The sequence below is a fragment of the Janthinobacterium sp. GMG2 genome, from assembly GCF_033949445.1.
GTDB classification, from domain to species: Bacteria; Pseudomonadota; Gammaproteobacteria; order Burkholderiales; family Burkholderiaceae_D; genus Janthinobacterium; species Janthinobacterium aestuarii.
The window spans coordinates 57,372-115,042 of record NZ_JAXAWA010000002.1; the positions used below are offsets into that span (position 1 = coordinate 57,372).

Sequence of the window (57,671 nt, forward strand, 5' to 3'; positions counted from 1 at the left end):
CGTCGCCACGCAGGCTTACCAGGTGTGGCTCAACAAGAACCTGGCGCAGATGGGCTGGACCACGCAGCCGAAAGGCCAGCAGCCGGTGCTGTCGGCCTTTACGGAGCCGTACGATACGTGGGCGCCGATGGACCAGCTCCTGGCGCACGAAGACTGGCCAGCGGGGCTGGAGCCGAAAAACGTCTCGTATTTTTGCAGTGCCTTCCCCGTCGACAGCTACCCGCCCGTCACCGATACGGATTTTCCCGCCCGCTGCGCGGCCAGGGCGAAGCAGGGCGCGCTGCACCAGCTCGAGCGCGAGATCGGCGCGCTGTGGTCCGAGGCGGGTGCGCCGGGCGCGTTTCCGTGGCAATGGCTGGTCGATGCAAAAGAGAGCGCGGGACCGGCGCGCTTCGACAGCCAGTACTGGCGCGCCAACGTCGACCCGTCCGAGCGCTACGTGATGTCGGTGGTGGGCAGCACGCAGTACCGGCTGGCCACCGACCAGTCAGGGTTCAGCAACCTGTTCCTCACGGGCGACTGGATCAAGACGGGCCTCAACGCTGGCTGCGTCGAGGCGGCCGTGATGGCCGGCATGCAGACCTCGCGCGCCATGACGGGCTATCCGGCCGTGATTCAGGGCGAGAAGGATTTCTAGGCATGCGGCGCCTGATGCTGTCGTGCCTGGTCCTGCTCCACCTGCACGCGGGCGCCGCGCCGCCCGGTGCCATTGTGCTGTGGCCCGGCGCGCCGCCCGGTGGCGCGGCGCCCGGTCCGCAGCGCGACAGCGCCAAGGGCTCCATCACGCAGGTCGAGCAACCGTATCTGATCGCGCACCGCCCGGCGCAGCCGAACGGTATCGCCATCCTGCTGGTCAGCGGCGGCGGTTATGCGCATATCGAGGCGGGCAAGGAGAGCGGCCCCACCGCCAACTGGCTGCAGGCGCAGGGTGTCACGGCGTTTGAACTCGTGTACCGCTTGCCGCAGGAAGGCGGCGGAGTGGCCGCGCCATTCCAGGATGGCCAGCGCGCCATGCGCGTGATCCGTGCGCGCGCGGCCGAATGGGGCATCGACCCGGCGCGCATCGGCATGCTGGGGTTTTCCGCTGGCGCGCACCTGGGCGGCATGACGGCCGTCCAACCGGATGCCGCCCGCTATGCGCCTGTCGATGCGGTGGATGGCGTCTCCGCGCGGCCCGATTTTGCCGTGCTGCTGTACCCGGTGCTGACCATGCAGCGGCCATTCGACACGACGCATGCGAAGAAACAGCTGCTGGGCGCCCATCCCGCGCGGGCGGCGCGCGACGCGCTATCGGTGGAATTGCACGTCGATGCGCGCACGCCGCCCACCTTCATCGCGCAGGCGCTCGACGACCGCGTGTCGCCGCCCGAAAACAGTATATTGATGGCCGCCGCCCTGCGCCGCGCGGGCGTGTCCGTCGAACTGCATCAGTTCCAGAGCGGAGGGCATGGTTGGGGATTGGGCAAGCCGGACAGCGAGCCGGCCGCGTGGCCGCAGCTGTTGCTGGCGTGGCTGCGGGCGCATGGCTGGATGCCTCAAGCGCCCGGCTGATTTTCCAGGTCCCGCCGCGCCACGTCCAGCGCCGTCCGCAACTGCGGCAGGAACTGTTCCACGTTATCGAGCTGGCCGTTCGAGGCCAGGGTTTCCATCTGGTGGCACAGGCCGTGCAGGGTGGGGCGGCTCAGGTAGCCGGCGCTGCCTTTCAAGGCGTGGAAGGCGGCAGCGGCCGCGCTGGCGTTACCATCGCGCACGGCGTGGCAAGCGAGGTCCAGGCGCCGAGGCGCTTCCGTCAGGAACGCTTGCGCGATGCGCTGCAAGTGCTGTTGCGACAGTCCTGCCAGCGGCAGGATGTGCACGGGTGCCGTCATGGGATCGGCCGGCGCGGGTGACTGGTCCTCGGCGCCGTCCAGGCCGAACTGGCGCGCCAGGGTATCGTCTTCGTTGGGCGCGGCAGGCGGCAGCGCGTGGCCGCGCGCCAGCAGCAGGTCGATGATGGCGTCGATTTTTTCGAACAGCAGCGCTTCGTCGACGGGTTTGCTGAGGAAGTCGTCCATGCCGGACGCCAGGTAGCGCTGCCGGTCATGTTCGCTGGCGTTGGCCGTCAGCGCCAGGATGGGAATCTGCGCGTCGGCAATGGGGAATTGCGCGTTGCCGCCTGCGCGGATCAGGCGCGCGGCCTGTTCGCCATCCATCTCCGGCATGCGGCCATCCATCAGCACGCAATCGTAGGCGCCGGATCCCAGCGCGCGCAGCGCCTGCTCGCCGTTTTCCACGATGGTCACCTCATGCCCCATGCTTTCGAGCAGGGTGCCGATGATGATCTGGTTGGTGCGCACGTCTTCGGCGCACAGGATGCGCAGGCGGCAGGCGTGGCGCGCGTGGCGTGCCGGCCGGCGCGCGTCGGCCGCCGGCGCGCTGCCGTCTTCTAGCGGCAAGGTGAAATGGAAGCGCGAACCGATGCCGACCCGGCTTTCCACGCCGATCGTGCCTTTCATCAGTTCGACCAGTTCCTTGCAGATGGCCAGGCCCAGGCCCGTGCCGCCGTAGCGGCGCGTGGTGGAATGGTCGGCCTGCTCGAATTTCTGGAACAAACGCGGCAAGGTGTCCGCGTCGATGCCGGGACCCGTATCGCTGATGATGAATTCAATGGCGTTGCGGCCGTCCTGGCGCGGCGGCGTGCGGGCGCGCCGCACTTCCAGCAGCACTTCGCCATTGGCCGTGAATTTCAGCGCGTTCCCCAGCAGGTTGATGAGGATTTGCCGCAGCCGCGTGGGGTCGGCGCGCACGTAGCGCGGCAGGTCCAGCGCCAGTTCGCGGCGCAGTAGCAGGCTTTTGGCGTCGGCCTGGCCCTGCACGATGCCGGCTGCGTCGCCGATCAGCGCCAGCAAGTCGAAGTCCACGGTTTCCAGGGTCAGCTTGCCCGCGTCGATCTTCGAGAAATCGAGGATGTCGTTGAGGATGGTCAATAGCGACACGCCATTGTGCAAGCCGATGCGCAGGTATTCCTGCGTGCGGCCACGCACGGACTGGTCGCGCAGCGCGAATTTCAGCATGCCGATCACGCCGGCCAGCGGCGTGCGGATGTCGTGGCTCATGGCCGACAGAAAATCGATGCGGTGGCGGCTGACCACTTCCGCGTGCTCCTTGGCCTTCAGCAGGGCGTCGTTGCTGAGGGTGAGCGCCAGGGTGCGTTCCTGCACGCGCTGTTCCAGGTTATTGCGCAGCAATCGGATCTGGTCGGCCAGGGCAAAGGCCAGCAGCAAACCGTCGAGCGTGCCGCCGAGCAGGGTCACCAGCTGGGCGTTGGCCACCATGGCCGGCATCAGGCCCAGGTTGGCCGGCAGGATCAGAAAGCCGGGCAGCATCAGGGCGACGAAGGCCAGCACGAAGAAGCGCGCCGGCTGGTAGCCGCGGCGCCAGACGACGATGCCGCAGATGAGCGCCAGCAGCATCCAGATGCTGATGGCGATGGTGGCCAAGGTATGCGCATACGACAGGGCGAAGAAGCAGCTCGGCAGCAGCAGCAAGGGCAGCACCAGGTTGATCTTGCTGATGCTGTGCAGCCGGGGCGAGTAGTCGCGCAGGCGCAGGAAATGCATGTAGAACAGGGTGCTGAAGACGGGCAGCAGGAAAAACGGCACGTAATGGAGCTGCAACTGATGCCAGTCGAACAGGTCGGCAAACACGTGGAAAGTCATGGCCCAGGCCAGGCCGTACGTCAGCACGTACAGCGTGTAATAGGCCGAGGCTTTTTCCAGGGTGATGGAAAAAATGAAGAAATTGAACAGGCCCAGCGCCAGCAGGGCGCCGATGGACGCCACCATCAGGAAGTTTTCCTTGCCCACCAGCTTGCGGTAATCGCGCTGCGTCTTCACGCCGAACATGGGCGCGCGCGCGTAATACGGGCTGGAAAAGCGGATCAGGATGTCATACGTGGCACCCGGCGCCAGCTGCACGTTCCCGCCGTAGTGCAATAAATACTCGTGCGGCCGCTGGTAGCCCGTCAGGAAGGTCTGCGGCGCCGTGTGCTGCCCGGGGCCATACACGTGCACGTCCACCAGGTCGATCAGCGTGTCGTTCGGGTCGATGACCCAGGCGGTTTCAGCGCTGTCGTTGCGCACCTGCGCATGCAGCCAGTAGGCGCCGCCGAACAGGTCGACCTGGCCGGCCGGACGCTGGCGCGCCAGCCAGGCGGGCAGGGCGGCGGCATCGGCAGGCGCGGCTTCGTTGTCGGCGAGAAATAGTTGCCCACCTATGCCCAAATGGTGGATGCCTTGCTTGCCCAGGGGAATGGGAGTTGCCTGCGCCGCGCCCGCCATGCCCAGCAGGCTGAACAGCAGGCTGAGCAGGAGCGGCCAGCCGCATAGCCAGGCGCAGACGCGGTAGCTGGAAGCGCGGTGGCAGGGAGGGGGCGGGTGGGCTGGCATCGATGGGCTTGGTGATGGTCGCGCGGAAATGGCGGCAACGCCGTTTGCATTGGAGTGCCCATTTTAATCGACTCTCGGTGACACACGGGCAATTTCATGTCCTGTCCGCCTGACGCCAGCTCCGGTATCATGGCGCCTTTGCCCGCGAGATATTCATGCTCAGTCCCGACCAGTTCCTGGCCTTCCTGGCCGCCGCCGTGTTGATCACCGCCAGCCCCGGCCCCGACAACCTGATGGTGCTGGGCGTGGGCATGTCGCGCGGACGCCGCCAGGGCATGGCGTTCGGCCTCGGTTGCGCCCTTGGCTGCCTCACGCACACGGTGCTGGCGACCATCGGCGTGTCGGCCCTGCTGGCCGCCTCGCCCATGGCATTTACGGCGCTCAAAGTGGCCGGCGGGCTGTATCTCGTGTGGCTGGGCATCGGCGCCTTGCGCAGCCGTGGCGGCGCCAGAGTCGATGGCGCGGCGGCCTTGCCCGACGAATCCTTACTGCGCCTGTTCGGCAAGGGACTGTTTGCCAACAGTATCAATCCGAAAGTCGTGCTGTTTTTCCTGTCGTTCCTGCCGCAGTTCATCGTCGCTGGCCAAGGCAACGCCAGCTGGCAGACGGCGCAGCTGGGCCTGGTCTTCACGGCGCAGGCGTGCGTGCTGTTCGGCCTGCTCGGCTATTTTTCCGGCGCCGTCGGCCTGTGGCTGAACCGCCGCCCGCGCGCCGGCCTGTGGCTGGACCGGGTGGCCGGCACCATCTTTATCGGCCTGGGCTTGCGATTGATCCTGGCGCGCTGACGTCTTGCCGGGCGGTAATCCGGAACGCCAGTTCCATCTGATCCTGCACGGCCATGGCGCCGCCCAGGACGGCGAACGGCACGATGCCGAAGTCGCTCTGTTTCAATAGCAGGCTGCCGCTGGCCTGCAGGCGGCGTCCATCGGCCGCTTGCTCGATGCGCACCGGCAGCTGCACCGTGCGCGTCACGCCATGCAGGGTGATGTCGGCATCAAACACTTCCTTGTTCCCCGTGCGGCGCGCGTCGATGCTGACCCACGGATAGCGTTCCGCCTCGAGCACGCGCACCAGCATATTGTGGCGCGTGCCGGCGATGGCGTCGGCCGACGGCGTCGTCGTCAAACCGGCCGCCTGGCGCAGGCTTTCTTCATCCACGCTCATCTCGTCGAGCCGGAAGCGGAACTGCGCGCGCCCCAGCGCGGGCGCAACGACGCCCTGCAGGCTGCGGCTGGCCACTACGTGGTCATGCCCGAGCCGCGCCAGTGCACCGCCGCGCCGCACGGTGATGGTCAGCAGGGATTCGTCGGGCGCAATGTGCAGCAGCTGCACGCCTTGCCGCTGCCACGCGGGCGCGGGCATGGCGGCAGGGGTAGCCGGCGCGGAGGCAGGGGCAGTCGCGGGCGGCAAGGGCGTGCAGGACGCCAGCGCGGCGCAGGCAAGCAGGAAAACGGTGCGAAGATTCTGGCTGAACATGGGGCAGAAGGGGCAAGGGCGATGGGGGCATAGTACGCGATCCGCGCGGCGGCGCGCGTGCAATGTTAGAGCTAGGTCATATGGCGGTCATATGACGCTGTTATGATGCTTTTGTTGGCACACAGCATGCGATGCGCAGATCACTACGCTCCGGGAGCGATAGGATGCAGGCATGACTCAACAGCTTAGCCGGTGAGCTCAACCATCGGCACCAGATACGTTAAACTTGTTTTATAGTAATGATTGCAGGGCAGGGGAAATACGGGAAACGGGCGGGGATTTAATGAAGTCCTAAGCCTGTTTCAACGAAGGGCTGGCATAGTGGATACATGGCGCACGGAAACCCCGAGCGCAAGGTTGCCGGACACCTCAATGACCGGCACGATTTCCACTTTTTCATGTGTTTTCCCGTTTTATCCCTGCGCTCTGAAACAGCGTTTCAACCGGCTACCGCACTTTGCGAAGCCGGTTTTTTTTGCCTGCGTTTTCATCAGTTCCCGGCGCCGCAGCGCCGGGATGCCAATTACTTAGCCCGCCTGTTTCGCCAGCCACGCATCGACGGCTGGCAGCCGTTCGGCGCGCAGCTTGATGCGGTACTTGATGCCGGCCACCGAGCTGTCGGCGTCGCCGCGCGCGCTGGCCGGCAGGTTCGCTTGCGCGTACGCTTCCAGCTTGGCGATCATGTCAGGCTGCGCCGAGCCGGCGGCCAGACGCGGGAAGTAGCGGCTGCGCGAGCTGGCGTCGATGCGCGCATTGACTTGCTCCAGGTGCGCCAGCGCGAAGTCGAAGGCCAGTTCCGGATGCGAGCGCGACACGCGCGAGATCATGGCAGGGCTGTTCGTCACGCCCGGTTCATCCGTCAGTGCCAGCGCCAATGCGCGCTGCGCCAGTGCGGGATCGTCGGTCGAGGCCAGCAAGTCGTACAGCTGATTCTTGACCAGCGGCGTCTTTTCCTGCTGCGCCTTGGCGTGCAGCTGCTCCCAGGTGGCGGCGTCCGCATGCTGCGCCACCACGCCCAGGATGGTGCGGCGCAGCGGCGCGGGCATGGCGGCCGCATTTTGCTCACCGGCCTGTTCGCTGGCCGCGTAACGGCGGCGCGCTTCCGCGATCACGCCCGGTTCGCCCATGTCGCCGAGGATGGCGATCAGGTGTCCGCGCAAGGTCGCCACGCTCGATGCTTCACCCGCGCGCGCTTCCCAGCCCGTCTGCGCCATCATCGGCGCCAGGCGCGCCACGGCGAAGCGGCCGAAAGCCTGCTGGCGCACGGCATCGCCCGCATACTGTTCGTACAGGCTGCCCAGAGAAGCGGCTACCTTGCCCAGCACCTGCGGATCGGCCGACAGCGGCGTCGCCTTCACCAGTTCCAGGAAGTCGGCCAGGTTTTGCGCACCGGCCAGGCCCAGCGACTGGCTGTCCGCCAGCAAGCCCAGCTGGTCGATCGGCGCCAGGCGCGCAAAGCTGCCCGCCAGCGCGCGCGTGTTGGCCGGCGCGTACACGGTACGGTAGTAGCCGCTCTGGCCCGCGTTCACGAGCAGGGCGCCGCAGCCGGGCACGTGCAGGGTGGCCTTGCCATCCTTGAGCACCACCTTGGCCAGCTTGCCGTTGCCGACCGTCGACGCGATGACCGGCACTTTCCACGACAGCGGTTTCTTATGCGGCTGGTCCTTGGAAAATTCCATCTGCGTCAAGCGCACGCGCGTATTGCCGTTTTTGCATACGGCCTCGCCCACCGTGATCATTGGCACGCCCGGCTGCAGGGTGAAATCATGGGCGATGGCGCTGACTGGCTTGCCCGCGGCCGCATCGACTTCGCGCCACAGGTCGTCGGACACCGTATTGCCATATGCATGCTTGCGCATGTAGTTGCGCACGGCCGTGCGCCACGTATCGGCGCCCACATACGCTTCGAGCATGCGGATCACGGCTTCGCCCTTTTGATAGGTAATGCCGTCGAAGGCCTGGCTAGCCTGCTCCACGGTGGCGATGCGCTGCACCACCGGGTGCGTGGTGCGCAGCGCATCCTGGCTCATGGCCGACTCGCGCCCGCCGACGCTGGACAGGGCCGTGTTCCACTCCGGGTGCAGACGCTCCGTCGTGCGGCCTTCCATCCACGAGGCGAAACCTTCGTTGAGCCACAGGTCGTCCCACCAGCGCATGGTGACCAGGTCGCCGAACCACTGGTGCGCCATTTCATGCGACAGGGTGGTGTAGATGTTTTCCTTGTCGGCCTGGGTCGAGATGGCCGGGTCGAGCAGCAGGCCATACTCAAAAGTGAACACGGCGCCCCAGTTTTCCATGGCGCCGAAGAACTGGCTGCGGCCCGGCGCGGCGATGTTGTCGAGCTTGGGCAGCGGGTAGCGCACGCCGAAATAATCGTTGTATTCGCGCAGCAGGGCGGCCGACTCGTCGAGCGCGAAGCGGCTTTGCGCCAGCGCGCCCTTCTTCGTGATGACGCCTATTTCCGTGCCGTCGCTCATGGCCGTGGCCCGCTCGAAGTCGCCCAGGCCGAAGAACAGCAAATACGTCGACATGCGCGGCGTGGTGGCGAAGCGCACGTGCTTGGTGCCATTGCCCAAGTCCTCGCTGCTGGCGACCGGCATGTTCCCGACGGCCATCTGGCTGCTCGGCACGATCACGTCCAGCGCGAAGGTGGCTTTGTAGTCCGGTTCATCCCACGACGGCAGCATGCTGCGCGCGTCGGAATTTTCGAACTGCGTGTACAGCGCGCGCTGGCGGCCCTGCGGCGTGTCGTAGTCGAGCGAGAACAGGCCCGTGGCCTGCGTGCCGATCTTGCCGCTGTAGTCGATGCGCAACAGGTACTCGCCCTTGGCCAGCGGCTGGGCGAAATGCACGGTGGCCGTCTGCTTGTCCGCATCGAAATCGATCTTGCGCGTCACCTGCTTGCCGCCGCCCGCGCCTTCGATGGCGGCAGCGGCAAACGCCAGGTTCAAGGCGTTGAAGGTGATGCTGGCGGTCGGCGTGTCGACGGCGACCTTGATGGCGGCTGCGCCCTTGAAGGTGGAGGCGGCGGCATCCGGCGTGATCGACAGCGCATAGTGCAAAGGCGTGACGCCGCGCGGCAACTGCGTGGTGGTTGTGGCGGCGTGGCTGGCCGAGGCGTATTTCGGTGCCGTGGTGGCGTGACCCGCATGGGCGGCGGTGATGGAAGCCAGTGCCAGGACGGCGGCGGCCAGTTGGCTGCGCCGGAAGCGCGGAGTCGGTGTGCGATGCATGGTATGCCCTAGTTTCATGGATAAAACGCCCGCCAGCCGGGTAGGCTGCGGGCGTTGATGACGTGTGGGGGACATCGCTGGAACTGGCGGCCAGCGTTCCCGTACAGCAATCTAAGGCGAAACGGGGGCAAAGTCAACGCGCCAGGCGCGCCGCACCATGGCGGTGCGCTGGTATGATGGGCGCATGACTGTACTGCCGCAGGCCAGTCCCGCAGCCGCGCCCACCAACATAACAAGACGAGACCCAAGCACATGAAACTGACTATCAGCCCCCGCACGCCTAATCCGCGCCGCGTCACCATGTTCATCGCCGAGAAGGGCATCACCGGCATCGAGGAAGTGGCGCTCGACCTGATGGCGGGCCATCATCGCGATCCCGCCTTCCTGGCGAAAAACCCGCTGGGCCGCGTGCCCGTGCTGGAGCTGGACGATGGGCGCGTGCTGACCGAGACGCGCGCCATCTGCACTTACCTGGAAGGCTTGCAGCCGCAGCCGAACCTGATGGGCGAAGGTTACGAGGAGCGCGCGTTCATTGAAATGGCCGACCGCCGCGTGGAACTGCATTTGTTCAGCGCCGCCGCCAACTGGGTGCGCCACGGCCATCCGGCCCTGGTGGCGCTGGAAAACCCGCAGTTTCCCGATTTCGCCACGGCGCAGGCGGGCAAGCTGCGCGAGACGGCGCAATGGCTGGACCAGGTGCTGGCTCAGCAGCCGTACATCGCCGGCGACCGGTTTACGATTGCCGATATCACGGCTTTCTGTGCGCTGGAATTCGTGCGCGGCCTGATGAAGTATCGGCCCGGCGCGGAAGGCTTGGCCAACCTGCAGGCCTACCGCGACCGCATCGCGGAACGGCCCAGCGCGCAGGCGAAGTAAGGATATTTTGCTACCGGCCCACGTCAACAATGTTTGTCGGGTTACGCCCGCTGGGCTAACCCGACCTACAGCTACGACTTCGGCCTGTATTCCGGGTAGGTCGGATTAGCGGGGCCGCCGAGGCGCGTGAGCGCGTAATCCGACACCACCACATTACTTCAGCTGCTCCAGCAGGAAGGTGTAGGTCAGCGCCCACATCAGCGCCTGCTGGTCGTTATTGGCGGCGCCCGCATGGCCGCCTTCCGTGTTTTCCCAGTACAGCACGTCGTGGCCTTGCTCTTCCATCTTCGCCACCATCTTGCGCGCATGGCCAGGGTGGACCCGGTCGTCGCGCGTCGAGGTGGTAAATAGCACGCGCGGATATTTCTTGTCCTTGAAGACGTTCTGGTACGGCGAGTACTTGCTGATGTACGCCCATTGTTCCGGCACATCCGGGTCGCCGTACTCTCCCATCCACGAGGCGCCCGCCAGCATCTTGTTATAGCGGCGCATGTCGAGCAGCGGCACCTGGCTGACGACGGCGTTGAACAAATCGGGACGCTGCACCAGTACGGCGCCCATCAGCAGGCCGCCATTGCTGCCGCCCATGATGCCCAGGTGGCGCGGGCTGGTGACTTTGCGCTTGATCAGGTCCTGCGCCACCGAGATGAAGTCGTCATACGCGCGCTGGCGGTTTTCCTTCAGTGCCGCCTGGTGCCAGCGGGGACCGAACTCGCCGCCGCCGCGGATATTTGCCAGCACGTACACGCCGCCCTTTTCCAGCCACGCCACGCCGGTGGTGCCACTGTAGCTCGGTTTGAGCGACACTTCAAAGCCGCCGTAGCCATACAGCACGGTGGGGTTGCTGCCGTCGAACTTCGTCTTCTTGCCCATGATGGCGAAATACGGCACCTTGGTGCCATCCTTCGACGTCGATTCGAACTGCTCGACCTTGTACGGCGTGGCGTCGTAGTAGGCGGGCAGCGACTTGATCTTCGTGCGCTTGTCGCTTTGCGCCGTGGCCAGATACAGGGTGGTCGGGTTGAGGAAGTCGGTCACCGTCAGGAAGTACTGGTCCGAGTCGACGGAGTCGAGCGCGCTGACGGCCAGGGTGCCCAGCTTGGGCGCATCGACGGCGCGGCGCTGCCACTTGCCGTTCACGTGGCGCAGTTCCGTCAGGCGGTTCTTGACCTTGTCCAGGGTGGTGACGAGGATGGCGGACTTGGTCGCCGTCACATTGTCCAGCGACGACGTGGCCGTCGGCGCATACAGCACTTCCAGCTCCTGCTTGCCCTGCATGAAGGCCTTGAAGTCGGTGGCCAGCAAGGAGCCTTGCAGATAGGTCTTGCCGTTCACTTTCCAGTCCGAGCGCAAGGTGATGACCAGCTGGTCGCGCACGGTGAAGGCCGTAGCATCGTCCGGCTTCGGCACTTTCTTCAACTCGGCGCCGTCGCGCAGGAACATCTCGCCGCTGTAGAAATCGATTTGCCGCTCGATAAATTGATGTTCGTGGCCTGGCGTGAAATCCTTGTAGGCGCCGGCGCTCAGGTCGTCGGGCTTGGCTTCATACAGCGTTTGCGCCTGCGCCAGCGGCGTGCCGCGCTGCCACTGCTTGATGATGCGCGGGTAGCCCGAGCTGGTCATCGAGCCGGGACCGAAATCGGTGGACACGAACAGGGTATCCTGGTCGATCCAGCTGGCGCTGCCCTTCGCTTCGGGCAAGGTGAAGCCGCCCTCGACAAAGGCGCGCTTGGTCACGTCGTATTCGCGCACCACCTTGGCGTCGCCGCCGCCGCGCGACAGGGAAATGAGGCAGCGTTCGCCCTTCGGATACAGGCAGGAGGCGCCGCCCCAGACCCAGTTTTCACTCTCGCCGGCGGCCAGCTGGTCGAGGTCGATCACGGTTTCCCAATTTGGCTCGGCCAGCTGGTACTGCGCCAGGGTCGTGCGGCGCCAGATGCCGCGCACGTGCTGGGCGTCGCGCCAGAAATTATAGTAAAACTCGCCTTCCTTGCTGACGTAGGGAATGCGTTCCTTCGAGTTGAGGATGGTTTTCAGGCGCGCTTGCAGGGCCGGGAAGCCGGGCTGGGCTTCCAGTTCCCTGGTGCTGACGGCATTGTGCTGCTTGACCCAGGCCAGCGGCTTGTCGCCGAGGACTTCTTCCAGCCACAAATGGGGATCGGTGTTGGCGGCGGCAGGCGCGGGTGCTTGCGCATGGGCGATGCCCGCTGCGGCCAGGCCGAGCAGCATGCTGCCGGCGAAGGTACGATATGACGACATGTAGGGTTCCTGGTTGGTCCGATGGAGGCCGCGTTGCGGGCAAAACGCCGCAGCCATGGTGCCATGGTTTGCTGCGAGGAACCAGTGTCTATGGACGGCTACTTAAAAAATAATTACTTTTCCAATATTGTTTGCTGGATTGGAAGCTGGCCGCAGAATCTGCGGCGTACTGCCCCCTTCAGGATACGCCAGGCCCCATCAGCGAGGTCACGGTGAGCCCCGTCTGTTCGACATCGCCGCCGTCGCAGTGATAAATCCATAAGACATCGTTGTCGCGGCTGTCGATGAACAGGATGCGCGTGTTTTCCTCGCCGATGGCCAGGCACTCCGCCAGCTCGGCAGGACTGAACGGTGCAGCCTGCTTCGACCCCGTTCCCGCCGCTTCTGCCAGCGCCTGCGCAAAGCCAGCCAGTTGCCTGACTGCCAGATAGCTTGTTCCATCCACCTCGACGTCTTTGCACAGCGCGTCCAGGCTGTACAGCGTGAAGGGTTCTTCATCGGTGAAAATCGCCACATCGGGACGTGGCTTTGCGCTGCGGAGGTGAGCGAGATAAGCCTGGGGCAAGGTTACTTTTTCCCTGGCCAGCAAATTTTCCAGCTGCTTGCCGCTTTTCTTCGCTGGCCGGGCCGCCTTGGGCGCGACGGCTTCGCACGCCTGCGCTGTCCAGGCGACTGGATTAAACTGGAACATCCTTGCACATGCGGGGCAGTGCAGGAACATGAAGGTCATACTTTTGCCGATGGCCGTTTTCAAGAACGCGCCATCCGAGGCATCCATTGCGCTGCTGTCGAAGTGGCGTCCGCAGTCGCCATCGTAGGGACACGTGATTTCAAGCATAGGCGTATTTCTCCATCCGCAAAGCGATCTCTTCTTTTTCTTCCGGAAAAGAGGCTGCGGGATTTTTCTGCCAATAGGCAATGCCTTCGTTCAAGGCCCACAAGGCTTTTTCCTGCTTGCCCGCCATCAGATAAAAATCGCAGGCCCTCGCATGCGATTCTTGCGCTTCGACCAGAGCCAGGGCCGCATTTTCCCAATTGGAAAGGCGCTCAAGCCAGGGGACGGCCAACTCCAGCAGATTGTCCCTCAGGCAGGCCATGACCGTTGCCCGATGTGACGGATCGACGAGCTGGTGTTCTTTGTCCTGCTTGCCATCGATGACAGGGAATTGCCAGTTTCTGATATTCCAGTCCGCCACGCCGCCAACGATATTGTTGACAGGTTCACGGCCGTAGCGCGCCGTGTGCCATGTTGCATAGGATCTGGACGAGACTTGATAGTGGCTCCAGAATGCTGCGCAGACATCCTCTTCGTTATGGCGGTTGGCCTGGAAATGGATGGCCTGGACGAATTCGTTCTGCGCGCGCTTGAAGGTCAGCTGGCTAGGCGAGAACTTGAAGCCCGCTGCGCTCAGCGGCTCCAGCAAGTACGCTTCAATATTGGCGATGATCAGCGCTTTTGGTTTCATTGCGTTTCCTGGCATGCGTCGGTTGCGCAATGTTGCCATAGATCAGTGCCAGCGCACCTTGCGGCGGGCAATCGTGCGAGGGAAAGCCTGCTGCCACTTCCCTGCACGCTGGCGGACGCCGTGTCCTAGCCCGGCAGCTTGGCCACCACCTTGATCTCGAACTGGAAACCATACAGCCACGTCACGCCAACCGCCGTGACCGTCGGGTGCGGCGCCTGGCCCCAATACTCTGCCTGCACGATATCCCAGATGCGCTGGAAGTGCGATTGCGGATCGACGATAAAAATGGTCACGTCCTGCACATCGTCGAAGGTGCAGCCGGCGGCGTGCAAGATGGCGTTCAGGTTGTCGAAGGCGCGCCGGACCTGGGCGTCGAGTCCGGGTTCGGGCGAGCCGTCTTCGCGGCTGCCGACCTGTCCCGACACGAACAGCAGGCCATTGGCGCGCACGGCAGGGGAATAGCGGTTCTGTTCATACAGGGCTTGGCGGCCCGGAGGGAATACGGCGTCGCGTTTCATCAGCTTTCCTTGTTGATGCAGCGAAGTTGCTGCCTGGAGAACACTTTATCTGCTGCCAACCTGCGGATAAAGCGGCCAGATCGGACTGGACTATTTGTATAATCCAAACAATCGAATGGCGGAGGCGTGGATGGACAGGTTTGATGCGATGAAGGCGTTCGTGCGGGTGGTCGAGACGGGCAGTTTTACGCGCGCGGCCGCGACCTTGCAGATGAGCCGCACCACGGTGACGCAACTGGTGCAGCAGCTCGAGGCGCGCCTGCGCCTGAAACTGCTGAATCGCACCACGCGCAAGGTCAATGTGACGGCCGATGGCGCGGCCTATTACGAGCGCATCGTGCAGGTGCTCGATACCCTGGAAGAAATCGAAACGAGCTTGCCGCATGCCGCCGCCTTGCCGCGGGGCCAGCTGCGGGTGGACGTGCCCAGTCCGTTCGCCGCCTTGCTGCTGGTGCCGGCGCTGCCCACGTTTCATGCGCTGTATCCCGATATTGTGCTCGACATGGGCGCCAGCGACCGCATGGTCGACGTGATCGCCGACAATGTCGATTGCGTGATACGCGGCGGTGACATCACCGACCAGTCGCTGATGGCGCGCAAGCTCGCCGACTTGCCACTGGGCGTGTATGCGGCGCCGGCCTATCTGCAACGGGTGGGCACGCCCCTGCATCCGCTGGACTTGCAGGACAGCGCGCACCGCATCGTGCGCTTTCGCTGGGGACGCGGCGGCAACGGCTTTCCGTATGTGATGCACCGCGAGGGCAAGAGCGTCAAGATCCATGGCCAGTACGTGCTGTCGATCGACGATGGCAACGCCTACCTGGCAGCCGGGGTGGCGGGGCTGGGCGTGCTGTGGCTGCCCGATTATATGGCGCGCCCGCACGTGGCCAGGGGCGAGCTGCTGCCGCTGTTCGAAGCATGGACGGTCGATCCCATGCCGCTCCATCTGGCCTATCCGCCGAACCGCCATGTCAGCAAAAAACTGCGCGTCTTTATCGACTGGGTGGCCGAATTGATGGCCCGGCATTCCGCCCGCCCTGTCGCCATCACGGCAACTGATTGACCCACACGGGCGCCGACCAGACGATGTTGCCGTCGTCCTGCGTCAGCCGCGCGTAATAGAAATGGGGGCCGGGCGCGGGCGTGATGGTGAGCTCGGCCTGGTCCGATATGGGGATGACGGAACCGTTGCCGCCCGGCACGCCGTGGAAGATGGCGATGGCGGCCACTTGGCGCCCGGCGCTGTTGCTGAAACTGGTGGCCAGGCGCAAGGGACCGTGGTTGTCGAAGCGCTCGCCCATCAGCCTGCCGTTGGCCGTGAACAGCAGTTGCGCATGCTTGTCCATCGTGGCGTAGACGCGGCGCGCGCGCAGCGCGTCGAGGAAGCTGTCGCGTGAAACGGGCGTGCCGGCGGCCGGACCGGCCACCAGCACGGCCGTGCGGTTGCCGTACGAGGCGCCCCAGTTGGCGCAGTGGTTATCCTGGTTGCTGCTGAAGGCCACGTGGTAGCCGGCCGCCAGGGCCCGGTTGCAGGCCGCCTCGTAATTGCTGCGCCGGGTTTCCGTTTCCGCGTCGTTTGTGGAAAACGCGGACGTATTCATGACTTCGCACAGCACCATGGCCGCGTCGCCGTCCGGCGTGTAGCCGAGCGGCTGGCCGTTGACGAGAAACTGGCCCGTTTGGGCCGGATGGTTGAACTGCCCGATCCAGCCCCGTTCGCGCATCAGCTTGTAGAGACCCGCGTAATCGCCTTTCGGCGTTTCCATGTCGGCCAGCAATTCCCCACGGGCATTTTTTTCCCAGCCCAGCAATTGCCCGCTATTGATGATATTCAGGTGGCCGCCCTTGTTGATGACACCCCATTCCATGCCGTACAGGGCCAGGAAACCGGGATGGGCGGCAGTGTACGCAGCCGCTTCAGCCAGCCCCGTCTGGTACAGCGCGATCGCTTCGGCAGGGGCGGCAGCGCTATTCGTGCCGTCGGAACCGTCGTACATATGGTTGTGCTCGGATGTCAGCAGGGCGTCGAGCCCGTGTTCTTGCGCATACTTGTAGGCATCGATGGGGCCGTAGGGTGCCGTTTGCGGGTCTTGCGCGCCATGGCAGGCGTCGAGTGCCGCGCCGCCGTCGCTGTGGCGCGTCTGGCTGTGCAGGTTGGCGTAGACGATGCGGTAGCCGGGCTGGCCTTCCAGGCCGGGCAGTTGTTGCAGGCCAGCCTGGAAGGCGCTCACCCTGGGCGCCGTGCTTGCGCCGCGCTGCACCTGGATGGGCCACTGCTGTTCCACCTGCGCTTCATGCGGCGTGCCGGCATCGGCCACGGCCAGCAGGCGCAGTTCGTACAAGCCGTTCGGCGCCAGCACTCTCCGTTCGCGCGCATCGGCGTCGGCGTGGCCATCCCAGGGCAGGTTCACGCTCTTGCCGTTGGCCCCCACCTGTTCCGTGCCCGACCAGCGCCGTAGCACGGCGCCTTGCGGGCCGGGACCCGATAGTGTCAAGGTCCAGCGCACGGCATGGCTGCGGCCTTCGTCGGGATAGGTGAGCCGCACGACAAATGTACGCGCCTGCGTGACACGCTCACCGCGCGCGGCGTGAAAGGGCGCGACAACGGTGGCATCGAGCTCGCTGTGTTCCTTAGTCTCTTGCGCGGCGGCAGTGTTACTCCATGCCATCAGCAACAAACCCGCGCACGCACATGCCATCCATGGCGACCAAGGTGGCCTTAGGCGTCGTCGTTGCAGTGTCTTGACCATCGTGGCCTCCCGCTACTGCTTCAGATGCAGTTTAGACAAGAAATGCCGTCGCTGGTTCCCCGCATGCACCAGCAAGTGGCGTGCTTGCACCGTGATTGGCCATGATCTGGCGCAAAGCCAGTGCGAATGGTGCCGCTTGCCCGTCAGACAAGCTGGCACGGCGCTTGCTAAACAGAAGGTACGGATCAACGGCGATCCCCTGAATAAACGCACAACGGTCCAACGACGGACCACATGGACAACGGCGTCCGCCCAGGCTGATTTTTCATCGGCGGGGGCGGGCGCCGTTTTGTTTTATCAACGGGATATTTCGGGAACCTATCATGGCCAGCCAAAAAGCAACGCGCATCGCGCTCTTCTCCCTCGCCACGCCGCCCATGCGCGCATTCCACCTGACGTGGATGGCATTTTTCGTGTGTTTCTTCGCCTGGTTCGCTTGCGCTCCCCTGATGCCTGTCATCAAGGGCGAGTTCGGCCTTTCCTTGGCGCAAGTGGCCAACATCAATATCGCGGCCGTCGCCATCACCATCCTCGTGCGCCTGATCGTCGGGCCATTGTGCGACCGCTACGGCCCGCGCAAGACTTACACGGGCTTGCTGCTGCTGGGCGCCATTCCCGTGCTGGGCGTGGCCGCGTCGCAAAGCTATGAAAGCTTTCTGTTCTTCCGTCTGGGCATCGGCGCCGTCGGCGCCAGCTTTGTCATCACGCAATATCACACCTCCGTGATGTTCGCTCCGCGCGTTGTCGGTACGGCGAATGCCGCCGCCGCCGGCTGGGGCAATGCGGGCGGCGGCGCGGCGCAGGCGCTGATGCCGCTGCTGCTCGGTGCCGTGCTGATGCTGGGCGTGTCCGAATCGCTGGGCTGGCGCGTGGCCCTGCTGGTGCCGGGCGTGCTGATGCTGGTGATGGCCGTTCTCTACTGGCGTTATACGCAGGATTGCCCTGAAGGCAATTATTCGGATTTGCGCGCCGCCGGCATCGCCATTGAGGGTGGCAAGAAGGGTGGCTGGGACAGCTTCAAGGCGGCCAGCTCCAACTACCGCGTGTGGCTGCTGTTCGTCACCTACGGCGCCTGCTTCGGCATCGAGATTTTCATCCACAACATCGCCGCCGTGTACTACGTCGACCATTTTGGCCTGTCCTTGAAATCGGCCGGCCTGGCCGCCGGCAGCTTCGGCTTGCTGGCCCTGTTTGCCCGCGCTTTGGGTGGCTGGATGTCCGACAAGCTGGCCCTGCGCGGCAACCTGAACAGCCGCGTGACCCTGTTGTTCATGCTGATGATCGGCGAAGGCGTGGGCCTGCTGTGGTTTGCCAAGGTCGACAGCGTCACCTGGGCCGTGATCGCCATGCTGGTCTTCGGCCTGTTCACCCACATGGCGTGCGGCGCCACCTACGCGCTGGTGCCTTTCATCGACAGCAAGGCGCTGGGCGGCGTGGCCGGCATCATCGGCGCGGGCGGCAACGTGGGCGCCGTGGCGGCCGGTTTCCTGATGAAGGGCACGGGCGATATCCGCCAGACCCTGATCATCCTGAGCGCTCTGGTGGTGATCTCGGCCCTGTGCGCCATCGCCGTGCGTTTTACCCGTGCAGCGGCCGAACCGAACATGGCCGCAGCCTGAGGAGAGAGCAATGAACCACCCCTTGAACATCGTCGTCCTTGGCCATGGCATGGTCGGGCATAAATTCCTCGAACGCCTGGCATTGGAAAACGCGCCGCACCTGTCCGTGACGGTCTTGTGCGAAGAGCCGCGCCCCGCCTATGACAGGGTGCACCTGTCCGAATTTTTCAGCGGCAAATCGGCCGACGACCTGTCGCTGGTGGCACCCGGCTTTTTCGACAAGGGCAACGTCGTCCTGAAACTCAATGCGCGCGCCGTGTCCATCGACCGCGTGGCGAAAACCGTCACGGCCAGTACCGGTGACGTGCTGGCCTACGACAAGCTGGTGTTCGCCACCGGTTCGGCGCCGTTCGTGCCGCCGCTGCCGGGCAAGGAGCGCGATGGCTGCTTCGTCTACCGCACCATCGAAGACCTGGAAGCCATGCTGGCCTGGGGTGGCAAATCCAAAACTGGCGTGGTGATCGGTGGCGGGCTGCTGGGTCTCGAATGCGCGAAGGCTTTGCGCGATTTGAAACTCGATACCCACGTGGTGGAATTCGCGCCGCGCCTGATGGCCGTGCAGGTCGATGAAGGCGGCGCGCGCGTCCTGCGCCGCAAGATCGAAGAGCTGGGCGTGACCGTGCACACGCAAAAAAATACGCTGGCCATCGTCGACGGCGAAGAAGCCACGCACCGCATGCAGTTCGCCGATGGCAGCCACCTGGAAGCGGACATGATCGTCTTCTCGGCCGGCATCCGTCCGCGCGACGAACTGGCGCGCGCCTGCGGCCTGGACGTGGGCCCGCGCGGCGGCATCGCCATCGATGACAGCTGCGTCACCTCCGACCCTGACATCTATGCGATCGGCGAATGCGCGCTGTGGGGCGGCCTGGTGTTCGGCCTGGTGGCGCCCGGCTACGAAATGGCCCGCATCGCGGCGCGCCACCTGTTGCAGGAAGAGGGCGAAGCCTCATTCAAGGGCGCCGACATGAGCACCAAGCTCAAACTGATGGGCGTGGACGTGGCCAGCCTCGGTGACCCGCACGGCAATGCGCCGGGCAGCCGCTCCTACCAGTTCATGGATGAGCGCAAGCAGATCTACAAGAAAATCGTCGTTTCCGATTGCGGCAAATACCTGCTTGGCGGCGTGATGGTGGGCGACGCCAGCGAATACGGCACCTTGCTGCAGATGATGCTCAACAAGATCGAGCTGCCGGCATCCCCCGAATTCCTGATCCTGCCGCAGGCCGATGGCCAGCAAAAGGTGGGCCTGGGCGTGGACGCCTTGCCCGAGTCGGCGCAAATCTGCTCGTGCAACGACGTGTCGAAAGGCGCGCTGTGCGCGGCCGTCGCCGAGGGCGCCACCACCATCGGCGCCCTGAAAAGCTGCACCAAGGCGGGCACCGCGTGCGGCGGCTGCGTGCCGCTGGTCACGCAGATCATGAAGGCGGAAATGCAGAAGCAGGGCCTGATGGTGAACAACCACGTGTGCGAGCACTTTGCGTACTCGCGCCAGGAATTGCACCACCTGGTGCGCGTGGGCAAAATCCGCAGCTTCGGCGAACTCTTGGGCGCGCATGGCCAGGGGCTCGGTTGCGACGTGTGCAAGCCCGTGGCGGCGAATATCCTCGCCTCGTGCTGGAACGATTTCGTGCTCTCTCCCGTGCACGCCAGCCTGCAGGACAGCAACGATTACTTCCTCGGCAATATCCAGAAGGATGGCACGTATTCCGTCGTGCCGCGCATGCCGGGCGGTGAAGTGACGGCCGACGGCTTGATCGCCGTGGGCATGGTGGCGAAAAAGTACGGCTTATATACGAAGATCACGGGCGGCCAGCGGGTCGACCTGTTCGGCGCGCGCGTCGACCAGTTGCCGGCCATATGGGAAGAACTGATCGCGGCCGGATTCGAATCGGGCCACGCCTACGGCAAATCCTTGCGCACGGTGAAATCGTGCGTCGGCTCCACCTGGTGCCGCTATGGCGTGGCCGACAGCGTGGGCTTTGCGATCGAGCTGGAAAACCGCTACAAGGGCTTGCGCACGCCGCACAAGATCAAGTTCGGCGTCTCCGGCTGCACGCGCGAATGCGCCGAGGCGCAGGGCAAGGACATCGGCCTGATCGCCACGGAAAAGGGCTGGAACCTGTACGTGTGCGGCAATGGCGGCATGAAGCCGCGCCACGCGGAACTGATCGCTTCCGATCTCGATGAAGCCACCTTGGTGCGCTATGTCGACCGCTTCCTGATGTTTTACGTGCGCACGGCCGACCGCCTGCAGCGCACCAGCGTGTGGCGCGACAACCTGGAAGGGGGCCTCGATTACCTCAAGCGCGTCATCATCGACGACAGCCTGGGCATCGCCCACGAGCTGGAAGCGGACATGCAGCACGTGGTCGACACCTATGCCTGCGAGTGGAAGGAAGCCGTTTCCAACCCCGCCGTGCGCCAGCGCTTCCGCCATTTCGTCAACAGCGAGAAGAGCGATGAAAACGTGGTGTTCGTCGAAGAGCGGGGCCAGATCCGGCCCGCCACCGAACTGGAACGCCGCAGCACCGTGATCCCCATCCTTGCCGTGGAGGCGTGAGCCATGAATGCGATGAATGAACTTTCCGGCGCCACCGCCGACAATTGGGTGGCCATCTGTCTCTTGGCCGACATCGTGCCCGACACGGGCGTGTGCGCGTTGCTGGGTGGCCGCCACGTGGCCGTGTTCCGCGTCGGCGATGCGGCGCCGCGCGTGTACGCCATCGACAATATCGACCCGAATGCGGACGCTTCCGTGCTGTCGCGGGGCCTGGTCGGCAGCATCGGCGAGCGCGTCGTCGTCGCCTCGCCGATCTACAAACAGCATTTCGACCTGGCCAGCGGCGAGTGCATCGAAGCGCCCGAACATTCGGTCGCCGCCTGGCCGGCGCGCGTGTTTGCCGACATGGTGTGGGTGGCCCTGTGAATCCGCCAGCCAAGGCCACTGCGCGTCCCTCGCTCGTGGTGGTCGGCAACGGCATGGCCGGCATGCGCACGGTCGAGGAACTATTGAAGCTGGCGCCGGACCTGTACGATATCACCGTGTTCGGCGCCGAGCCGCACGGCAATTACAACCGCATTTTGCTGTCGCCCGTGCTGGCCGGCGAAAAGTCGGTCGACGACATCATGCTGCACACGCGCGACTGGTATGCGCACAACGGCATCACCCTGCACGCGGGCGACCCCGTCGTGCGCATCGACCGCAAGGCGCGCACCGTGCAATCGGTGTCCGGCATCACGGTCGCCTATGACCGCCTGCTGCTGGCCACCGGTTCCACGCCGTTCATCGTGCCCGTGCCCGGGCATGATCTGCCTGGCGTGATCGGTTTTCGCGATATCAGCGACGTCGACACCATGCTGCAGGCGGCGCGCAGGCACCGCCACGCGGTGGTCATCGGCGGCGGCTTGCTGGGACTGGAAGCGGCCAACGGCTTGCAGCGCCAGGGCATGGACGTCACCGTCGTGCACATGAGCGGCGCCCTGATGAACCAGCAGCTGGACGCACCCGCGTCGATGCTGTTGAAATCGGCGCTGGAAGCGCGCGGCCTGCGGTTTTTGATGCACGCGCAGACGGCGGAAATCCTCGGCAGCGATCGGGTGCAAGGCGTGCGTTTTGCCGATGGCACGTCGATCCCCGCCGACCTGGTGGTGATGACGGCCGGCGTGCGCCCCAATATCGCGCTGGCGCAAGCGGCCGGCCTGCACTGCGAACGGGCCATCGTCGTTGACGATTGCCTGCAAAGCTACGACCCGCGCGTGTACGCCGTGGGCGAATGCGTGCAGCACCGGCGCGCCACGTTTGGCCTCGTCGCGCCCATCTGGGAACAGGCGCGCGTGTGCGGCGCCCACCTGGCCGGCGCAGGGCATCGCCGCTACGTGCAGCAGGCCAGCGCCACCAAATTGAAAGTGACGGGCATCGACCTGTATTCGGCCGGCGACATCATCGGCGGCGAGGGCAGCGAAGACCTGGTGCTGCGCGATCCGCGCCGCGGCGTCTACAAGCGCCTGGTGGTGCAGGGCAGCCGCCTGGCCGGCGCCGTGCTGTATGGCGACGTGCAGGACGGCCCCTGGTATTTCGACCTGATCCAGCAGCGCCGCGACATCAGCAAGCTGCGCGCCCATTTATTGTTTGGCCAGGCGCTGTGCGCCCAGGCCGCCTGACAGCGACCAACAGGATACGCCCATGACAAGCTGCACGCCCGTGAAAACCACTTGCCCGTATTGCGGCGTCGGCTGCGGCGTGGAAGCGACACGCCTGCCCGACGGCGCCATCCGCATCGCCGGTGATGCCAATCACCCGGCCAACCTGGGCAAGCTGTGCGTGAAAGGCTCGGCCCTCGGCGACACCCTGGATCTTGACCAGCGCCTGCTGCAGCCGCAGGTACGCGTCGATGGCGTCCTGCAGCCGTCCTCCTGGGATGCCGCGCTGGACCAGGTGGCCGGCGGCTTGCGCGCCATCATCGACAAGCATGGCCCCGACGCCGTCGCCCTGTACGTCTCGGGCCAGCTGCTGACGGAAGACTATTACATCGCCAATAAATTCATGAAGGGCTATGTGGGCAGCGCGAATATCGACACCAATTCGCGCCTGTGCATGTCGTCGGCCGTGGCCGGCCACAAGCGCGCGTTTGGCGAGGATATCGTGCCCGGCTGCTATGAAGACCTGGAACTGGCCGACATGGTGGTGCTGGTGGGCTCGAACACGGCCTGGTGCCACCCGATCCTGTTCCAGCGCATCGCCCGCATCCGCGAAACCCGGCCGGAGATGAAACTGGTGGTGATCGACCCGCGCCGCACGGCCACCTGCGAGCTGGCCGACCTGCACCTGCCCGTGAAACCGGGCACCGACGTGTGGCTGTTCAACGGCTTGCTGTGCTATCTGGCGAAGGAAGGCGTGATCGCCGATGATTTTGTGACGCGGCACAGCAGCGGCCTCGATGAAGCGCTGGCCGCCGCCCATGTCGACTGTTCCGATCCTTTGCGTGTGGCGAAAATCTGCAAGGTCGACCCGCAAGCCTTGCTGGCGTTCTACCAGGCGTTTGCCGCCACGCGCAAGGTCGTCACGGCCTTTTCGCAGGGCGTCAACCAGTCGTCTTCCGGCACGGACAAGGTCAACAGCATCATCAACTGCCACCTGGCGACCGGGCGCATCGGCCAGCCCGGCATGGGGCCGTTTTCCCTCACGGGCCAGCCGAACGCCATGGGCGGGCGCGAAGTGGGCGGCCTGGCCAATATGCTGGCGGCCCACCTGGATCTCGACAAGCCGGCGCACCGCGAAGCCGTGCAAACCTTCTGGGACTCGCCGCGCATCGCCGACAAGCCTGGCTTGAAGGCGGTGGAGCTGTTCCACGCCATCGAGGCGGGCAAGGTCAAGGCCGTGTGGATCATCGCCACCAATCCGCTGGTCAGCATGCCGGACGCCGACCAGGTGCGCCGCGCGCTGGCCAAGTGCGAGCTGGTGGTGGTGTCCGACATCAGCACTGGGTCGGACACGAACGCCCACGCCGACGTGCTGCTGCCCGCCCTGGGCTGGGGTGAAAAGGATGGCACGGTGACCAATTCCGAGCGCCGCATCTCGCGCCAGCGCGCCTTTCTGCTGGCGCCCGGCGAAGCGCGCGCCGACTGGGACGTGCTGTGCGACGTGGCGCGCCGCATGGGCTATGCCGGCTTCGATTTCACGGCGCCGCAAGCCATCTTCGATGAGCACGCGCGCCTGTCCGCCTTCCGCAACGAAGGTGCCACAAAGCGGCTGTTCAACCTGGGCCACCTGGCGGGCCTGGATGCGGCGCGCTACGACGCCCTGGCGCCGCAGCAGTGGCCGCAGGGCCAGGCGCGCCTGTTCGGCGATGGCCGCTTCGCGCATGCGGACGGCCGCGCGCGCTTCGTGCCGACGGCGCCGCGCGCGCCGCGCAACATGCCCGACGAAGACTATCCACTCATCCTGAACACGGGCCGGGTGCGCGACCAGTGGCATACGATGACGCGTACGGGAAAGGCGGCGAAACTGTCGGGGCATATCGCCGAAGCGTTCATCGATATCCACCCGCAGGACGCGCTGTTGTACAGCGTGCGCGAAGGCGAGCTGGCGCGCGTGTCCAGCGCCTGGGGCGCGATGGTGGCCAGGGTCGTGCATGGCGGCGGCATCGCGCGCGGCCAGGTCTTCGTGCCGATCCACTGGAGCGACGCGAATGCCTCCGACGCGCGCGTGGGCGCCGTCGTCAACCCCGTCGTCGATCCCGTCTCGGGCGAGCCCGAATTCAAGCACACGCCCGTGCGCATCGAGCAGTTCCGCGTGCACTGGCATGCTTTCGTGTTGAGCCGCACGCCCTTGGACCTGGACGGCGTGGCGCACTGGACGCGCATCCAGGGCGAGCAGTTCCTGCGCTACGAGCTGGCCGGCCGCCAGCGCATCGACGACCTGGGCGCCTGGGCGCGCGCGCTGCTCGGCGTCACGGACGACAACGCCGACTGGCTCGATTACGCGGATGCCAGCGCCGGCGTGTACCGCGCCGTGCACCTGGACGAGGGGCGCATCGCGCAATGCGTGTATGTCTCGCCCCGTCCCGACCTGCCGTCGCGCAGCTGGCTGGCGGGCCTGTTTGCGCATGCGCAGATGGATGCGGCCGACCGTGCCGGCGTGCTGCTGGGCCAGCCCATCGGCAAGGGCGTCGATGCCGGCCCCACCGTGTGCTCGTGCTTTGGCGTGGGGCGCAACACCATTTGCGCGGCCATCGTGGAGCAAAAACTGACGACGACGGCGCAGGTGACGGCCTGCGTCAAGGCGGGCGGCAATTGCGGCTCCTGCGTGCCGGAGATACGACAGTTGCTGCTTGAGGCGCGCAGCGCTGCCTGATAGTCTGTCCTTTCCCGCGCGGCTTTGTTATATTGCCAGCTCTACAGGAGAGAGGCAGTGTGATGACAGCAGGACAACACGACACGGTCTGGCTGACGGGCTTGAGCGGCGCCGGCAAGTCCAGCATCGCCGGCGCGCTGGCGCGCCAGCTCAAGGCGCAGGGCCGCGCCGTGGCGGTGCTCGACGGCGACCAGCTGCGCCATGGCTTGAACCGCGATCTCGGTTTTACGCCCGAGGACCGGCATGAAAACATCCGCCGCGCGGCCGAAGTGGCGCGCCTGATGAACGGGGCGGGCCTGACCGTCATCGCCGCCTTCATTTCCCCGTACCGCGCCGACCGGGCCATGGCCGCCGCCATCATCGGCGCGGCGCATTTCATCGAAGTCCACGTCAGCACGCCGCTGGCCGTGTGCGAGGCGCGCGATCCCAAGGGCCTGTATGAAAAGGCGCGCGCGGGGCAGCTCGCGCAATTCACGGGCATTTCCGCGCCTTACGAAGCGCCGCTGGCGGCCGCGCTGACCCTGGACACGGGCACCCTGGCGCTGGACGAATCGGTCGAGCGCCTGTGCCACTATCTTCAGCGACGTACGTGACGAACTGGCGAAAACAGCTGCGCCGGCGCCTGCCCGCCAGCCTGAAGGCGCGCATGAGCATGGTCGTCTTCCTGCTCGTGCTGGGCGCGGTCGCCTCGCTGGCGCTGGCCACCCTGGCCGTGGCCGAGCGCGGCATGCGCGACGTGATGGGGCGCCAGCAGTACGTATCGCTGGCCAGCGCCGCCGTCTTCATCGACGAGGAACTCGACGCGAAGCGCAATGTGCTGCGCGCGATCGCGGACAGCCTGGCGGCCAGCGGTGCGCACGACGGCGCCAGCCTGCAGCGCTTCCTGGCCGCGCAAACGGTGCTGGGCAAGGAGTTCTATTCGGCCGGCGTGGTCGGTGCCGACGGCATCGTCCTGGCCAGCGTGAGTCCCTTCAAGCCGCAGGCGGGGCTGAACGTGAAGGGCCGCCCTTACTTTGAACAGACGCTGGCGACCCGGCGTTCGGTGATTTCCTCGCCGCTTAACGGCAGCATTTCCGGCATGCCCATCGTGGTGGTGACGCAGCCCGTGTTCGACGCGCACGGCGGTGTGCGCTATGTGCTGGCGGCCAGCGTCAACCTGCGCCAGCCCGATTTCCTCGGCCGTCTCGGCGCCCTCAAGCCGGGCCCTGGCGGCTACCTGTACATCATGACCAGCGAAGGCGTCATCGTCGAGCATCCCGACAAGTCGCGCATCATGCAGCATATCGAAGCCCACGGCCCCGTCAGCGTGCCCACGCGGAGCGCCATGCAGGGCTACGAAGGCTGGATGACGGGGACCACCACGCAGGGCATCGATGCCCTGTTCGCCTACCACCGCATCGCCTCGACGGGCTGGATACTGGCGTCCGTGTATCCGATGAGCGAGGCCTTTGCGCCGCTGCACGCCATCCGCAGCAAGATCCTGCTGGCCGCCGTGCTGCTGGCGGCGCTGGCTGGCCTGGCCGGCTGGCGCATCGTGCTGCGCCTGTTGCAGCCTTTGGAGCGCTTGCGCCGCCAGGTGCACCAGATCCGCCGCCAGCGCCTGGGTATCGAGGCGCTGCAAATCGAGCGGCGCGACGAGATCGGCGACTTGAGCCGCGATTTTTACTCGCTGGTGGCCGAGCGTGAAATCGCCGAGGCGCAAACGCGCGACAGCGAGCGGCGCTTGAAACTGCTGACGGACCATGTGCCCGTGGTGATCGTGTATATCGACCGCGAACACCGCTACCAGTTCATCAATGCGACGTTTGAAAAATGGTTCGGCGTCTCGGCCAGGGAGAGCCTGATGCATTCCATGCGCGAGGTGCTGGGCGAGGAAGCCTACCAGCTGCGCGAGCAGCACCTGCTGCGCGCCTTCGCGGGCGAGGAGGTCGACTATGAATTCACGGTCGACAACGAGGCGGGGGAGCGCACCTTCCATACCAGCTACGTGCCCGATGTGGGCGAGAGCGGCGCGGTGGAAGGCGTGTATGGCCTGATTCACGAAATCACCAAGACCAAGGCGATGCACACGGCGCTGCAGTTCGCCGCCGCCACCGATACGCTGACGGGCATCGCCAACCGGCGCCGCTTCGACGAGCAGCTGGCGCAAAGCATGCAGCGCACGCGGGCCACGCGCGCACCGATGGCGCTCGCCTATCTCGATATCGACCGTTTCAAGGCCATCAACGACAGTCTGGGACACAAGGCGGGCGACGAGGTACTGAAGGAATTCGCTTCGCGCCTGGTGCGCAGCGTGCGCGCCAGCGACCTGGTGGCGCGCCTGGCAGGCGATGAATTCGTGATCATTCTCCAAGGCGTGAACGGTGCGGCCGAAGTGCGCCAGGTCGGCGCCAAGATCGTCGACGCCATCCGCCAGCCCTTCGAGCTGGCCAGCGGCCCGCTGCCGGTGACGACCAGCATCGGCATCGCCATCTTCCGCGAAGGCGCCCTGACGCCGGCGCAGCTGCTGGACCTGGCCGACCAGGCCCTGTACGCCGCCAAAGGGCAGGGCCGCGATGGCGTGGCGCTGCTCGAGGCGGCGCCGTAGCGGCTACAGGGTGGCGCTCCAGTGGTCGAGCTGCTGCGTGGTGGCCGTCACGCCGCCGCACACGATGACGAGCACGTTGCGGTAGGGCGCCAGTTCCGGCGCCTTGCCGTAGACGGCCGCCAGCGCCGCGCCGCAGGCCGGTTCCACCACCAGGCGTTGGTCGGTGATAAAGCGCTGGCAGGCGTCGACGGCGTCCCGGTCCGACACCACCACGCTATGGAGCAGGCGCGTCTGGCTGATGGCGAACGCCTGCGCGCATACCTGGCGCGCGGCCAGCGAGGTGGCGATGCTGTTGACCGCCGGCAGGGCCACGTGTTCGCGCGCGGCCACGGCCGCCGACAGCGAGGCGGCGCCTTGCGTTTCCACGGCCACGATGGCCACGTCGTCCCAGCCGTTGCGCTGCAAGCCTTCGGCCACGCCGGCCAGCAGGCCGCCACCACCGACTGACAGCACCACGGCGTCCGGTTTCAGGCCGGCGCTGGCCACTTCATCGATCATGCCGGCATGGCCCTGCCACAGCAGCGGGTCGTCGAACGGGTGCAAAAAGGCGTCTTGCGGCGTGAGCATCGACTGCGCCAGCGCGTTCGCTTCCTGCCAGGCGGCGCCGTGCACGATGACTTCGGCGCCTTCCTGCGCGATCAGGGCCTTGGCCCGTTCACTGGTCGTTTCCGGCACCACGACGATGACGGGAATGCCCAGCTGGCGTCCCGCATAGGCGACGGCGATGCCGGCATTGCCGCCGGAAGAGGAGATGAAACGGCTGGCGCCGCGCCGCGCGTATTCTTCGCAGGCGAGGCCGATGCCGCGGATCTTGAAGGAGCCGGGCGGCTGCAAGGCTTCGAGCTTGAGCCAGATGGCGCGCTCGCTGTGCAGGCTCAGGGCGCGCGAGTTGAGCAAGGGAGTTTCGATGTGCAGGGCCATGCGTGTTCCTGGTAAACAGTCAGGCCAGCATCATAGCCGAAGCGCGCGCGCCGCCGCGTCACCCTTGCCGGTATTGACTTAGTTCAGCGGGGCGCTCTTGAGCTGGTGCGTGCGCGCCACTTCCTTCATCGCTTCGAGCAGGTCGTCGCGCAGCTGGCGCGGCAGCTTGCCGAAGAATTCCTCGTCGTTCTGGTCGGCCATCTCGGCCAGCACGGGCACCAGCGCCTCGCCTTCCGTCGTCAGCTCGATCGAGTGCTGGCGGCGGTCGGCCAGCAGGATGGACTTGCTGACCATGCCCTTGCTTTCCAGGCGGTCGATCAGTTTCGAGACGGCGCCCTTGCTCATGCCGGACACCTGCGCCAGCACCGTGGGCGAGGTGCAGCCGAGACGGAACATTTCGCGCAGCACCACCCATTCGGACACCGTCACGCCATTGGCTTCGGCTTTTTTCTGGAAGCTGTGGGATACGTGGTTGGAAACGAAACGCAGCCAGTAACCGAGGTGGGCTTCCAGCTCGCTGACGGGGACGCTGTTGGGATGGGCGGCTTGCGGCATGGCGGCCGATTCAAAATTATGGCTCATTTCTCTTCCTTCACTGGGCGGCGTTGCCGGCATGGTTAAGGCCTTCACGCTTGCTGTCGAGTGGTTTGTTTGGGAACAATCATCGTGCTTGAGGTATTTTTAACACTGTTTTCACAGGAAATCACTCAGCGGCAAAGAGTTTTTTCCTTTTTCCTTACTCTAGATAAATAAAAAGCAATATCAAGCAAATAATCGTATTGCGAGAGAGGAAGATTAAAAAAATAACTCATGTTGCATCAATGGTAACAGCATTTTTGCCGAATTGATAAATATTTCATATCATTCTGTATGCTGGCCCACACAAGACGTATTGCCCACGCGACAGCGCGCAGTTTTACTGCGGAAATGTAACTTCCCCTCAGGCCAGCACCACCTTCACGCCCGCTTCGCGCAGCACTTCGGCAAAGCGGGGCGGCGGTGGCGCATCCGTAAACAAGATGTCGATTTGCGCCAGATCGGCCAGGCGCACGAGCGCCTTGCGGCCGAATTTATGCTGGTCTGCCACCAGCCACACTTCGCGCGACTGCTCGATGATCGCTTGCGCCACCTTCACTTCGCGCGCATCAAAGTCGCGCAGGCTGCCGTCTTCGTCGATGCTGGAAATGCCGATGATGCCGATGTCGACCTTGAACTGGCGGATGAAGTCGATGGTCGCTTCGCCCACGATGCCGCGGTCGCGCCCGCGCACCACGCCACCGGCCACGATGACTTCGCAGGCCGCGTTGTCGGCCAGGATGGCGGCCACGTTCAGGTTGTTCGTCACCACGTGCAAGCCCGTGTGCCGGCCCAGCGCGCGCGCCACTTCCTCGGTCGTCGTGCCGATATTGATCAGCAGCGAACAGCCGTGCGGCACTTGCGCGGCGACGGCGGCCGCGATGCGCCGCTTGGCGTCGCTGTTGAACACTTGGCGCTGGCTGTAATCGATGTTTTCCACGGACGAGGGCAAGCCCACGCCGCCGTGGTAGCGGGCCAGCAGGCGCGCTTCTTCCATCTGCTTGACGTCGCGGCGCACGGTTTGCGGCGTCACGTCCAGCTGCTGGGCCAGCTCTTCGACGGACATGGTGACCTTCTGGCGCACCACTTCGAGCAGGCGGCGCTGGCGGGGATTCAAGATCATGGTGCTCTCTTTAAAAATCACAAACGAACAGAAACGAACAAATAGTACTAAAAATATGTTGCTATGGGTTCGTATTCTGGCGTAACCTTATTCATATTGCATGCGTATTACGAAATGGTGATCTTAACGACAGTCGCCGGCGATGCCTAGTCTTTCCTCGCCGGGGTGTCCACGACAGACATGGAGTCCCGATGGCCGCAGCACAGCAGGGTGTGGAGACAACGATCAAATGCGACGTGCTGGTGGTCGGCGGCGGCATCAATGGCGCCGGCATCGCGCGCGACGCGGCGGGACGGGGCTTGTCCGTGGTGCTGTGCGAAAAGGACGACCTGGCTTCCCACACCTCGTCCGCTTCCACCAAGCTGATACATGGCGGCCTGCGCTACCTCGAATATTATGAGTTCGGCCTCGTGCGCAAGGCGCTGATCGAGCGCGAAGTGCTGCTGCGCACGGCGCCGCACATTATGTGGCCGCTGCGCTTCGTCATGCCCCACGCCAAGGGCCAGCGCCCGGCCTGGCTGATACGCGCCGGCCTGTTCCTTTACGACATGCTGGCGAAGCGGGAAATCCTGCCGGCCTCCAGCGGCATCGACCTGACGCGTCATGCGGCCGGCACACCATTAAAACCCCAGTTCAAGCGCGGCTTCGTGTATTCCGACGGCTGGGTCGACGATGCGCGCCTCGTGGTGCTGAACGCCATCGACGCGGCCGACAACGGCGCGCACGTGCTGACGCGCACGCGCTGCACGATGCTGGCGCGCGAAGGCGACGCTTGGCTGGCCACCTTGCAGCACGCCAGCGGCACGCAGACGACTGTGCGAGCGCGTAGCGTCGTCAATGCGGCCGGGCCGTGGACGGCCGAGTTCCTGCAGCAGGCGGCGCCGGGCGGGCAGGGCCGGCACTTGCGCCTGATCAAGGGCAGCCATATCGTCGTCAAGCGCCTGTTCGAGCATGATCACGCGTATATCTTCCAGCATCCGGACGGGCGCATCGTGTTTGCCATTCCGTATGAGCACGATTTCACCCTGATCGGCACCACCGACCTCGACTACCAAGGCGACCGTGGCAAGGTGGAAATCGATGACGAGGAAATTCGTTACTTGTGCGAGCTTTCCAGTTACTATTTCAGCAAGCCCATTGTGCCGGCCGACGTGGTCTGGACGTATGCGGGCGTGCGCCCGCTGGTGGAAGACGCGGCGGCCGACGCCAAGGCCGTCACGCGCGATTACCGCTTCGAGCTGGACCAGGAAGGTGCGCCGCTGCTCAGTATTTTCGGCGGCAAGATCACCACCTTCCGCAAGCTGGCCGAGGAAGCAATGGACATGCTGGCGCCCTTGCTGGGCAACGCGCGTCCGGCCTGGACGGAGCACGCTTGCCTGCCCGGCGGCGACGTGTATGGCGCCGTGCCGCAGAACCGGGCCGTGCGCGAGTTCGGCCAGTTCGTGCAAGGCTTGCAGCGCGAGTATGCGTGGCTGCCGGCGGCGCTGGTGGCGCGCTATGCACGCGCCTACGGCACGCGCATCCACGTGCTGCTCGAAGGGCGGGCGGACGTGGCGGCCATGGGCGAGGAAATCGCCGCCGGCCTGTACGCGGCGGAAGTTGATTATGTGCGGCGCCATGAATGGGCCGTCAGCGCGGCCGATATCCTGTGGCGGCGCTCCAAGCTGGGCTTGCACCTGCCGCGCGAGACGGCGGACACGCTCGACGCCTGGCTGTTGCAGCACCCGGTGTCGCAGTAAGACGGACACGTTGGCGACCGCGCCCCGCAGAGGGTGCGGCGAAGAATAAGATACATCACTGGAGGAGAAGCGCGTGCAACTGGTACTGGACAAGATCAGCAGGAAGCAGGGGGCTGACGACTTTTTATATCCGATGTCGCTGGCCCTGGTGCCGGGCGCCATCAACGTCTTGCTGGGCACCACGCGTGCCGGCAAGACGACCTTGATGCGCGTGATGGCGGGCCTGGACAAGCCCAGCGGGGGCACGGTCACGGCCGATAGCGTCGACGTGACGGGCGTGCCCGTCAGCAAACGCAACCTGGCCATGGTGTACCAGCAATTCATCAACTATCCGGCCTTCACCGTCTACGATAATATCGCCTCGCCCTTGCGCCTGCGCAAGGTACCCGAGGAGCAGATCCGCACGAAGGTGCTGGCGCTGGCCGAGCGCCTGCACATCACGCCGTATCTGCAGCGCACACCGGGAGAATTGTCGGGCGGCCAGCAGCAGCGCACGGCGCTGGGGCGCGCGCTGATCAAGGATGCGTCCTTGCTGCTGCTTGACGAGCCGCTGGTCAATCTCGACTACAAGCTGCGCGAGGAATTGCGCCGCGAATTGACGGAACTGTTTTCCAGCGGCAGTACGACGGTCGTGTACGCGACCACGGAACCGCTGGAAGCGCTGCAGCTGGGCGGCCACGTGGCCGTGCTGCACGAGGGACGTTTGCTGCAGCAGGGACCGACCCTGGACGTCTTCAACGCCCCCAATTCCATCGACGTGGCGCGCACTTTCAGCGACCCGCCCATCAACCTGATCCCCGCCCGCGTGGATGCGAACGGCGTGGCGCAGGCGGCCGATGGCCTGTCGATCCATTTGAGCGGCGCGCAGCGCGCCCGCCTGGGCGGCAGCACGCAGGTGATCCTCGGCGTGCGCGCGCACAGCCTGCATCTGTCGCCGCAGTCCGATGGCGACGTGGCCATCGCGGCACAGGTGGATTTGGCGGAAATCAGCGGCTCGGAAACCTATGTGCATGCGCGCCGGGGCGACCTGGCCCTGGTGGCGCAGCTCGGCGGCGTGCACAACCTGGAGATCGGCAGCGCCTGTACCGTGTATTGCCAGCCGCATGCCTTGCTGATCTTTGCAAGCGATGGCGGCCTGCTGTTCGCTCCTGTGCAAGGAGGGGCGTGACATGGCGCGCATCGAACTGGTCGACCTGGCCCACGCCTACAAACCGAACCCGACGGCCCCCGCCGACTATGCGCTGCGGCCCATGAGCATGGAATGGCATGACGGCGGCGCCTACGCCTTGCTGGGGCCGTCCGGCTGCGGCAAGACGACCTTGCTCAATATTATCTCCGGCCTGGTCAAGCCGTCGCATGGCAAGGTGCTGTTCGACGGCAAGGACGTCACGCAACTGCCGACCGAGGCGCGCAATATCGCGCAAGTGTTCCAGTTTCCCGTCATCTACGACACCATGACCGTGCACGACAACCTGGCGTTTCCGCTGCGTAATCGCGGCTGGAAAGAGATCGAGGTGAAAAAGCGCGTGCAGCAGGTGGCGCAGATGCTGGAATTGACGGGCGACTTGAAGCTGCGCGCCAGCGGCCTGTCGGTGGATGCCAAGCAAAAGATTTCGCTGGGACGCGGCCTCGTGCGTCCCGACGTGGCGGCCGTGCTGTTCGACGAACCGCTGACGGTGATCGACCCGCATCTGAAATGGCTGCTGCGCAGAAAGTTGAAGGAAATCCACCACGAACTGAAATTGTCCCTGATCTACGTCACGCACGACCAGGTGGAAGCGCTGACCTTTGCCGACCAGGTGGTCGTCATGACGCAGGGCGAAGTGGTGCAGACGGGCAGCGCGCAAGCGCTGTTCGAGGAACCAGAGCACACGTTTGTCGGCTATTTCATCGGCAACCCGGGCATGAACTTGCTCGATTGCACCCTGGACGATGGCGGCGTGCGCGTGGCGGGACAGCTATTGGCCGTGTCCGCTGCCGCCCGCGCCGCGCTGTCTGGCGCGCAAGGGAAAATCACGGTGGGCGTGCGGCCTGAATTCGTCGAATGCGTGAAAGCGGGCGAGGGTGGCGAAGGTGGCGACCATTGCCTGGACGCCACGGTCACGGCCGTGCGCAATATGGGCACGCATTACCTGGCGGAATTCCAGCTGGGCGGCGCGACGGTGGCGGCCAAGCTGCGCGCCATCGATGCCGTTGCCGGGAATGCTGTGCGGCTGCGCTTTCCGCCGCAACGCACCCTTTACTATGTCAACGATAAGCGGGTGGCCTGATGATACATAACGGTAAAACCGATAACAACCGCCGCGCCTGGCTATTGATCTTGCCCGTGCTGCTGTGCGTGGCCTTTTCCGCCATCCTGCCCCTGATGACGGTGGTCAATTATTCCGTGCAGGATATCCTGAGCCCCACGCAAAAGGTCTTCGTGGGTACGGAGTGGTTTCGCATGGTCATGCTGGACGGCGACTTGCACAGCGCCTTGCTGCGCCAGTTGCTGTTTTCCGGCTCCGTGCTGGCCATCCAGATTCCGCTGGGCATTTTGATTGCCCTGTGCATGCCGGCCGATGGCTGGAAGGCGTCCCTCGCCTTGGTGCTGATCGCGCTGCCCCTCTTGATACCCTGGAACGTGGTGGGCACCATCTGGCAAATCTTTGGCCGCGGCGACATCGGCCTGATGGGCTATACCCTGAACCAGCTGGGCTTTGACTACAACTACAACGGCAATTCGCTCGACGCCTGGCTGACGGTGATGGTGATGGATATCTGGCACTGGACGCCGCTCGTCGTGCTGCTGTGCTATGCGGGCTTGCGCGCCATTCCCGACGCGTATTACCAGGCGGCGCGCATCGACGGCGCCTCGCGCCTGGCCGTGTTCCGCTACATCCAGCTGCCGAAACTGCGCAATGTGCTGATGATCGCCGTCTTGCTGCGCTTCATGGACAGTTTCATGATCTACACGGAACCGTTCGTGCTGACGGGCGGCGGGCCGGGCAATGCCACCACGTTCCTGTCGCAGTACCTGACGCAAAAGGCCGTGGGCCAGTTCGACCTGGGGCCGGCGTCCGCGTTTTCCCTGATCTATTTCCTCATCATCCTGCTGTTCTGCTTTGTGCTGTACACCTGGATGCAGCGCGTTGGTACGGGAGACCAGAAATGATGCACAAGAAAATGAGCAGCACCATCCTCGTCGTCTTCCTGCTCGCGTCCCTGTTGCCCATCTACTGGATGCTCAACATGTCGCTCAAGACCAACGAGGAAATCGTCGGCGTGCTGAGCCTGTGGCCCCAGCAATTGACGTTCGCCAACTACCACACGATTTTTACCGACCGGTCCTGGTACAGCGGCTACATCAATTCCATGATCTACGTGGCCTTGAACATGGTGATGTCGGTCACGGTCGCCTTGCCGGCCGCCTATGCTTTCTCGCGCTACAACTTTGTCGGCGACAAGCATTTGTTCTTCTGGCTGCTGACCAACCGCATGACGCCGCCCGCCGTCTTCCTCGTACCTTTCTTCCAGCTGTATTCGACGGTGGGCCTGATGGATACGCACCTGGCCGTGGCGCTCGCGCACATGGTTTTCAACGTGCCGCTGGCGGTGTGGATACTGGAAGGCTTCATGTCCGGCGTACCCAAGGAAATCGACGAAACGGCGTATATCGACGGCTACAGCTTCCCGCGCTTCTTCATCCGCATCTTCTTGCCGATGATCAAGTCGGGCGTGGGCGTGACGGCGTTCTTCTGTTTCATGTTCAGTTGGGTGGAATTGCTGCTGGCGCGCACCCTGACGTCCGTCAATGCCAAGCCGATTGCCGCCACCATGACGCGCACCGTGTCGGCGGCCGGCATGGACTGGGGCGTGCTGGCGGCGGCCGGTGTGCTGACCATCGTGCCCGGCGCGCTGGTGATCTGGTTCGTGCGGCATTACATTGCCAAGGGTTTCGCGATGGGGAGGGTGTGACATGGAAAATACCGATAGCACAGCCAGCCTGTTCGGCTGGATGGCGTGGACGCCGGAAGTGGCCATCTTCTTTATTTGCATCGGCTTGATGCTGGCCGGCATGACGGTGTGGCAAATCCGTTCGCCCAGCATCGAGCGCAAGGGTTTTTTGCCCATGCCGACGACGCGCGGCGACCGTTTGTTCATCGGCTTGCTCACGGCGGCCTATGTGAATCTGGCGTGGGCGGGGTTTACGGAAATGCAGCAGGCGATTGGTGCTGCCATCAGTTTTGTGTTGTTGTTGATTGTCATGCGTTGGGGATAACCGGCTTGCCGGTGTTGATGGATGCCGTACCGCCAGCAGGCGGCCGGTAAAAACTATAAAAGGAGATTCACGATGAAATTGAAGTTCACGGTCTTCGCGGCTGCGGCCATGCTCGTGTCGAATGCGGCCCTGGCCGACGCCAAGCAGGCGCAAACCTGGATCGACAAGGAATTCCAGCCATCCAGCCTGAGCAAGGAGCAGCAGCTTGCTGAAATGAAATGGTTCATCGATGCGGCGGCCAAGCTGAAAGCCAAGGGCATCAAGGAAATTTCCGTGGTTTCGGAAACCATCGACACCCACGTCTACGAATCGAAGACCCTGGCCAAGGCCTTCGAGGAAATCACGGGCATCAAGGTGCGCCACGACATCATCCAGGAAGGCGACGTGGTGGAAAAGCTGCAAACGTCGATGCAGTCCGGCAAGAGCATCTATGACGGCTGGATTTCCGATTCCGACCTGATCGGCACCCATTACCGCTACGGCGCCGTCGAGCCGCTGTCCGACTACATGGCCGCCAAGGGCAAGGAATTTACCAATCCTGGCCTGGACTTGAAAGATTTCATCGGCATCAGTTTTACGACGGCGCCCGATGGCAAGGTCTATCAACTGCCCGACCAGCAATTTGCCAACCTGTACTGGTTCCGCGCCGACTGGTTTGCGCGCAAGGATTTGCAAGCCAAGTTCAAGGCCAAGTATGGCTATGAGCTGGGTGTGCCGCAAAACTGGTCCGCGTATGAAGACATCGCCGATTTCTTCACGAATGACGTAAAGGAACTGGACGGCAAGAAAGTCTATGGCCACATGGATTATGGCAAGAAAGATCCGTCGCTGGGCTGGCGCTTCACCGATGCGTGGCTGTCGATGGCTGGCGCGGCCGACAAGGGCATTCCGAACGGCATGCCTGTCGACGAGTGGGGCATCAAGGTCGCGGCCGACAAGTGCACGCCCGTGGGCGCGTCGATGTCGCGCGGCGGCGCCACCAATTCGCCGGCGGCCGTCTTTGCGCTGACGAAATACATCGACTGGATGAAGAAATACGCGCCGCCGCAGGCGAACGGCATGAATTTCTCGGAATCGGGCCCCGTGCCGGCGCAGGGCGAAATCGCCCAGCAAATCTTCTGGTACACGGCGTTTACGGCCGGCATGACGAAACCGGGCTTGCCAGTGGTCAACAAGGATGGCACGCCGAAATGGCGCATGGCGCCGTCGCCGCACGGCCCGTACTGGAAAGAGGGCATGCAGAATGGCTACCAGGACGTCGGTTCCTGGTTCCTGTTCAAGTCCACGCCCGATGACCGCAAGGCTGCCGCCTGGCTGTACGCGCAATTCGTCACGTCGAAAACCGTGTCGCTGAAGAAATCGATCGTCGGCCTGACGTTTATCCGCGATTCCGACATCCGCCACGATTACTTCACGAAACACGCGAACGAATACGGCGGCTTGATCGAGTTCTACCGCAGCCCCGCTCGCGTGGCGTGGACGCCGACCGGCAACAACGTGCCCGACTATCCGAAGCTGGCGCAGCTGTGGTGGAAGAACGTGGCCACGGCGATCACAGCGGAAAAAACGCCGCAAGCGGCCATGGATAACCTGGCCGAGGAAATGGACCAGGTCATGGCGCGTTTGCAGCGTGCCGGCATGAAGGCGTGCGCGCCCAAGCTCAATCCGAAGGTCGATCCGAACCAGTATCTGTCGGACCAGCACGCTCCATGGAAAAAGCTGGCGAATGAAAAGCCGAAGGGTGAAACGATAGCCTACGACAAGCTGCTGCAAGCCTGGAAAGAAGGCAAGGTAAGGTAAACTGCCGCCGCAGTGCTGAGGGCACGGAGCTTGATGGCTCCGTGCCTGTTTTTACCCGTTTTTCGCACCACCAGACAATGACCAAATACATACTTGCTTTAGATCAGGGCACCACCAGTTCGCGCGCCATCCTGTTCGACCATGCGGGACGGCCGCACGCCAGCGCGCAGCGCGAGTTCCGCCAGATTTTCCCCCAGCCAGGCTGGGTCGAGCATGACGCGAACGAAATCTGGGCCTCGCAAGAGGGCGTGCTGCACCAAGTGCTGCGCGACAGCGGCGTGGCCGCGTCCGACGTGGCCGCCATCGGCGTGACCAACCAGCGCGAAACGACGGTGCTGTGGGACCGCGCCACGGGTGAACCCGTCGCCAACGCCATCGTCTGGCAAGACCGCAGAAACGCCGCTTACTGCGAGCAGCTGGTCGAGCAGGGCAAGGCGGACGTGATCCAGCAAAAGACGGGGCTCGTGCTGGACGCCTATTTTTCCGCCACCAAACTTAAATGGCTGCTCGACAACGTTCCCGGCGCCCGTGCGCGCGCCGAACGGGGCGAGCTGGCCTTCGGCACCGTCGACAGCTGGCTGATCTACAAGATGAGCGGCGCCCACTTGACGGACACGAGCAACGCGGCGCGCACCATGCTGTTCAATATCCACACCCTGCAATGGGACACGGACCTGCTGGCGCTGCTCGACATTCCCGCCTCCCTGCTGCCCGACGTCGTGCCCTCGAGCGGCGTGGCCGCGCACACGCATGCGGCACTGCTGGGCGTGTCCGTGCCGATCGCCGGCATCGCGGGCGACCAGCAGGCGGCGACGTTCGGCCAGGCCTGTTTGAAGCCGGGCATGGCCAAGAATACCTACGGCACGGGCTGCTTCATGCTGATGAACGTGGGCAAGCGCCCCTTGCCATCGAAAAACCGGCTGTTGACGACGGTGGGCTGGAGCCTGGGCGCGGGCAGCGACAAGACAGATTATTTGCTCGAAGGCAGCGCCTTTATCGCGGGCGCGGCCGTGCAATGGATGCGCGACGGCATCGGCATCATCCGCGACTCGTCCGAAGTGGAAGCGCTGGCCACCAGCGTGCCCGATTCGGGCGGCCTCGTCTTCGTGCCCGCATTCGCTGGCCTCGGCGCGCCATACTGGGACCCGTATGCGCGCGGCACCCTGATCGGCATCACGCGCGGCACGGGCAAGGCCCACATCGCGCGCGCGGCATTGGAGGGCGTGGCGTACCAGAACGTCGACGTCCTGTCCGCCATGCAGGACGACGCGGGCATCGCGCTTTCCGAATTGCGCGTGGACGGCGGCGCGGCCCGCAACGACATGCTGATGCAGTTCCAGGCCGACATATTAAATGTGCCCGTGGTGCGCCCCGTGGTAACGGAAACGACAGCCTTGGGCGCCGCCTACCTGGCGGGCCTGGCCGTGGGTTTCTGGGAATCGCAGGAAGAAATCGCCGCCCAGTGGCAGGTGGGACGCCGTTTCGAGCCGAAGATGGCGGCCGATGAACGCTTGAGCCGGCTGCACAAGTGGCAGCGCGCCGTGGAAAGGTCGCGCGACTGGAGCGAGTAAATGTATTGGCTCAGTGCAGCGCAAAATACACGGCGTAACCTACCGTTTCGCGCGGCACCGAGTACACGTCGCGCAGCTCGAAATAGGGCGCGTGCACGTTGCCGCTGACGGTGATGCCGCTGCGCTCCAGCGCCAGCCGGAAGCGGGGCACGTGAAAGTATTGCGTGGCCACCATGGCCGTGTGCCAGCCGTGCTGGCGCATCAGGGCCGCCGCGTTGCGGGCCGTGGCGTCCGTCGTCCAGCCTTGATTATCTTCGATGATGGCGCTGGCCGGCACGCCGCGCGATTGCAGGTAGCGGGCCATAGCTGCGGCCTCGTCAAAACCTTCCTTGCCCGTCGCCCCGCTGACGAGGATGCGCGGCGCCCTGTGTTCCTGAAATTGCTTGAGCGCGACGTCGAGTCGCGCCTGCAGCCGGGGGCTGGGCGTGCCGTCTGACAGGATCGTATTGCCCGGCACGACGATCACGTCGGCAGGGGCCAGTTTGTCGTTGAGTCCCGCCAGCACCAGGGCGGCGGTGGCCAGGAGGAAAACAGCAAGAGCACTCAAGCTCAGGAGTATGATTTTTCGCATCGTTGATGGTGAAACTTGTCGTGGACGCATCATACGCGCCCACTCCTGCATGTGTCAGTTCTGCAGGCGCGGTGAACGGCCAAGTAAAGTTGCAACTTAGTTCAGCGGGACAATCCTGGCATGCACATCGGCGTGCTCGCGCAACAGGTACAGTAAGGCTGATCCGTCTATCAGTTCGATCGGCTTATCAGATGAAAAAACATAGGCATCGGGTCCATAGCGGCTGGTCGTAACCAATATGCCTTTGTTCGCACCTTCATTCAGCATGGTTCCGTACAAATCGCGAACGGCGCTCACGCCAACCGCATCCTTATATCGTTTGGCCTGGATGACCACCTTGCCACCCAACACAGGACGGATATCAAATGCCACGGCGTCTACACCACCGTCGCGCGAACCGCGGGTGAGCTTGGTTTCGAGTCCCATTTTGCTGAACAAATTGGCGACCAGGTCTTCAAATTGCGATGGGCTTAGTTCGAGCAAGTTGGAGCGGTTTTCCAACTCGTTCAAGGAATTGCCCTGCACAATGAAGCGCTTGTCGACCATGTTGAATTCGATGATAGGTTTGACCGCGAGCAGTTCCTCGGGACGGGGTGAAACATGGGCGCCCAAGGTGCGCAAGCATGCAACGGGATCCGCCCGCTGCAAATTTATGGCAAGAAACGTGTCACGCGCCGTACGCACTGAAATAACGGGCACGCGGATGTCATGGCCCGTTGCGGGGTCATGGGTATTAATGATTCCCGTAAAGGCGAGTACTTTGATTGCCGATGCCTGATCCGCCTCAAACAGTTCATGCATGGTGCGCAGGGCGATTTCAGCGATCAGCTGCCGGTAAATATCCTGAATTTCCGATGGCTTGCGGATCTTTGATTCGATGCTGTCCTTACTTTTGACGTAGCGAAATTCGCTTGTCGTCGGCACGATGGAAATCAAGGGCAACTCATATTCGACAGCCAGTGTGCCATTCAAACCGTCATAGGCGACGCGAAATTCCTGGGGAAAGTCGTTCAGTGGGTATTCTGATCTGGATAGCACCATGTCGCAATAGGTGACCACGGCATCGCAGTCGTGCGAGAAATATTCCGCCTTGAACTGATCAATTGCACTGTTCCTTTCGGCTTGGCCAGCATGGAAGGCCGCTTTTCGCGCATCGTATTCGCGACGTTCTTGATCTTTGAAAAATTGTTTGGCGATTTCCTGGATACTGAAAGCGATTAACTGCCGGTGATAGTTTTCTGTTGAATTTTTTATTTTAAGTTCATGACGTTTTGCTACATGGGGCATGAATGCTGACCATGAAGGAGGCGGGTGGTGCAGAACTTCCTCCGGAGCGGAGGTGCTGAATAAACGGGGGGATATTTCAAACGGGGCGAATTTTTCTGTTGGCCGAAGACTGTCGAAACTGATCGTATCGTCGACATCAAGGGTGTGGGCCAGCACGCCGCGCAAACCAGCGAGGCAATCCTCAATCTCTTCATTCTTGTCTGCGACCTCCTGTTGCCTCAAATCCAGATAGTCGATCTTTGCCTGCTTTTCTGCCGCCTTTGTATCGCGCATCGATTGCGCAGCAGCCATGCGTTCGTTGCGTTCATGAACCCGCCGTATCGTGGCTGCGCCTCGTGCTTGTCTTGCTTGCTCTCTCTCGGCAGCTGCGATAGCTCTGCTCGTGGCACGGATGAAACCTTCCAATCCAGAGCGTCGGCCCATGTCATATCCCTAGTTCATTGTGGTAATAATAGAATACCGCAAGAAAGTTTTTATCTGGACAATAAATTGATATTCCCAAGTGATCATTGCATTTTTACCATATGCCCAGGAGCCCGCGAGGTTAACTAGGTGTATCTGCATTCAAAATGGATGAAGCGATTGCACCCAAAGATCTTGGCCTGCGATCAGGAATGACCTCCGGATGGATATCCTCATCGGCCGCGATGACATCCGTGGCCCGTTCCAGCTCAATAGCCTGAACCGTCCCACCGTGGTGATCAACCGCCGCAGCGGCGTGATCACGGTCGACGGCGTGATCAAGTTCAGCGGGCGCTGCGACGCCGATGACGGGCACCGGCGCTTTTAGTTACCGCGTCAGACGGACGCAGCCTTGCGCGCGCGCTGGTTCGACAGATAAATATTGTCGATTTCCAGCGGCTTGCCTTCGCTTACGGCCTTGAGCCAGTCCTGCGTGCTGGCGACGGCGGCGAAATTCGAGTGGAACACGGCGCTGAAGACGCGGTGGATTTCCTCGGCGCTGGCCGTGCCGCCCGCATTGGCGTAGGGCAGGGTACCGGTGGCGTCCTGCAGGAATTCCACCTGCAAGCCATCGTGCGCGGCCTGGTAGATGGTGGCCGCGTCGCAGTTGTGCGTCATGTAGCCGATGACGCTCAGGGTGTCGATGCCGTGACTATCGAGCCAGGCGCGCAAGTCCGTGCCCGCAAAGGCGCTGCCCATGGTCTTGTTGATGCGGTGGTCTGCGGCAAAGGCGGCCACTTGCGGATGCAGCTGCCAGCCGTCGCTGCCCTTGGCGAAAATGGGCGAGGCTTCCGGCGCGTCGTGCTGGACGACGATCACGGGTACGCCGGCGGCGCGCGCGGCGGCCATGGCCTGGACGATGTTGGGCAGGGAAATGTCGACGGACGGATATTCGATGGGCATGTCGCCCGTGAAGTATTCATTTTGTACGTCGATGACGAGCAGGGCGCGGCGTGGGGTGCTGGACATGGGTTCTCCTTGAGCGGTTGAAAGAGGAGACAGTTCCTCGATACAGCCATTTTCAAGCTGCGGGGCGTAAATAAAAAGTGGCCCGAAGGCCTATCTAAGATAAAATCGGGCCATGACTACTTCTCTTGCCTTTGCCGCTCCGTTGACGGTGGCCGTGATCGCCTTCGACGGCATGACGCCGTTTCACCTGTCCGTGCCTTGCCTCGTGTTTGGCGCCCAGACCGACGAGGCCGATCTGCCGCCTTTCCACGTGCGCGTGTGCGCCGCCGATCCCACACCGTTGCGCACGGCGGCCGGTTTCGGCATCACGCCCGAGTTCGGCCTGGAAGGACTGGACGGGGCTGATATCGTCATCATGCCGGCCTGGCACGACGATTGCCGCGATGCGGCCGCGCCCCTGGTCGCGGCGCTGCAGGCGGCCAGCCGGCGCGGCGCGCGCATGGTGGGCCTGTGCCTGGGCGCGTTTCCCCTGGCGCAGGCGGGCTTGTTGGATGGAAAGAGCGCGGCCACGCACTGGGGCATGGCGGACCGGCTGGCGGCCCGCTATCCCAAGGTCAAGGTGGACCGGGAAGTGCTGTATGTGGACGATGGCGCCGTGCTGACGTCGGCCGGCGTGGCGGCCGGCCTCGATTGCTGCCTGTATTTGCTGCGCCAGCTGGCGGGCGCCGAAGTGGCGAACCGGGTGGCGCGCCGCCTGCTCGTGGCGCCGCACCGCCAGGGCGGGCAGGCGCAGTTCATCGAGCGCCCGCTGCCCGTGTCCGGCAGCGAAGGGCGCTTTGCCGACGTGCTGGCCAGCGTGACGGCCAGCCTGAGCCAGGCGCACAGCATCGATGCGCTGGCCGAACAGGCCGCCATGAGCCGGCGCAATTTCACGCGCCACTTCCGCCAGGCCATGGGCACGTCGTTCAAGCAGTGGCTGCTGAACCAGCGCCTGGCGCATGCGCAAGGCTTGCTGGAAAAGAGCGCGGCCTCGATCGACATCGTCGCGCAAGAGGCTGGCTTCGGCACGGCCCTGTCGCTGCGCCAGCATTTCCGCGCGAACTTGCAGACGTCGCCTTCGGCGTATCGCAAGCTGTTCCGGCAGCAGCTAGGCCAGGTCGCCTGACCATAGCATGGCGGGGTCCCGGCTGCCGTGCGGCAGCATCGCGCTGACGGCGATTTGCCGCGCGATGAAGGCGGCTGGATCGAAGGCGTAGCGTTCCTGGAACGAGACGGTTTCCGCGCTCATCAGTTCGGCATACGTTTGCATCAATGTCGAGGCGCGTATCGGGTCGCCCTGGGCCAGGTAGTCGTCGATGGCGGCCAGCAGCACGCGATAATCCCCATTTTCCTTGCTGCCGCCAAAGTGGAACGACAACTGCCCGCAGGCGCGCCAGATGGGGTCAAGCTCCCCCTCCGGCACCGGTTGCGTGCGCAGCCATTGCAGGGCTTTCAGGGGCGGGCCGCCAAATGACGGCGGGGAGATGATGGCCTGGATGGCCACCCTGACGGCGTCGTCTGTTCTTCCTGCGCGCACGTACTGGCCATGTAGCAAGGCCAGGGCGTCCGTATATTCGGGAACGATGGCCAGCGCCGCTTCCAGCAGCGCGATGGCCGCCTCCGGCTTGCGCTGCGCGATCAATTCCTTGGCTTCCAGGAAAGCGGCGCGCGGCGAGGCGGGGTCGTCGGCCAGCGATGGCGTGTCGACATACTCGTCTTCCGCTGCTGCGTAGGCTTGCAGAAACGCCGTCAGGCTGGAAAAGTGCGGCTGGATGCGCCATTCGTCGTGCCACGTTTCGACAACGATGGGTTCGCTCGCTTCACGGCCGATGGGCCAGTACAGGCCGAACGTGTCGCCATTGCCCAGTGCACTTTCTGCAAACGGGGTGAAGCCGAGCGGCGGATACGCAGTCGTGTGTTGCCAGTCTTGTTGCGCCGAGATGTGGGCGAGGCTTGCGGGTAATTGCATGGAAGCACCGGAGGAGAAAACGCCAGTGTAGGGCAAGAGGACGCGGCGGGCGCGTCCTCATGGCTTGCTTGCGCGGCCTACTTGCGCGGCTCGTGTATCCGGAATTTCCTGACGATACCGGCCTGGTCGAACATGACGGCCACTTCGCGCGTGCCTTTTTCGCCGAGCAGGGGGATCAGCCGCGTCACCTTGGGCGCTTGCAGCTGGTTCTTGTAGACCCAGACTTCATAGCCGGGATCGAAGCTGACGACGGTGGCGTTGCCCAGGGCCGCGTCGAGGTCGAGGCGGGTGGTCTTGCCGACCTTGATGTTCTGATAGATGGCGCCATTGTCCGGCGCGCGGTTGACCTTGTATTCACTGGCGGTGCACATGGCCACGGCCAGGCCCGCGAGGCAGGAAGCTGCCAGTTTGATCAATGTGTTCATAGGGACTCCCAGTGTGCATCACTGCTTCCAATCTCAGAGGGGACGGGCGTGATGTCAGGAGAGGAGTGTGCTTGCGAACCAGGTAAAGTGCTACAAGATTATACAAAGGTGCAAAAAACGATGCCTTTGGTGCCGGTAGCCGGTACTTTTATCGGCTCTGCAATACGTCGGTCGACAGCGCCAGCGTTTCCTTGATTTCTTCCATCACCACATAGCTTTTCGATTGCGCGGCGCCCGGCAGCTGCAGCAGCATGTCGCCCAGCAGCTTGCGGTACTCAGCCATTTCATGGATGCGCGCCTTGATCAGGTAATCGAAGTCGCCCGACACCAGGTGGCATTCCTGCACCTCGGGAATTTGCAGCACTTCGCGGCGGAATTGCTCGAAGGCGGACGCGGATTTTTGATTGAGCGTAATCTCTACAAAGACGAGCAGCTTGGCGCCCAGCGCGGCCGGGTTCACCTTGGCATGGTAGCCCGTGATGACGCCGTCGCGCTCCATGCGCTTGACCCGCTCGATGCAGGGCGTGATGGACAGTCCCACCTGTTCACCGAGGTCTTTCATCGAGATGCGGCCATCCTGTTGCAGGATGCGCAGGATGTGGCGATCCAGCTTGTCGAGGCCACGTGCCGATTCTTTAAGGATTCTCATGATTTATTGCTGAATATCTCGATTTATACGTGAACAAATACTGGCTCTTTCCCAATATGATAGCGGTTAATCTGGCGTCAGCCTAAAAAAATATAATGAGGAAACTATGCGTATCGTGATTCTGGGTAGCGGCGTCATCGGCGTCACCAGTGCTTACTATCTGGCCAAGGCAGGACATGAGGTGACCGTCATCGACCGTCAGCCGGGCCCGGCACTGGAAACCAGCTTCGCGAATGCGGGGCAAATCTCGCCCGGCTACGCTTCGCCATGGGCTGCGCCCGGCATTCCCCTGAAAGCCGTGAAGTGGATGATGCAGCGCCACGCGCCCCTGGCCATCTCGCTCGACGGCAGCGCCGCCCAGCTGAAATGGATGTGGCAGATGTTGCGTAATTGCACACCGGAAGCGTATGCCGTGAACAAGGAACGCATGGTGCGCCTGGCCGAATACAGCCGCGACTGCTTCAAGGTCCTGCGCGCCGAGGCGGGCATCACCTACGAAGGCCGCCAGCAAGGCACGATGCAATTGTTCCGCACCGAAAAGCAATACAACGATGCGGCCAAGGATATCGAAGTGTTGAAAGACGCTGGCGTGCCGTACGAAGTACTGCAGCGCAACGAACTGTCGCGCGCCGAACCGGCCCTGGAAGCCGTCAAGGATAAGCTGTTCGGCGGCTTGCGCCTGCCCAACGATGAAACGGGCGATTGCCAGCTGTTTACCACGCGCCTGTCGGAAATGGCCGTGGCGCTGGGCGTAAAGTTCCGTTACGGCGTATCGATCGACGCGCTGCTGACGCAGGGCGATGAAATCGCCGGCGTGCAGTGCGGCGCGGAAATCGTCAAGGCCGATTCCTATGTGGTGGCGCTCGGTTCCTATTCGACGGGCTTCATGAAGCCGCTGCTCGATATTCCCGTGTATCCATTGAAAGGCTATTCGATCACCGTGCCGATCGTCAACGCGTCCAAGGCGCCCGTGTCGACCATCCTCGATGAAACCTACAAGATTGCCGTGACGCGTTTCGATGACCGCATCCGCGTGGGCGGCATGGCGGAAATCGCCGGCTACAACCTGAACCTGAACCCGCGCCGCCGCGAAACCCTGGAAATGGTCGTCAACGACCTGTTCCCTGGCGGCGGCAATACGGCGGAAGCGACCTTCTGGACGGGCTTGCGTCCGATGACGCCGGACGGCACGCCGATCGTCGGCCGCACGCCGCTGCGCAACCTGTTCCTCAACACGGGCCACGGCACCCTGGGCTGGACCATGTCCTGCGGTTCGGCGCAATTGCTGGCCGACCTGATGTCGTCGAAGAAGCCGGCCATCCTGGCCGACGACCTGTCCGTCAGCCGCTACAGCGGCGCGCAGGGCCATGGCAAACTGCAGCACGCGGCGGCCTGAGATGGGGGCCAGTATGCCTCCGAAGGAACGTAGCGGCGCCATCCTGACGGTGGACCTGGACGCCGTGCGCGCCAACTACCGCTTGCTGCGCGACAAGGCGCACCCGGCCGCCTGCTCGGCCGTCGTGAAGTCCGACGCGTATGGCCTGGGCGCCGCGCAAGTGGGCGCGGCCCTGTATGAAGAAGGCTGCCGCCACTTTTTCGTGGCGCACCTGGAAGAGGGCATCAGCCTGCGCCCGCATGTGGCGCCGGACGCCGACATCTTCGTGCTGCACGGTCCGCCCGTCGGCACGGAAGGCGAATTCACGGCCCATGGCCTGATTCCCGTGCTCAACAGCGAGCCGCAGGTGGCTGGCTGGCGCGCGCATGCGAAGGCGCTGGGCAAAACCTTGGAAGCGAATGTGCAGGTCGACACGGGCATGTCGCGCATGGGTTTGTCGCCGCAGGAAATCGACGCTTGGCTGCGGGATCCGCACTTTCTCGACGGCATCAAAGTGCGCTACCTCATGAGCCACCTGGCTTGCGCCGACGAACGCAGCAACCCCATGAATGGCGAGCAGCTGGCCCGTTTCACGGCCATCCGCGCCCGTTTGCCGCAGTACCGCGCCAGCCTGGCCAATTCCTCGGGCATCTTTTTGTCGCCCGATTATCACTTTGACCTGGTGCGCCCGGGCGCGGCCCTGTACGGCATCGGGCCGCAGGGCGGCGAACCGAATCCCCTGCGCTCCGTGGTGCGCCTGCAAGGCAAGGTCTTGCAGACGCGCACGATTGCCGCCGGCGACCACGTGGGCTACAGCCGCCGCTACACGGCCAGCGAGCCGCGCCAGGTGGCCACTGTTTCCGTCGGTTACGCCGATGGCTGGCTGCGCAGCATGAGCAACCAGGGCCTGGCCATCGTCGATGGCGTGAAAGTGCCGCAGATCGGCGCCATCTCGATGGATTCCATCACGCTCGATGTGAGCGCCATCGCCGAAGAGCGCGTCGCGCCGGGCAGCCTGGTCGACCTGATCTGCGCCGAACACCCGGTCGATGCCGTCGCGGCCATGGCCAATACCATCGGCTACGAGGTGCTGACCAATCTGGGCGGGCGCTACTACCGCGAATACCAGGGATTGGCTGGCGCACGCTAAGCAGCGCGAAACCCATGATTGTGTGGCAAGATAGCCCCGGTGTGAACTCCACTCCGGGGCTTCTTTTTAACCATCATCGGGGATATATATGAGCCAATATAACGTTGCTATCATCGTCGGCAGCCTGCGCAAGGATTCCTTCAACCGCAAGCTGGCCGACGCCATCGTCAAGCTGGCGCCGCCCGAATTTTCCTTCAAGTACATCGAAATTGGCGACTTGCCGCTGTACAACCAGGATGACGATGGCGCACAGGCCGAGCAGGTGCTGCGCCTCAAATCCGACATTTCCGCCTCGCAAGCCTTGCTCTTCCTCACTCCCGAATACAACCGCTCGATTCCCGGCGTGCTGAAAAACGCGCTCGACCACGGTTCGCGTCCGTATGGCCAGAGCGTGTGGGGCGGCAAGCCGGGTGCCGTGCTCGGCGTGTCCGTCGGTGCCACGGGCACGGCCCTGGCGCAGCAGCATTTGCGCAATGTGCTGTCCTACCTGGACGTGCCGCTGCTGGGACAGCCCGAGATGTTTATCCAGGCCAAGGATGGCCTGTTTGACGAGCATGGCGGCATCGGTCCGGCCAGCCTCGGTTTCTTCCAGGGCTGGATGCAGCGCTACGTGGACTGGGTCCGCAAGCACGCTATCCACGCTTGATGCAGATCAAAGCGGCAGCGTTCTGCGTTGCCGCTTGTACATTTTCTTTGACCATGGATGCCAATATTTCAATATTGGCACGGGCGTCTCGGTATAATGCGCTCTTTCTTTAGCGCAATACTTTCCAATTTCTTGCCGACCCCATGTGGACTAAACCTGTTCTGCGCATGAATCTGCGCCGTTTGATCGTGCTCGTGGCCTTTATCAGCGCCCTGGTGTCCCTGGCCAATACCTTCTATGCCAGCTACAGCGTGCAGCGCCAACTGCTGATCGATACGACCCTGGAAGCGAACCACGCGTATGCGAGCAAGCTGGCCAGCACGGCCGAGGATTTCCTGCAGTCGGCGCGCCAGCAACTGGCCTACAGCGCCGGCAGCCTGCCATCGCGCATGGGCGACGACGCCTGGCTGACGGATGAGGCGCAGCGCCTGCGTTTGCAAACGAACAGCTTCAATTCCGTGCTCATCGTCGATGCGGACGGCAAGGTGCTGGGCGTGTCGCCGGAAACGCTGGCCCTGAAAAACCGCACGCTCGACTCCGTCGGCGCCGTGCAGGCGCTGCGCGAACGGCGCCCGCTGGTGACGCAGCCCTACGTTTCCTCGGCCGGCAACCTGGTGGTCTTCATTTCGCATCCCATCATTGGCAAGGATGGCCGCTACCTCGGTTATGTGGGCGGCAGCATCTACCTGAAACAGAAAAACATCCTGTACACCATGCTGGGCCAGCATTACTACCGCGACGGCTCCTACCTGTACGTGGTGGACCAGAACCGGCGCCTGCTGTACCACCCGGACCCCGAGCGTCTGGGCGACCTGGCCGGCAAGAATGACGTCATCGACACCATCGTCGCGCAGCAGGGCGGCGGCAACCGGCGCATGAGCAACAGCCTGGGCGTGGACATGCTGGCCGGCTACGCCGTCATGCCGTCGACGGGCTGGGGCATCGTGGCGCAGCGTCCCACGGCCATGACCCTGGCCCCGCTGAACCAGCTGATGGCCAACACGGTATGGCATTCGCTGCCGATCGCCTTGCTGAGCCTGCCATTCATCTGGTGGCTGGCCAGCCTGATTTCACGCCCCCTGATGCAGCTGGCCGACGGCGCGCGGCGCATGGATGCGCCCGGCACGGCCGAGCACATCGCCGGCATCCGTGCCTGGTATGTGGAGGCGGCGCAAATCAAGAAAGCCCTGCTGAAGGGCTTGGCGTTGTTGCAGAACAAGATCGGCAAGTTGAAGACCGACGTGCAGACAGACCCGCTGACAGGCCTGTCGAACCGGCGCGGCATGGCGGCGGCGCTCGACGTCTGGCAGGCGCAGGCGCGGCCGTTTTCCGTCATCGCCATCGACATCGACCATTTCAAGCAAGTCAACGACCAGTGGGGCCATGCCGTGGGCGACGACGTCATCCTGCGCCTGGCGCAGCTGATGCGCGCCTGTTCGCGCGATGCCGACGTGCTGTGCCGTACTGGCGGCGATGAATTCATCATGCTGCTGCCCGACGCCGACCTCGACGCGGCCCTGCAGGTGGCCGAGCGTTTGCGCGCCAGGGTGGCCGCCGCCGTGATTCCCGGCGCAGGCGCCATCACGGTCTCGCTGGGCGTCGTGTCGTCGGAACAGGAGGCGGGCACCACGGACGCCGTGCTGCTGGCTGCCGATGCCGCGCTGTACGTGGCCAAGGAAAACGGACGCAATTGCGTGGGCATCACGGAGCCTGCCTGATAAACTGATCCGCTGTTTTCTGTTGCATCTGAGCCTGTCCGCTTTGCCCGCCAGCGCTTACCATGTGACCCTGATCAGCTACAACGAGGACAACGGGCATGGCAGGGATGGATATTGATGACGTTTGAGCAAGCACCTGGCATCCGCTGCGAAGTCGCTGGACAGCCGCACCCGCTGTCCTTCCTAGGCTGCCGCGGACTCAACTATGGCCAGCACAGCGTGCTGCCGCTGCACCCGTTCCGCCTGAGCGTGCCGGAAGCGGCGCTGGCGGATTTGCTCGACGAGCCGTTCAACAGTTTTATCCAGACTTGCCGCGAGGACGACCTGCAGGACGAGGAAAGCGACTTGCCCGCGCTCAAGGAAGCGGGCTATCCCGACATCACGGCCATGCTGGCGGGCCACCGGCAGCTGCTGGCCGAAATGCTGTACGACTTCATGATCAGCGATTTAATGGACGCGATCGGGCGAGCCAGCGGCTACCGGAGTCAGGTTCCACGCTACTGGGGTGATGTGGAGGCGGCGGACAACCGCGCGTATTTCATCGTCAATGAAGTGGAGACAGTCTCTTTTGCCGATGGTCAGGTCATATTCGAAGGGCAGGGCTACTACGGCACCTACGTCATCTGGCTGACGCACGGCTATGTCCGTAAATAGGGGCTTGACCTTCCTCATGTGGGAAGGTTTATAGTTGTGCCATGAACCGTGCCTTTTTCCGCTTTCTCGCCCGCTCGCTGCTCTGGCTGCTAGCCGTCACGCTGCCCTTGCAGGGCTTTGCGTCGGCCATGCGCAGCTGCTGCGTGGATGAGCTGGCGGTCACGGTCACGGTCGCCGTCGAGGCAGTGCAGGCGCCCCAGTGCCACGACATGGCCGGCATGCACATGCAGAACCAGCCGATGAAAATGGCCATGGACGATGGCGGCGCCACGCACCACGGCCATGATTGCAGCAACCATGGCGCTTGCACTGTGGGTGCCACGGCGCCGCCCGGCATGCCTGCCTTGCACGCCTTGACCCTGCGCGCGCCGCCTCCGGCGCTGGCGCCCGACTCCCTGTTCGCCGGGCATATCCCGCCTGGTCCCGAACGTCCCCCAAGAAGCACGCGCTCCGCCTGACCGCCCGTTGAACCTGGCGGTGCCGCCGTCGCACGTCCCAGCATCCTGAGCCTTGCACCGGCCGCGCCAGCGTTCCAGTCGCGCGCCCGCCGCGCCATACCCTGTCATTCAAGGAACACCATGAAACACCTGTTCAGCTTCGCGCTGGCTGTGCTGCCGCTGGCTGCCGCAGCGCAGTCCCAGCCCGCCCCGCAAGAGGCGCAAGCATCCGTGCCGGCCACCACCTACCGCTCCGCCTTTGCCGGCTACCGTCCCGCCGCCGAGGACGAGGCCACGCCCGACCAGACCTGGCGCGCCGTCAACGACAAAGTCGGCAAGGCCGGCGGCCACATGGGCATGATGAAAATGGATGGCCACAAGATGGACGGCCACAAAATGGAAGGGCACAAAATGGAAGGGCACAAGATGCCGATGGCCCAGCCCAACCCCAGCCCCAAGCCGGATAAGCCTGCCCCGCAACATCAGCACCACCAGCATGAAGGACACTGACATGACGCGTTTCAAGAACCCGTATGGCCTCACGCCGCTGGCCCTGGCGGCCGTCCTGCTGCTCAGCGGCTGCGCCAGCTTCAGCCAGGATGGCGGCATGCAGACGGTCTCCGCGCTGGCCGACGCCCGCACGGGCGCCCCGGCGGCGCTGGCGGACAAGGGCGGCGAGGACAAGCTGACGCAATTGCTGGCCCAGCCCCTGGACGCCGACAGCGCCGTGCGCATCGCCCTGATGAACAACCACGGCATGAAAGTAGCGCTGGCCGAGCTGGGCGCGTCCGAATCGGACCTCGTGCAAGCGGGGCGCTTGCGCAATCCCGGCCTGTCGTTCGGCCGCTCGCACGGCAGCCACGGCAATGAAATCGACCGCGGCGTCAGCTTCGACCTGGCCGGCCTGCTGACCATGCCGATGCGCGTGAACATCGAGCGGGGGCGTTTCGAGCAAGCCAAGCTGCAGGCCGCCAGCAGCGCCGTGCAACTGGCATCCGACACGCGCCGCGCCTACTTCAACGCCGTGGCCGCCGTGCAGACGGAAGCGTTCATGCAGCGCGCGCTGCTGTCGGCCGAGGCTGGCGCCGAACTGGCCACGCGCTTGCAGCAGGCGGGCAACTGGAGCCGCCTCGACCAGGCGCGCCAGCAAGTGTTTTATGCGGACGCCGTCGGCGACCTGGCCCGCGCCCGTCACCAGGCATTGGTGACGCGCGAGCACCTGACGCGCTTGCTGGGCCTGTGGGGCAAGCAGACCAGCTTTACTTTACCGTCGCGCTTGCCCGACTTGCCGGCCCAGGCGGCGGACGCGGGCAATATCGAGGCGCAGGCGATGGAGCAGCGCCTCGACGTGCAAAGAGCGAAACTCGACGTGCATGCGACGGCCGATGCGCTGGGCTTGTCCAAGGTGACGGGCTTCGTCAATGTGCTCGACGTGGGCTACACCAACAAGAGCAGCAGCGAGGCGCCGCGCGAAAACGGCTATGAAGTGTCGCTGGAACTGCCGCTGTTCGACTGGGGCTCGGCGCGCAATGCGAAGGCGCAAGCGCTGTACGAGCAGTCGCTGCAGCGCACGGCGGGGACGGCTGTCAAAGCCCGCTCGGAAGTGCGCGAAGCGTATTCGAGCTACCGCACGGCCTACGACCTGGCGCGCCACTACCGCGATGAAGTCGTGCCGCTGCGCAAGACGATCTCGCATGAAGTATTGCTGCGCTACAACGGCATGCTGGCCAGCGTCTTCGAGCTGCTGGCCGACGCGCGCGAACAGGTCGCCAGCGTCAACAGCGCCATCGAAACCCAGCGCGATTTCTGGATCGCGCAAACCGAATTGCAGTCAGCCATCAATGGCAGCGGCCCAGCCAACAAGGAATAATGATGATTACACGTAGAAACTTTTTCATGAATGCGGGCGCCGTCGCCCTGAGTGCGGCCGCTGTCAGCCGAGTCGGTGCGGCCTCGTTGCCGGAAGCCGTCAGCATGGCCGGCGCCGATACCAAGGCGCCGCCACCACCTCCGAACGGGCGCCCGTACAATCCCGTCGTCACCCTCAACGGCTGGTCCTTGCCCTGGCGTATGAACAACAACGTCAAGGAATTCCATCTGGTGGCCGAACCCGTCGTGCGCGAACTGGCGCCCGGCATGCAAGCGAACCTGTGGGGCTATAACGGCCAGTCGCCAGGGCCGACGATCGAAGTGGTGGAGGGCGACCGCGTGCGCATCTTTGTCACCAACAAATTGCCGGAACACACGAGCGTGCATTGGCATGGCCAGCGTTTGCCGAACGGCATGGATGGCGTCACGGGACTGACCCAGCCGGGCATCGCCCCCGGTAAGACCTTCGTCTATGAATTCGTTGCCAAGCGGCCCGGCACCTTCATGTACCACCCGCATGCCGATGAAATGACGCAGATGGCCATGGGCATGATGGGTTTCTGGGTCACGCACCCGAAAGACCCGAACTTCATGAAGGTGGACCGCGATTTCGTCTTCTTGCTCAGCAACTACGACATCGATCCCGGCAGCTACACGCCGAAGATCATGACCATGACGGATTTCAATTTGTTCACCTTCAACAGCCGCGTCTTCCCCGGCATCGACCCGATGGTCGTGCGCCAGGGCGACAAGGTGCGCGTGCGCGTGGGCAATCTCACCATGACGAACCACCCGATCCACATGCATGGCCACGAATTCGAGGTGACGGGCACCGATGGCGGCTGGACGCGCCCCGAATCGCGCTGGCCCGAAGTGACGACCGATATTGCCGTGGGCCAGATGCGCGCCGTGGAGTTTACCGCCACGGACCTTGGCGACTGGGCTTTCCACTGCCACAAATCGCACCACACGATGAATGCCATGGGACATGATGTGCCCACCATGATCGGCGTCGACCACCAGGGCGTGGCGGCGAAGATCAACCAGCTCGTGCCCGGCTACATGGTGATGGGCGAACGGGGCATGGCCGACATGGGTGAAATGCAGATGCCGATTCCCGACAATACCCTGCCGATGATGGCGGGAGACGGCCCCTTCGGCGCCATCGGCATGGGCGGTATGTTTACCACGGTCAAGGTACGCAAAGACCAGAAACCGGGCGACTACCGCGACCCGGGCTGGTACAAGCATCCGGCCGGCAGCGTGGCCCATGAATGGACGGGCGCCTTGCCGGCACCGGTGCGCGGCCAGGGCGCGGGCAAGCCGGTGACAAAAAGCGGCGTGGAGATGACGGTGCGCAAGCCAGGTGGGCACAGCGGGCATTGATGCGCCCCTCCCGGGGACTTGCTAACACGGCAAGCTCCGGGGTGTGTTGCTTCAAATCAATGAATTGTTGCTTAGTGACAATCCGAGCATTTTAGTGACTGTTTTTTCCTTATATTCAAGTCATACGCTTGAATTATTGGCTATCGTCTTGCCTAGGAGGAAACATGTTGAATCAAATGAGAGTGGGGACGCGCCTGCTCGCGGCCTTCTTTTGCGTCGCGCTGATGGGGGCCATCGTGGCCGGCATCGGCATTTTCAACATGGGCAAGATCGATACCATGGCGGGGCAGATGTACAACCATGAGCTGCTGGGGCTCTCGTACATCAAGGAAGCCAATATCGCCCTGATCAAGGTGGGCCGCGCGCGCAGCAATTTCCTGCTGGCTACCACCAGCGAAGAGCGCGCCGGGCGCCAGGCCGATATCGCCAAATACCTGGAAGAGAACAAGAACAACCTGGCCAAGGCCCAGCCGCTGTTCGTCACGCCGGCCGCCAAGGAGCTGTTTGCCCGCTTCGCCACCGTTGAGGCCGAGTATGTGAGCACCTTGCAGCAGTCGCTGGCGCTGGCGGCGGCCGAGCCGCTGGCGCAGCGCAGCGCGCAGCTGACGGCGCTGCTGGCCAAGACGCGCCAGCACGCCGATGAGCTGGACGGCGTGCTCGATAAATTGTCATTGCAGAAGGAAGCGCGGGCCAAGGCGGCTGCCGAGCAGGCATCGGGCGTGTACCAGGCCAGCCGCAGCTTCATGATCGCGCTCGTGCTGGGCAGCGTGGCGGCCGGTCTGGCGCTCGGGGCGCTGATCACGCGCGGACTGACGCGCCAGCTCGGTGGCGAACCGGCGTATGCCGTCAAGATCGCTGGCGCCATCGCCGAGGGCGACCTCACCGTCGAGATCCGCACGGCCAGCCACGACAGTGCCAGCCTGCTGTTTGCCATGAAAACCATGCGCGACAAGCTCGTGGGCATCGTCAGCCAAGTGCGCTCGGGCACGGACACCATCAATACGGCCTCGGGTGAAATCGCCCAGGGCAACCTCGACTTGTCGTCCCGTACGGAAGAGCAGGCCAGTTCGCTGGAAGAGACGGCGTCGTCGATGGAGCAGCTGACGTCGGCCGTGCGGCAGAACGCGGACAATGCGCGCCAGGCCAATGCGCTGGCCGGCGCCGCGTCCGACGTGGCCGGCAAGGGCGGCGCCGTGGTGGGGCGGGTGGTGCAGACGATGGAATCGATCAATGCGTCCTCGCGCAAGATCGTCGACATCATCAGCGTCATCGACAGCATCGCCTTCCAGACGAATATCCTGGCCTTGAACGCGGCCGTGGAAGCGGCCAGGGCGGGCGAGGAGGGACGTGGTTTCGCCGTCGTCGCAGCGGAAGTGCGCAACCTGGCGCAACGCTCTGCCAGTGCCGCCAAGGAAATCAAGACCCTGATCGGCGACTCCGTCGAGCAGGTGGAAATCGGTTCCAGACTCGTGCATGACGCGGGCAAGACGATGGATGAGGTGGTCACCAGCGTGCGCCAGGTGGCCGACATCATGCAGGAAATCACGGCCGCCAGCGCCGAGCAAAGCGCCGGCATCGAGCAAGTCAACCAGGCCGTGCTGCAGATGGACCAGGTGACGCAGCAGAACGCGGCCCTCGTGGAAGAGGCGGCTGCCGCCGCCGAATCGCTGCAAGACCAGGCGCAGACCTTGACGGAACTGGTGGGCGTATTCCGCCTGCATGCCCAAGCGCAACAGATGGCCGTGCCGGCGGCCAGCAACGTCACGCCGCTGCGCCGCTCAGCGCCGGCCGCCAGGCAGGACGTGCGGCGCCTGGCCTGACAACGGCGGGCCCGGGCGCAATCGGCGCGGCGGTGGTAGGCTGTCGCTATTGCGCGTTTGCCACTTCCGGATCTTTCATGCCGTCTCCCCGCTTGCTTTGCTTATCCTTGCTGCTGTCCCTGGCGCCGCTGGCGCAGGCGCAGCAGGGTGATCCCGTCCTGCCTTACCGGCCTTCCGTGGCCAGTCCCGCCCAGCTGCCCGTGCCGGGCCAGCTGGAATTCGAGGCCGGCGGACTGCTGTCGAAAAC

Annotated in this window: 50 protein-coding genes (2 of these 50 cut by a window edge); 33 read left to right on the top strand and 17 right to left on the bottom strand. The window is 64.0% G+C overall.

Going from position 1 to position 57,671, the window contains the following annotated elements:
- A protein-coding gene (locus SKZ59_RS06255) for an NAD(P)-binding protein (RefSeq protein WP_319991112.1) crosses the window boundary here: on the top strand, positions 1 to 637 show its end. The gene continues 2,501 nt to the left of window position 1, outside the view; the window shows 637 of its 3,138 coding nt (coding positions 2,502-3,138); its start codon lies off the left edge, out of view; the stop codon is at positions 635 to 637.
- A 2-nt stretch (positions 638 to 639) separates the two neighbouring features.
- Positions 640 to 1,551, top strand: coding sequence for an alpha/beta hydrolase (locus tag SKZ59_RS06260; protein ID WP_319991113.1), 912 nt, complete (start codon positions 640 to 642; stop codon positions 1,549 to 1,551).
- Here SKZ59_RS06260 and SKZ59_RS06265 read toward each other — a convergent pair.
- Positions 1,536 to 4,427, bottom strand: coding sequence for a hybrid sensor histidine kinase/response regulator (locus SKZ59_RS06265; RefSeq protein WP_319991114.1), 2,892 nt, complete (start codon positions 4,425 to 4,427; stop codon positions 1,536 to 1,538). The genes SKZ59_RS06260 and SKZ59_RS06265 overlap by 16 nt on opposite strands.
- Before the next feature lie 155 nt (positions 4,428 to 4,582).
- Here SKZ59_RS06265 and SKZ59_RS06270 point away from each other — a divergent pair, with 155 nt between their 5' ends.
- A complete protein-coding gene (locus SKZ59_RS06270; RefSeq protein WP_070302025.1) occupies positions 4,583 to 5,212 on the top strand; it encodes a LysE family translocator in 630 nt (209 codons plus the stop codon).
- Here the strand turns inward: SKZ59_RS06270 and SKZ59_RS06275 are convergent.
- Entirely contained in the window at positions 5,175 to 5,903 is a 729-nt protein-coding gene (locus SKZ59_RS06275) for a YceI family protein (protein ID WP_319991115.1), read from the bottom strand. The two genes, SKZ59_RS06270 and SKZ59_RS06275, sit on opposite strands and share 38 nt — an antisense overlap.
- A gap of 527 nt (positions 5,904 to 6,430) precedes the next feature.
- Positions 6,431 to 9,136, bottom strand: coding sequence for a M1 family metallopeptidase (locus SKZ59_RS06280; protein ID WP_319991116.1), 2,706 nt, complete (start codon positions 9,134 to 9,136; stop codon positions 6,431 to 6,433).
- 252 nt (positions 9,137 to 9,388) lie between these two features.
- Here SKZ59_RS06280 and SKZ59_RS06285 point away from each other — a divergent pair, with 252 nt between their 5' ends.
- A complete protein-coding gene (locus SKZ59_RS06285) occupies positions 9,389 to 10,012 on the top strand; it encodes a glutathione S-transferase family protein (protein WP_219327288.1) in 624 nt (207 codons plus the stop codon).
- Positions 10,013 to 10,165: 153 nt separating this feature from the next.
- Here SKZ59_RS06285 and SKZ59_RS06290 read toward each other — a convergent pair whose 3' ends face one another.
- The 4 genes from SKZ59_RS06290 to SKZ59_RS06305 form a co-directional block, all read right to left on the bottom strand.
- Complete coding sequence (locus SKZ59_RS06290; protein WP_319991117.1) at positions 10,166 to 12,271, bottom strand: prolyl oligopeptidase family serine peptidase; 2,106 nt, start codon at positions 12,269 to 12,271, stop codon at positions 10,166 to 10,168.
- A gap of 178 nt (positions 12,272 to 12,449) precedes the next feature.
- Positions 12,450 to 13,109 (bottom strand): hypothetical protein, encoded by a 660-nt coding sequence (locus SKZ59_RS06295; protein ID WP_319991118.1) that lies wholly within the window; start codon positions 13,107 to 13,109, stop codon positions 12,450 to 12,452.
- Positions 13,102 to 13,737, bottom strand: a complete 636-nt coding sequence (locus SKZ59_RS06300) for a DUF4304 domain-containing protein (RefSeq protein WP_319991119.1) — start codon at positions 13,735 to 13,737, stop codon at positions 13,102 to 13,104. Before SKZ59_RS06300 ends, SKZ59_RS06295 begins: the two co-directional genes overlap by 8 nt.
- A gap of 125 nt (positions 13,738 to 13,862) precedes the next feature.
- Positions 13,863 to 14,258 (bottom strand): RidA family protein, encoded by a 396-nt coding sequence (locus SKZ59_RS06305; protein ID WP_319991880.1) that lies wholly within the window; start codon positions 14,256 to 14,258, stop codon positions 13,863 to 13,865.
- A 127-nt stretch (positions 14,259 to 14,385) separates the two neighbouring features.
- Here SKZ59_RS06305 and SKZ59_RS06310 point away from each other — a divergent pair, with 127 nt between their 5' ends.
- Entirely contained in the window at positions 14,386 to 15,318 is a 933-nt protein-coding gene (locus SKZ59_RS06310) for a LysR family transcriptional regulator (RefSeq protein ID WP_319991120.1), read from the top strand.
- On the opposite strand, the gene SKZ59_RS06315 is transcribed toward SKZ59_RS06310, so the two are convergent.
- A complete protein-coding gene (locus SKZ59_RS06315; protein ID WP_319991121.1) occupies positions 15,302 to 16,924 on the bottom strand; it encodes a CehA/McbA family metallohydrolase in 1,623 nt (540 codons plus the stop codon). The genes SKZ59_RS06310 and SKZ59_RS06315 overlap by 17 nt on opposite strands.
- A 404-nt stretch (positions 16,925 to 17,328) precedes the next feature.
- Between SKZ59_RS06315 and SKZ59_RS06320 the strand changes: the two genes are divergently transcribed.
- From SKZ59_RS06320 to SKZ59_RS06350, 7 genes are read left to right on the top strand one after another with little or no spacing between them, the layout of a single operon-like run.
- Positions 17,329 to 18,624, top strand: a complete 1,296-nt coding sequence (locus SKZ59_RS06320; RefSeq protein ID WP_319991122.1) for an MFS transporter — start codon at positions 17,329 to 17,331, stop codon at positions 18,622 to 18,624.
- A 10-nt stretch (positions 18,625 to 18,634) separates the two neighbouring features.
- Positions 18,635 to 21,187, top strand: coding sequence for a nitrite reductase large subunit NirB (gene nirB, locus SKZ59_RS06325; RefSeq protein WP_319991123.1), 2,553 nt, complete (start codon positions 18,635 to 18,637; stop codon positions 21,185 to 21,187).
- A gap of 12 nt (positions 21,188 to 21,199) precedes the next feature.
- Complete coding sequence (gene nirD, locus SKZ59_RS06330; RefSeq protein WP_319991124.1) at positions 21,200 to 21,553, top strand: nitrite reductase small subunit NirD; 354 nt, start codon at positions 21,200 to 21,202, stop codon at positions 21,551 to 21,553.
- A complete protein-coding gene (locus SKZ59_RS06335) occupies positions 21,550 to 22,788 on the top strand; it encodes an NAD(P)/FAD-dependent oxidoreductase (RefSeq protein WP_319991125.1) in 1,239 nt (412 codons plus the stop codon). The genes nirD and SKZ59_RS06335 overlap by 4 nt, the downstream gene beginning before the upstream one ends.
- 22 nt (positions 22,789 to 22,810) lie before the next feature.
- The gene (locus SKZ59_RS06340; protein WP_319991126.1) at positions 22,811 to 25,480 is read left to right on the top strand and encodes a molybdopterin-dependent oxidoreductase; all 2,670 of its coding nucleotides are present in this window, start codon (positions 22,811 to 22,813) and stop codon (positions 25,478 to 25,480) included.
- Positions 25,481 to 25,509: 29 nt separating this feature from the next.
- On the top strand, positions 25,510 to 26,073 hold the full coding sequence (gene cysC, locus SKZ59_RS06345; protein WP_254671509.1) for an adenylyl-sulfate kinase: 564 nt from the start codon (positions 25,510 to 25,512) through the stop codon (positions 26,071 to 26,073).
- Entirely contained in the window at positions 26,070 to 28,067 is a 1,998-nt protein-coding gene (locus tag SKZ59_RS06350; RefSeq protein WP_319991127.1) for a diguanylate cyclase domain-containing protein, read from the top strand. The genes cysC and SKZ59_RS06350 overlap by 4 nt, the downstream gene beginning before the upstream one ends.
- 3 nt (positions 28,068 to 28,070) lie before the next feature.
- Here the strand turns inward: SKZ59_RS06350 and SKZ59_RS06355 are convergent, their stop codons facing one another.
- From SKZ59_RS06355 to SKZ59_RS06365, 3 genes are all read right to left on the bottom strand, one after another.
- Positions 28,071 to 28,988, bottom strand: coding sequence for a pyridoxal-phosphate dependent enzyme (locus tag SKZ59_RS06355; protein WP_319991128.1), 918 nt, complete (start codon positions 28,986 to 28,988; stop codon positions 28,071 to 28,073).
- Positions 28,989 to 29,066: 78 nt separating this feature from the next.
- Positions 29,067 to 29,570, bottom strand: coding sequence for a MarR family winged helix-turn-helix transcriptional regulator (locus tag SKZ59_RS06360; RefSeq protein WP_046684031.1), 504 nt, complete (start codon positions 29,568 to 29,570; stop codon positions 29,067 to 29,069).
- Positions 29,571 to 29,928: 358 nt separating this feature from the next.
- A complete protein-coding gene (locus SKZ59_RS06365) occupies positions 29,929 to 30,687 on the bottom strand; it encodes a DeoR/GlpR family DNA-binding transcription regulator (RefSeq protein ID WP_175444512.1) in 759 nt (252 codons plus the stop codon).
- 191 nt (positions 30,688 to 30,878) lie between these two features.
- Between SKZ59_RS06365 and glpD the strand changes: the two genes are divergently transcribed.
- From glpD to glpK, 8 genes are all read left to right on the top strand, one after another.
- Positions 30,879 to 32,426 carry a glycerol-3-phosphate dehydrogenase gene (gene glpD, locus SKZ59_RS06370; RefSeq protein ID WP_319991129.1) on the top strand — a complete coding sequence of 516 codons (1,548 nt, stop codon included), beginning with the start codon at positions 30,879 to 30,881 and terminating at the stop codon, positions 32,424 to 32,426.
- Positions 32,427 to 32,499: 73 nt separating this feature from the next.
- Complete coding sequence (locus tag SKZ59_RS06375) at positions 32,500 to 33,594, top strand: ABC transporter ATP-binding protein (RefSeq protein WP_319991130.1); 1,095 nt, start codon at positions 32,500 to 32,502, stop codon at positions 33,592 to 33,594.
- 1 nt (position 33,595) lies between these two features.
- Positions 33,596 to 34,696, top strand: a complete 1,101-nt coding sequence (locus SKZ59_RS06380; RefSeq protein WP_319991131.1) for an ABC transporter ATP-binding protein — start codon at positions 33,596 to 33,598, stop codon at positions 34,694 to 34,696.
- The gene (locus tag SKZ59_RS06385; RefSeq protein WP_034754965.1) at positions 34,696 to 35,580 is read left to right on the top strand and encodes a carbohydrate ABC transporter permease; all 885 of its coding nucleotides are present in this window, start codon (positions 34,696 to 34,698) and stop codon (positions 35,578 to 35,580) included. Before SKZ59_RS06380 ends, SKZ59_RS06385 begins: the two co-directional genes overlap by 1 nt.
- Positions 35,577 to 36,383: a carbohydrate ABC transporter permease gene (locus tag SKZ59_RS06390; protein WP_034754968.1), complete on the top strand. Its 807-nt coding sequence runs from the start codon at positions 35,577 to 35,579 to the stop codon at positions 36,381 to 36,383. Before SKZ59_RS06385 ends, SKZ59_RS06390 begins: the two co-directional genes overlap by 4 nt.
- 28 nt (positions 36,384 to 36,411) lie before the next feature.
- A complete protein-coding gene (locus tag SKZ59_RS06395) occupies positions 36,412 to 36,687 on the top strand; it encodes a DUF2160 domain-containing protein (protein WP_034755012.1) in 276 nt (91 codons plus the stop codon).
- Between the two features lie 72 nt (positions 36,688 to 36,759).
- Positions 36,760 to 38,487 carry an ABC transporter substrate-binding protein gene (locus SKZ59_RS06400; RefSeq protein WP_034754970.1) on the top strand — a complete coding sequence of 576 codons (1,728 nt, stop codon included), beginning with the start codon at positions 36,760 to 36,762 and terminating at the stop codon, positions 38,485 to 38,487.
- Between the two features lie 77 nt (positions 38,488 to 38,564).
- Positions 38,565 to 40,058: a glycerol kinase GlpK gene (gene glpK, locus SKZ59_RS06405; protein ID WP_319991132.1), complete on the top strand. Its 1,494-nt coding sequence runs from the start codon at positions 38,565 to 38,567 to the stop codon at positions 40,056 to 40,058.
- A 10-nt stretch (positions 40,059 to 40,068) separates the two neighbouring features.
- On the opposite strand, the gene SKZ59_RS06410 is transcribed toward glpK, so the two are convergent.
- Both SKZ59_RS06410 and SKZ59_RS06415 read right to left on the bottom strand, forming a co-directional pair.
- Positions 40,069 to 40,605: a YdcF family protein gene (locus SKZ59_RS06410; protein WP_254671506.1), complete on the bottom strand. Its 537-nt coding sequence runs from the start codon at positions 40,603 to 40,605 to the stop codon at positions 40,069 to 40,071.
- Between the two features lie 120 nt (positions 40,606 to 40,725).
- A complete protein-coding gene (locus SKZ59_RS06415; protein ID WP_070302010.1) occupies positions 40,726 to 42,339 on the bottom strand; it encodes a restriction endonuclease in 1,614 nt (537 codons plus the stop codon).
- A 202-nt stretch (positions 42,340 to 42,541) separates the two neighbouring features.
- Here SKZ59_RS06415 and SKZ59_RS06420 point away from each other — a divergent pair, with 202 nt between their 5' ends.
- Positions 42,542 to 42,706, top strand: a complete 165-nt coding sequence (locus SKZ59_RS06420; protein WP_161781513.1) for a hypothetical protein — start codon at positions 42,542 to 42,544, stop codon at positions 42,704 to 42,706.
- An 8-nt stretch (positions 42,707 to 42,714) separates the two neighbouring features.
- On the opposite strand, the gene SKZ59_RS06425 is transcribed toward SKZ59_RS06420, so the two are convergent.
- The gene (locus tag SKZ59_RS06425) at positions 42,715 to 43,347 is read right to left on the bottom strand and encodes a cysteine hydrolase family protein (RefSeq protein ID WP_034754976.1); all 633 of its coding nucleotides are present in this window, start codon (positions 43,345 to 43,347) and stop codon (positions 42,715 to 42,717) included.
- Between the two features lie 142 nt (positions 43,348 to 43,489).
- Here SKZ59_RS06425 and SKZ59_RS06430 point away from each other — a divergent pair, with 142 nt between their 5' ends.
- Positions 43,490 to 44,452, top strand: a complete 963-nt coding sequence (locus SKZ59_RS06430) for a GlxA family transcriptional regulator (protein WP_413774545.1) — start codon at positions 43,490 to 43,492, stop codon at positions 44,450 to 44,452.
- Here the strand turns inward: SKZ59_RS06430 and SKZ59_RS06435 are convergent.
- From SKZ59_RS06435 to SKZ59_RS06445, 3 genes are all read right to left on the bottom strand, one after another.
- The gene (locus tag SKZ59_RS06435) at positions 44,435 to 45,295 is read right to left on the bottom strand and encodes a tetratricopeptide repeat protein (RefSeq protein ID WP_319991134.1); all 861 of its coding nucleotides are present in this window, start codon (positions 45,293 to 45,295) and stop codon (positions 44,435 to 44,437) included. The genes SKZ59_RS06430 and SKZ59_RS06435 overlap by 18 nt on opposite strands.
- Positions 45,296 to 45,372: 77 nt before the next feature.
- On the bottom strand, positions 45,373 to 45,720 hold the full coding sequence (locus SKZ59_RS06440) for a hypothetical protein (protein WP_034754978.1): 348 nt from the start codon (positions 45,718 to 45,720) through the stop codon (positions 45,373 to 45,375).
- 148 nt (positions 45,721 to 45,868) lie between these two features.
- Positions 45,869 to 46,369: an Lrp/AsnC ligand binding domain-containing protein gene (locus SKZ59_RS06445; protein WP_034754979.1), complete on the bottom strand. Its 501-nt coding sequence runs from the start codon at positions 46,367 to 46,369 to the stop codon at positions 45,869 to 45,871.
- Between the two features lie 106 nt (positions 46,370 to 46,475).
- Between SKZ59_RS06445 and SKZ59_RS06450 the strand changes: the two genes are divergently transcribed.
- From SKZ59_RS06450 to SKZ59_RS06500, 11 genes are all read left to right on the top strand, one after another.
- Positions 46,476 to 47,765 carry a D-amino acid dehydrogenase gene (locus tag SKZ59_RS06450; RefSeq protein ID WP_070302005.1) on the top strand — a complete coding sequence of 430 codons (1,290 nt, stop codon included), beginning with the start codon at positions 46,476 to 46,478 and terminating at the stop codon, positions 47,763 to 47,765.
- Between the two features lie 13 nt (positions 47,766 to 47,778).
- Complete coding sequence (alr, locus tag SKZ59_RS06455; protein WP_319991135.1) at positions 47,779 to 48,894, top strand: alanine racemase; 1,116 nt, start codon at positions 47,779 to 47,781, stop codon at positions 48,892 to 48,894.
- A gap of 88 nt (positions 48,895 to 48,982) precedes the next feature.
- A complete protein-coding gene (locus SKZ59_RS06460) occupies positions 48,983 to 49,540 on the top strand; it encodes an NAD(P)H-dependent oxidoreductase (RefSeq protein ID WP_319991136.1) in 558 nt (185 codons plus the stop codon).
- 167 nt (positions 49,541 to 49,707) lie between these two features.
- On the top strand, positions 49,708 to 51,258 hold the full coding sequence (locus tag SKZ59_RS06465) for a sensor domain-containing diguanylate cyclase (RefSeq protein WP_319991137.1): 1,551 nt from the start codon (positions 49,708 to 49,710) through the stop codon (positions 51,256 to 51,258).
- Between the two features lie 117 nt (positions 51,259 to 51,375).
- Positions 51,376 to 51,912, top strand: a complete 537-nt coding sequence (locus tag SKZ59_RS06470) for a hypothetical protein (RefSeq protein ID WP_319991138.1) — start codon at positions 51,376 to 51,378, stop codon at positions 51,910 to 51,912.
- Between the two features lie 41 nt (positions 51,913 to 51,953).
- Entirely contained in the window at positions 51,954 to 52,370 is a 417-nt protein-coding gene (locus tag SKZ59_RS06475; protein ID WP_319991139.1) for a hypothetical protein, read from the top strand.
- A gap of 120 nt (positions 52,371 to 52,490) precedes the next feature.
- On the top strand, positions 52,491 to 52,859 hold the full coding sequence (locus SKZ59_RS06480) for a hypothetical protein (protein ID WP_319991140.1): 369 nt from the start codon (positions 52,491 to 52,493) through the stop codon (positions 52,857 to 52,859).
- Between the two features lies 1 nt (position 52,860).
- Positions 52,861 to 54,219 carry a TolC family protein gene (locus SKZ59_RS06485; RefSeq protein ID WP_319991141.1) on the top strand — a complete coding sequence of 453 codons (1,359 nt, stop codon included), beginning with the start codon at positions 52,861 to 52,863 and terminating at the stop codon, positions 54,217 to 54,219.
- 2 nt (positions 54,220 to 54,221) lie between these two features.
- On the top strand, positions 54,222 to 55,604 hold the full coding sequence (locus SKZ59_RS06490; protein WP_070301998.1) for a multicopper oxidase family protein: 1,383 nt from the start codon (positions 54,222 to 54,224) through the stop codon (positions 55,602 to 55,604).
- A gap of 164 nt (positions 55,605 to 55,768) precedes the next feature.
- Complete coding sequence (locus tag SKZ59_RS06495; protein WP_319991142.1) at positions 55,769 to 57,424, top strand: methyl-accepting chemotaxis protein; 1,656 nt, start codon at positions 55,769 to 55,771, stop codon at positions 57,422 to 57,424.
- 77 nt (positions 57,425 to 57,501) lie between these two features.
- On the top strand, positions 57,502 to 57,671 hold the 5' portion of the coding sequence (locus SKZ59_RS06500; RefSeq protein ID WP_319991143.1) for a transporter. The gene runs 595 nt beyond the window's last position; 170 of the gene's 765 nt are visible here — the first part of the coding sequence; its start codon is at positions 57,502 to 57,504; its stop codon lies off the right edge, out of view.

Bases quoted from the DNA above. Each gene is read 5' to 3' on its own strand.
- SKZ59_RS06475 (WP_319991139.1), top strand. From the start codon at position 51,954: ATGAACCGTGCCTTTTTCCGCTTTCTCGCCCGCTCGCTGCTCTGGCTG.
- SKZ59_RS06360 (WP_046684031.1), bottom strand. From the start codon at position 29,570: ATGAGCCATAATTTTGAATCGGCCGCCATGCCGCAAGCCGCCCATCCC.
- SKZ59_RS06460 (WP_319991136.1), top strand. From the start codon at position 48,983: ATGAGCCAATATAACGTTGCTATCATCGTCGGCAGCCTGCGCAAGGAT.
- SKZ59_RS06415 (WP_070302010.1), bottom strand. From the start codon at position 42,339: ATGGGCCGACGCTCTGGATTGGAAGGTTTCATCCGTGCCACGAGCAGA.
- SKZ59_RS06445 (WP_034754979.1), bottom strand. From the start codon at position 46,369: ATGAGAATCCTTAAAGAATCGGCACGTGGCCTCGACAAGCTGGATCGC.
- SKZ59_RS06490 (WP_070301998.1), top strand. From the start codon at position 54,222: ATGATTACACGTAGAAACTTTTTCATGAATGCGGGCGCCGTCGCCCTG.
- SKZ59_RS06290 (WP_319991117.1), bottom strand. From the start codon at position 12,271: ATGTCGTCATATCGTACCTTCGCCGGCAGCATGCTGCTCGGCCTGGCC.
- SKZ59_RS06435 (WP_319991134.1), bottom strand. From the start codon at position 45,295: ATGCAATTACCCGCAAGCCTCGCCCACATCTCGGCGCAACAAGACTGG.
- SKZ59_RS06285 (WP_219327288.1), top strand. From the start codon at position 9,389: ATGAAACTGACTATCAGCCCCCGCACGCCTAATCCGCGCCGCGTCACC.
- SKZ59_RS06480 (WP_319991140.1), top strand. From the start codon at position 52,491: ATGAAACACCTGTTCAGCTTCGCGCTGGCTGTGCTGCCGCTGGCTGCC.
- SKZ59_RS06450 (WP_070302005.1), top strand. From the start codon at position 46,476: ATGCGTATCGTGATTCTGGGTAGCGGCGTCATCGGCGTCACCAGTGCT.
- SKZ59_RS06265 (WP_319991114.1), bottom strand. From the start codon at position 4,427: ATGCCAGCCCACCCGCCCCCTCCCTGCCACCGCGCTTCCAGCTACCGC.
- SKZ59_RS06295 (WP_319991118.1), bottom strand. From the start codon at position 13,109: ATGCTTGAAATCACGTGTCCCTACGATGGCGACTGCGGACGCCACTTC.
- SKZ59_RS06470 (WP_319991138.1), top strand. From the start codon at position 51,376: ATGACGTTTGAGCAAGCACCTGGCATCCGCTGCGAAGTCGCTGGACAG.
- SKZ59_RS06495 (WP_319991142.1), top strand. From the start codon at position 55,769: ATGTTGAATCAAATGAGAGTGGGGACGCGCCTGCTCGCGGCCTTCTTT.
- SKZ59_RS06485 (WP_319991141.1), top strand. From the start codon at position 52,861: ATGACGCGTTTCAAGAACCCGTATGGCCTCACGCCGCTGGCCCTGGCG.
- SKZ59_RS06385 (WP_034754965.1), top strand. From the start codon at position 34,696: ATGATACATAACGGTAAAACCGATAACAACCGCCGCGCCTGGCTATTG.
- SKZ59_RS06340 (WP_319991126.1), top strand. From the start codon at position 22,811: ATGACAAGCTGCACGCCCGTGAAAACCACTTGCCCGTATTGCGGCGTC.
- SKZ59_RS06440 (WP_034754978.1), bottom strand. From the start codon at position 45,720: ATGAACACATTGATCAAACTGGCAGCTTCCTGCCTCGCGGGCCTGGCC.
- SKZ59_RS06365 (WP_175444512.1), bottom strand. From the start codon at position 30,687: ATGATCTTGAATCCCCGCCAGCGCCGCCTGCTCGAAGTGGTGCGCCAG.
- SKZ59_RS06420 (WP_161781513.1), top strand. From the start codon at position 42,542: ATGGATATCCTCATCGGCCGCGATGACATCCGTGGCCCGTTCCAGCTC.
- SKZ59_RS06275 (WP_319991115.1), bottom strand. From the start codon at position 5,903: ATGTTCAGCCAGAATCTTCGCACCGTTTTCCTGCTTGCCTGCGCCGCG.
- SKZ59_RS06380 (WP_319991131.1), top strand. From the start codon at position 33,596: ATGGCGCGCATCGAACTGGTCGACCTGGCCCACGCCTACAAACCGAAC.
- SKZ59_RS06390 (WP_034754968.1), top strand. From the start codon at position 35,577: ATGATGCACAAGAAAATGAGCAGCACCATCCTCGTCGTCTTCCTGCTC.
- SKZ59_RS06300 (WP_319991119.1), bottom strand. From the start codon at position 13,737: ATGAAACCAAAAGCGCTGATCATCGCCAATATTGAAGCGTACTTGCTG.
- SKZ59_RS06320 (WP_319991122.1), top strand. From the start codon at position 17,329: ATGGCCAGCCAAAAAGCAACGCGCATCGCGCTCTTCTCCCTCGCCACG.
- glpK (WP_319991132.1), top strand. From the start codon at position 38,565: ATGACCAAATACATACTTGCTTTAGATCAGGGCACCACCAGTTCGCGC.
- SKZ59_RS06270 (WP_070302025.1), top strand. From the start codon at position 4,583: ATGCTCAGTCCCGACCAGTTCCTGGCCTTCCTGGCCGCCGCCGTGTTG.
- SKZ59_RS06260 (WP_319991113.1), top strand. From the start codon at position 640: ATGCGGCGCCTGATGCTGTCGTGCCTGGTCCTGCTCCACCTGCACGCG.
- SKZ59_RS06400 (WP_034754970.1), top strand. From the start codon at position 36,760: ATGAAATTGAAGTTCACGGTCTTCGCGGCTGCGGCCATGCTCGTGTCG.
- SKZ59_RS06280 (WP_319991116.1), bottom strand. From the start codon at position 9,136: ATGCATCGCACACCGACTCCGCGCTTCCGGCGCAGCCAACTGGCCGCC.
- SKZ59_RS06465 (WP_319991137.1), top strand. From the start codon at position 49,708: ATGAATCTGCGCCGTTTGATCGTGCTCGTGGCCTTTATCAGCGCCCTG.
- glpD (WP_319991129.1), top strand. From the start codon at position 30,879: ATGGCCGCAGCACAGCAGGGTGTGGAGACAACGATCAAATGCGACGTG.
- nirD (WP_319991124.1), top strand. From the start codon at position 21,200: ATGAATGAACTTTCCGGCGCCACCGCCGACAATTGGGTGGCCATCTGT.
- SKZ59_RS06315 (WP_319991121.1), bottom strand. From the start codon at position 16,924: ATGGCATGGAGTAACACTGCCGCCGCGCAAGAGACTAAGGAACACAGC.
- SKZ59_RS06355 (WP_319991128.1), bottom strand. From the start codon at position 28,988: ATGGCCCTGCACATCGAAACTCCCTTGCTCAACTCGCGCGCCCTGAGC.
- alr (WP_319991135.1), top strand. From the start codon at position 47,779: ATGCCTCCGAAGGAACGTAGCGGCGCCATCCTGACGGTGGACCTGGAC.
- nirB (WP_319991123.1), top strand. From the start codon at position 18,635: ATGAACCACCCCTTGAACATCGTCGTCCTTGGCCATGGCATGGTCGGG.
- SKZ59_RS06310 (WP_319991120.1), top strand. From the start codon at position 14,386: ATGGACAGGTTTGATGCGATGAAGGCGTTCGTGCGGGTGGTCGAGACG.
- SKZ59_RS06425 (WP_034754976.1), bottom strand. From the start codon at position 43,347: ATGTCCAGCACCCCACGCCGCGCCCTGCTCGTCATCGACGTACAAAAT.